Annotated in this window: 55 protein-coding genes (1 of these 55 only partly in view); 39 read left to right on the top strand and 16 right to left on the bottom strand. The window is 53.5% G+C overall.

Annotated features, from left to right (window positions below; all coding sequences use genetic code 11):
* Window positions 1-363, top strand: the end of a protein-coding gene (locus tag DEP07_RS06280; RefSeq protein ID WP_173596549.1) for a HEPN domain-containing protein. Its footprint begins 495 nt before the window's first position; 363 of the gene's 858 nt are visible here — the last part of the coding sequence; the start codon falls outside the window, past its left edge; its stop codon occupies window positions 361-363.
* 33 nt (window positions 364-396) lie between these two features.
* Entirely contained in the window at window positions 397-1,968 is a 1,572-nt protein-coding gene (locus DEP07_RS06275) for an ABC-F family ATP-binding cassette domain-containing protein (protein ID WP_122965373.1), read from the top strand.
* Between the two features lie 68 nt (window positions 1,969-2,036).
* Here the strand turns inward: DEP07_RS06275 and DEP07_RS06270 are convergent, their stop codons facing one another.
* Both DEP07_RS06270 and DEP07_RS06265 read right to left on the bottom strand, forming a co-directional pair.
* The gene (locus DEP07_RS06270; RefSeq protein ID WP_242771175.1) at window positions 2,037-2,546 is read right to left on the bottom strand and encodes a DUF6886 family protein; all 510 of its coding nucleotides are present in this window, start codon (window positions 2,544-2,546) and stop codon (window positions 2,037-2,039) included.
* A gap of 43 nt (window positions 2,547-2,589) precedes the next feature.
* Complete coding sequence (locus DEP07_RS06265) at window positions 2,590-3,657, bottom strand: phosphodiester glycosidase family protein (protein ID WP_173596551.1); 1,068 nt, start codon at window positions 3,655-3,657, stop codon at window positions 2,590-2,592.
* A 129-nt stretch (window positions 3,658-3,786) separates the two neighbouring features.
* Between DEP07_RS06265 and DEP07_RS06260 the strand changes: the two genes are divergently transcribed.
* The 3 genes from DEP07_RS06260 to DEP07_RS06250 all read left to right on the top strand — a co-directional run bounded on the left by DEP07_RS06260 (window position 3,787) and on the right by DEP07_RS06250 (window position 5,568).
* Entirely contained in the window at window positions 3,787-3,930 is a 144-nt protein-coding gene (locus tag DEP07_RS06260) for a hypothetical protein (RefSeq protein ID WP_167470337.1), read from the top strand.
* Window positions 3,931-4,086: 156 nt separating this feature from the next.
* Complete coding sequence (locus tag DEP07_RS06255) at window positions 4,087-5,376, top strand: DEAD/DEAH box helicase (RefSeq protein ID WP_122965376.1); 1,290 nt, start codon at window positions 4,087-4,089, stop codon at window positions 5,374-5,376.
* 36 nt (window positions 5,377-5,412) lie between these two features.
* A complete protein-coding gene (locus DEP07_RS06250) occupies window positions 5,413-5,568 on the top strand; it encodes a hypothetical protein (RefSeq protein ID WP_167470338.1) in 156 nt (51 codons plus the stop codon).
* Between the two features lie 66 nt (window positions 5,569-5,634).
* Here the strand turns inward: DEP07_RS06250 and DEP07_RS06245 are convergent, their stop codons facing one another.
* Together DEP07_RS06245 and DEP07_RS06240 are read right to left on the bottom strand one after the other, a co-directional pair.
* The gene (locus DEP07_RS06245) at window positions 5,635-7,119 is read right to left on the bottom strand and encodes an amino acid permease (RefSeq protein WP_122965377.1); all 1,485 of its coding nucleotides are present in this window, start codon (window positions 7,117-7,119) and stop codon (window positions 5,635-5,637) included.
* A gap of 230 nt (window positions 7,120-7,349) precedes the next feature.
* A complete protein-coding gene (locus DEP07_RS06240) occupies window positions 7,350-8,198 on the bottom strand; it encodes a serine/threonine protein kinase (RefSeq protein ID WP_287102267.1) in 849 nt (282 codons plus the stop codon).
* Between the two features lie 106 nt (window positions 8,199-8,304).
* Here DEP07_RS06240 and DEP07_RS06235 point away from each other — a divergent pair, with 106 nt between their 5' ends.
* The 3 genes from DEP07_RS06235 to DEP07_RS06225 all read left to right on the top strand — a co-directional run bounded on the left by DEP07_RS06235 (window position 8,305) and on the right by DEP07_RS06225 (window position 11,224).
* Window positions 8,305-9,420: a DUF3900 domain-containing protein gene (locus DEP07_RS06235; RefSeq protein WP_063228500.1), complete on the top strand. Its 1,116-nt coding sequence runs from the start codon at window positions 8,305-8,307 to the stop codon at window positions 9,418-9,420.
* An 11-nt stretch (window positions 9,421-9,431) separates the two neighbouring features.
* The gene (locus DEP07_RS06230) at window positions 9,432-10,019 is read left to right on the top strand and encodes a DUF1444 family protein (protein ID WP_287102266.1); all 588 of its coding nucleotides are present in this window, start codon (window positions 9,432-9,434) and stop codon (window positions 10,017-10,019) included.
* Between the two features lie 308 nt (window positions 10,020-10,327).
* Window positions 10,328-11,224 carry a sugar phosphate isomerase/epimerase gene (locus DEP07_RS06225; RefSeq protein ID WP_280648482.1) on the top strand — a complete coding sequence of 299 codons (897 nt, stop codon included), beginning with the start codon at window positions 10,328-10,330 and terminating at the stop codon, window positions 11,222-11,224.
* Here DEP07_RS06225 and DEP07_RS06220 read toward each other — a convergent pair.
* The 3 genes from DEP07_RS06220 to DEP07_RS06210 all read right to left on the bottom strand — a co-directional run bounded on the left by DEP07_RS06220 (window position 11,203) and on the right by DEP07_RS06210 (window position 13,479).
* Window positions 11,203-12,162 carry a hypothetical protein gene (locus tag DEP07_RS06220; protein WP_122965381.1) on the bottom strand — a complete coding sequence of 320 codons (960 nt, stop codon included), beginning with the start codon at window positions 12,160-12,162 and terminating at the stop codon, window positions 11,203-11,205. The genes DEP07_RS06225 and DEP07_RS06220 overlap by 22 nt on opposite strands.
* Window positions 12,163-12,182: 20 nt before the next feature.
* Window positions 12,183-13,241: a DUF2515 family protein gene (locus DEP07_RS06215; RefSeq protein ID WP_242771186.1), complete on the bottom strand. Its 1,059-nt coding sequence runs from the start codon at window positions 13,239-13,241 to the stop codon at window positions 12,183-12,185.
* Window positions 13,242-13,338: 97 nt separating this feature from the next.
* Complete coding sequence (locus DEP07_RS06210; protein WP_167470339.1) at window positions 13,339-13,479, bottom strand: hypothetical protein; 141 nt, start codon at window positions 13,477-13,479, stop codon at window positions 13,339-13,341.
* A gap of 101 nt (window positions 13,480-13,580) precedes the next feature.
* Between DEP07_RS06210 and DEP07_RS06205 the strand changes: the two genes are divergently transcribed.
* The gene (locus tag DEP07_RS06205) at window positions 13,581-13,889 is read left to right on the top strand and encodes an iron-sulfur cluster biosynthesis family protein (RefSeq protein ID WP_063228506.1); all 309 of its coding nucleotides are present in this window, start codon (window positions 13,581-13,583) and stop codon (window positions 13,887-13,889) included.
* Window positions 13,890-13,906: 17 nt separating this feature from the next.
* Here DEP07_RS06205 and DEP07_RS06200 read toward each other — a convergent pair whose 3' ends face one another.
* Entirely contained in the window at window positions 13,907-14,356 is a 450-nt protein-coding gene (locus DEP07_RS06200) for a DUF441 domain-containing protein (RefSeq protein ID WP_122965383.1), read from the bottom strand.
* A gap of 118 nt (window positions 14,357-14,474) precedes the next feature.
* Window positions 14,475-14,786: a YfhH family protein gene (locus tag DEP07_RS06195; protein WP_063228508.1), complete on the bottom strand. Its 312-nt coding sequence runs from the start codon at window positions 14,784-14,786 to the stop codon at window positions 14,475-14,477.
* A gap of 95 nt (window positions 14,787-14,881) precedes the next feature.
* Here DEP07_RS06195 and DEP07_RS06190 point away from each other — a divergent pair, with 95 nt between their 5' ends.
* The gene (locus DEP07_RS06190; RefSeq protein ID WP_173599489.1) at window positions 14,882-15,646 is read left to right on the top strand and encodes an SDR family NAD(P)-dependent oxidoreductase; all 765 of its coding nucleotides are present in this window, start codon (window positions 14,882-14,884) and stop codon (window positions 15,644-15,646) included.
* A 337-nt stretch (window positions 15,647-15,983) separates the two neighbouring features.
* Here the strand turns inward: DEP07_RS06190 and DEP07_RS06185 are convergent, their stop codons facing one another.
* On the bottom strand, window positions 15,984-16,622 hold the full coding sequence (locus DEP07_RS06185; RefSeq protein ID WP_122965385.1) for a cell wall hydrolase: 639 nt from the start codon (window positions 16,620-16,622) through the stop codon (window positions 15,984-15,986).
* A gap of 246 nt (window positions 16,623-16,868) precedes the next feature.
* Window positions 16,869-17,564: a peptidylprolyl isomerase gene (locus DEP07_RS06180; RefSeq protein WP_287102265.1), complete on the bottom strand. Its 696-nt coding sequence runs from the start codon at window positions 17,562-17,564 to the stop codon at window positions 16,869-16,871.
* 126 nt (window positions 17,565-17,690) lie between these two features.
* On the opposite strand from DEP07_RS06180, the gene DEP07_RS06175 reads away from it, so the two are divergent.
* The 9 genes from DEP07_RS06175 to DEP07_RS06135 all read left to right on the top strand — a co-directional run bounded on the left by DEP07_RS06175 (window position 17,691) and on the right by DEP07_RS06135 (window position 26,869).
* Window positions 17,691-18,848, top strand: coding sequence for a trans-sulfuration enzyme family protein (locus DEP07_RS06175; RefSeq protein ID WP_429827553.1), 1,158 nt, complete (start codon window positions 17,691-17,693; stop codon window positions 18,846-18,848).
* A gap of 133 nt (window positions 18,849-18,981) precedes the next feature.
* Window positions 18,982-19,545 (top strand): RNA polymerase sigma factor, encoded by a 564-nt coding sequence (locus DEP07_RS06170; protein ID WP_063228514.1) that lies wholly within the window; start codon window positions 18,982-18,984, stop codon window positions 19,543-19,545.
* Entirely contained in the window at window positions 19,542-20,615 is a 1,074-nt protein-coding gene (locus DEP07_RS06165; protein ID WP_287102264.1) for a TolB family protein, read from the top strand. Before DEP07_RS06170 ends, DEP07_RS06165 begins: the two co-directional genes overlap by 4 nt.
* Window positions 20,616-20,632: 17 nt before the next feature.
* Complete coding sequence (locus DEP07_RS06160) at window positions 20,633-22,864, top strand: hypothetical protein (protein ID WP_173596561.1); 2,232 nt, start codon at window positions 20,633-20,635, stop codon at window positions 22,862-22,864.
* Window positions 22,858-23,790, top strand: a complete 933-nt coding sequence (locus DEP07_RS06155; protein WP_122965390.1) for an ABC transporter ATP-binding protein — start codon at window positions 22,858-22,860, stop codon at window positions 23,788-23,790. The genes DEP07_RS06160 and DEP07_RS06155 overlap by 7 nt, the downstream gene beginning before the upstream one ends.
* Window positions 23,787-24,653: an ABC transporter permease gene (locus DEP07_RS06150; RefSeq protein ID WP_122965391.1), complete on the top strand. Its 867-nt coding sequence runs from the start codon at window positions 23,787-23,789 to the stop codon at window positions 24,651-24,653. Before DEP07_RS06155 ends, DEP07_RS06150 begins: the two co-directional genes overlap by 4 nt.
* Window position 24,654: 1 nt before the next feature.
* On the top strand, window positions 24,655-24,858 hold the full coding sequence (locus tag DEP07_RS06145) for a hypothetical protein (protein ID WP_122965392.1): 204 nt from the start codon (window positions 24,655-24,657) through the stop codon (window positions 24,856-24,858).
* A 189-nt stretch (window positions 24,859-25,047) separates the two neighbouring features.
* A complete protein-coding gene (locus tag DEP07_RS06140) occupies window positions 25,048-26,481 on the top strand; it encodes an ATP-binding protein (RefSeq protein WP_122965393.1) in 1,434 nt (477 codons plus the stop codon).
* An 82-nt stretch (window positions 26,482-26,563) separates the two neighbouring features.
* Window positions 26,564-26,869 (top strand): DUF1292 domain-containing protein, encoded by a 306-nt coding sequence (locus DEP07_RS06135; protein WP_063228520.1) that lies wholly within the window; start codon window positions 26,564-26,566, stop codon window positions 26,867-26,869.
* An 88-nt stretch (window positions 26,870-26,957) separates the two neighbouring features.
* Here the strand turns inward: DEP07_RS06135 and DEP07_RS06130 are convergent, their stop codons facing one another.
* Window positions 26,958-27,335 carry a general stress protein gene (locus DEP07_RS06130; RefSeq protein WP_122965394.1) on the bottom strand — a complete coding sequence of 126 codons (378 nt, stop codon included), beginning with the start codon at window positions 27,333-27,335 and terminating at the stop codon, window positions 26,958-26,960.
* A 500-nt stretch (window positions 27,336-27,835) separates the two neighbouring features.
* Between DEP07_RS06130 and DEP07_RS06125 the strand changes: the two genes are divergently transcribed.
* The 11 genes from DEP07_RS06125 to DEP07_RS06075 all read left to right on the top strand — a co-directional run bounded on the left by DEP07_RS06125 (window position 27,836) and on the right by DEP07_RS06075 (window position 42,532).
* Window positions 27,836-29,806 (top strand): DNA gyrase/topoisomerase IV subunit B, encoded by a 1,971-nt coding sequence (locus DEP07_RS06125; RefSeq protein ID WP_122965493.1) that lies wholly within the window; start codon window positions 27,836-27,838, stop codon window positions 29,804-29,806.
* A 2-nt stretch (window positions 29,807-29,808) separates the two neighbouring features.
* Entirely contained in the window at window positions 29,809-32,355 is a 2,547-nt protein-coding gene (gene parC / locus DEP07_RS06120; RefSeq protein WP_274874012.1) for a DNA topoisomerase IV subunit A, read from the top strand.
* A gap of 6 nt (window positions 32,356-32,361) precedes the next feature.
* Window positions 32,362-32,688, top strand: a complete 327-nt coding sequence (locus DEP07_RS06115) for a hypothetical protein (RefSeq protein ID WP_274874011.1) — start codon at window positions 32,362-32,364, stop codon at window positions 32,686-32,688.
* A gap of 186 nt (window positions 32,689-32,874) precedes the next feature.
* Window positions 32,875-33,522, top strand: a complete 648-nt coding sequence (locus DEP07_RS06110; RefSeq protein WP_122965397.1) for a nitroreductase family protein — start codon at window positions 32,875-32,877, stop codon at window positions 33,520-33,522.
* Window positions 33,523-33,677: 155 nt separating this feature from the next.
* Window positions 33,678-34,358: a metallophosphoesterase family protein gene (locus DEP07_RS06105; protein ID WP_122965398.1), complete on the top strand. Its 681-nt coding sequence runs from the start codon at window positions 33,678-33,680 to the stop codon at window positions 34,356-34,358.
* 114 nt (window positions 34,359-34,472) lie between these two features.
* Window positions 34,473-35,513: a Gfo/Idh/MocA family protein gene (locus DEP07_RS06100; protein ID WP_173596564.1), complete on the top strand. Its 1,041-nt coding sequence runs from the start codon at window positions 34,473-34,475 to the stop codon at window positions 35,511-35,513.
* Between the two features lie 53 nt (window positions 35,514-35,566).
* The gene (locus tag DEP07_RS06095; RefSeq protein WP_063228527.1) at window positions 35,567-35,770 is read left to right on the top strand and encodes a hypothetical protein; all 204 of its coding nucleotides are present in this window, start codon (window positions 35,567-35,569) and stop codon (window positions 35,768-35,770) included.
* Window positions 35,771-35,873: 103 nt separating this feature from the next.
* Complete coding sequence (locus DEP07_RS06090) at window positions 35,874-36,389, top strand: MarR family transcriptional regulator (protein WP_229049693.1); 516 nt, start codon at window positions 35,874-35,876, stop codon at window positions 36,387-36,389.
* Window positions 36,390-36,466: 77 nt separating this feature from the next.
* Entirely contained in the window at window positions 36,467-37,642 is a 1,176-nt protein-coding gene (locus DEP07_RS06085) for an MFS transporter (protein WP_287102259.1), read from the top strand.
* Window positions 37,643-37,727: 85 nt separating this feature from the next.
* Window positions 37,728-40,136 carry an AAA family ATPase gene (locus DEP07_RS06080; protein ID WP_287102258.1) on the top strand — a complete coding sequence of 803 codons (2,409 nt, stop codon included), beginning with the start codon at window positions 37,728-37,730 and terminating at the stop codon, window positions 40,134-40,136.
* Between the two features lie 143 nt (window positions 40,137-40,279).
* A complete protein-coding gene (locus tag DEP07_RS06075; protein WP_173596616.1) occupies window positions 40,280-42,532 on the top strand; it encodes a S8 family serine peptidase in 2,253 nt (750 codons plus the stop codon).
* Window positions 42,533-42,580: 48 nt separating this feature from the next.
* Here the strand turns inward: DEP07_RS06075 and DEP07_RS06070 are convergent, their stop codons facing one another.
* On the bottom strand, window positions 42,581-44,227 hold the full coding sequence (locus tag DEP07_RS06070) for a PucR family transcriptional regulator (protein ID WP_287102257.1): 1,647 nt from the start codon (window positions 44,225-44,227) through the stop codon (window positions 42,581-42,583).
* A gap of 171 nt (window positions 44,228-44,398) precedes the next feature.
* Here DEP07_RS06070 and DEP07_RS06065 point away from each other — a divergent pair, with 171 nt between their 5' ends.
* The gene (locus DEP07_RS06065) at window positions 44,399-45,907 is read left to right on the top strand and encodes a CoA-acylating methylmalonate-semialdehyde dehydrogenase (RefSeq protein ID WP_173596568.1); all 1,509 of its coding nucleotides are present in this window, start codon (window positions 44,399-44,401) and stop codon (window positions 45,905-45,907) included.
* A 14-nt stretch (window positions 45,908-45,921) separates the two neighbouring features.
* A complete protein-coding gene (locus DEP07_RS06060; RefSeq protein WP_122965404.1) occupies window positions 45,922-47,286 on the top strand; it encodes an aspartate aminotransferase family protein in 1,365 nt (454 codons plus the stop codon).
* An 89-nt stretch (window positions 47,287-47,375) separates the two neighbouring features.
* Here the strand turns inward: DEP07_RS06060 and DEP07_RS06055 are convergent, their stop codons facing one another.
* Window positions 47,376-47,696, bottom strand: coding sequence for a MazG nucleotide pyrophosphohydrolase domain-containing protein (locus DEP07_RS06055; protein WP_122965405.1), 321 nt, complete (start codon window positions 47,694-47,696; stop codon window positions 47,376-47,378).
* A 95-nt stretch (window positions 47,697-47,791) separates the two neighbouring features.
* Here DEP07_RS06055 and DEP07_RS06050 point away from each other — a divergent pair, with 95 nt between their 5' ends.
* From DEP07_RS06050 to DEP07_RS06040, 3 genes are all read left to right on the top strand, one after another.
* Window positions 47,792-48,376 carry a TIGR00730 family Rossman fold protein gene (locus tag DEP07_RS06050; RefSeq protein ID WP_063228535.1) on the top strand — a complete coding sequence of 195 codons (585 nt, stop codon included), beginning with the start codon at window positions 47,792-47,794 and terminating at the stop codon, window positions 48,374-48,376.
* A gap of 193 nt (window positions 48,377-48,569) precedes the next feature.
* The gene (locus DEP07_RS06045; protein WP_173596569.1) at window positions 48,570-49,904 is read left to right on the top strand and encodes a hypothetical protein; all 1,335 of its coding nucleotides are present in this window, start codon (window positions 48,570-48,572) and stop codon (window positions 49,902-49,904) included.
* A gap of 178 nt (window positions 49,905-50,082) precedes the next feature.
* A complete protein-coding gene (locus DEP07_RS06040; protein ID WP_122965407.1) occupies window positions 50,083-51,348 on the top strand; it encodes a hypothetical protein in 1,266 nt (421 codons plus the stop codon).
* A gap of 53 nt (window positions 51,349-51,401) precedes the next feature.
* Here DEP07_RS06040 and DEP07_RS06035 read toward each other — a convergent pair whose 3' ends face one another.
* Complete coding sequence (locus tag DEP07_RS06035; protein WP_173596570.1) at window positions 51,402-51,809, bottom strand: hypothetical protein; 408 nt, start codon at window positions 51,807-51,809, stop codon at window positions 51,402-51,404.
* A gap of 9 nt (window positions 51,810-51,818) precedes the next feature.
* On the bottom strand, window positions 51,819-52,340 hold the full coding sequence (locus DEP07_RS06030) for a hypothetical protein (protein WP_173596571.1): 522 nt from the start codon (window positions 52,338-52,340) through the stop codon (window positions 51,819-51,821).
* A gap of 189 nt (window positions 52,341-52,529) precedes the next feature.
* Between DEP07_RS06030 and DEP07_RS06025 the strand changes: the two genes are divergently transcribed.
* The 4 genes from DEP07_RS06025 to DEP07_RS06010 all read left to right on the top strand — a co-directional run bounded on the left by DEP07_RS06025 (window position 52,530) and on the right by DEP07_RS06010 (window position 57,661).
* Window positions 52,530-53,873, top strand: a complete 1,344-nt coding sequence (locus DEP07_RS06025; protein ID WP_280648489.1) for an NAD(P)-dependent oxidoreductase — start codon at window positions 52,530-52,532, stop codon at window positions 53,871-53,873.
* Window positions 53,874-53,975: 102 nt separating this feature from the next.
* Window positions 53,976-55,253, top strand: coding sequence for an NAD-dependent dihydropyrimidine dehydrogenase subunit PreA (gene preA, locus DEP07_RS06020; protein WP_122965411.1), 1,278 nt, complete (start codon window positions 53,976-53,978; stop codon window positions 55,251-55,253).
* Between the two features lie 97 nt (window positions 55,254-55,350).
* On the top strand, window positions 55,351-56,736 hold the full coding sequence (hydA, locus tag DEP07_RS06015) for a dihydropyrimidinase (RefSeq protein ID WP_173596573.1): 1,386 nt from the start codon (window positions 55,351-55,353) through the stop codon (window positions 56,734-56,736).
* A 34-nt stretch (window positions 56,737-56,770) separates the two neighbouring features.
* Window positions 56,771-57,661: a nitrilase-related carbon-nitrogen hydrolase gene (locus DEP07_RS06010; RefSeq protein ID WP_173596574.1), complete on the top strand. Its 891-nt coding sequence runs from the start codon at window positions 56,771-56,773 to the stop codon at window positions 57,659-57,661.
* The last annotated feature ends 10 nt before the right edge of the window (window positions 57,662-57,671 follow it).

Here is a 57,671-nt window from a genome sequence, read left to right as displayed (position 1 = left end):
TGGATCGCGCTGGAATCGCTGTTTGCCCCCGACGGTAAAAAGGGAGAAATCACCTACAAACTGCGGGTACGGATGGCGTACTACTTCGGAGACTCGTATGCCCAGCGGCAAAAGATTGCCCAATTCGTCAAAAAATCGTACAATCATCGTTCAGAGATCGCGCACAGCGGAAAAGTATTCGGCGATAAACTGACCGATGAAGTCAATACGCTCAGATTGATGGCGAGAGCGACGATTTTGAATACGGCTATGCAAGGCATCAATCTGCAAGACATGCGCGTGCGTTTGGATGAGTTAATATTGTCTGGCGAGACCTATGAAGAACGGTACGAGCCGGCTTATTTTGAAAGAATCATTTTGTAGACCTCACAGAGGAAACAGGAGGAAGAAGCAAGCATGAGTGTTTTGATTGTAGAAGATTTGTCCCATGGGTTTGGGGATCGGATTTTGTTCCGCGACGTGTCGTTCCGTTTGCAGCCGAATGACCGCGTAGGACTTGTTGGAGCTAATGGTACAGGAAAGTCCACGATGATGGGCATTTTGACGGGCCAAAACATCGCGGATCACGGCCGTATCGAGTGGATGCCGAAAATTCAATACGGATACCTCGATCAGCACACGAAGCTGCAAGCAGGCAAAACCATCCGTGACGTGCTGAAAGATGCGTTCCTGCCCCTTTTGGAGCAAGAACAGGAACTGATGGCGATCGGGGAAAAAATGGCCGAAGCAACGCCTGAGGAACTGGAAGAGCTGCTGGAGCGCATGGGCGAAATTCAGGATAAGCTGGAGACGAGCGGTTTTTATTTGATCGATGCCAAAGTCGATGAGATCGCGAACGCTCTCGGTTTGAGCGCTATCGGTCTGGAGCGCGACGTTGCTTCCTTGTCCGGGGGTCAGCGGACGAAGGTTCTTCTGGCAAAATTGCTGCTGGAGCAGCCGACTGTTCTGCTTTTGGATGAGCCGACGAACTATTTGGACGAAGAGCATATTGTGTGGCTGAAAAACTACTTGCGCGAATATCCGTATGCGTTCATGCTGATCTCCCACGATACCGCGTTCATGAACGAAGTCGTCAACGTGATCTACCACCTGGAGTTTACCAAGCTGAACCGCTATACAGGCAACTACGAGTCGTTCCTTGCACAGTCCGAGATGAAGCGCAGCCAGCACTTCGACGCTTTTGAAAAGCAGCAGGAAGAAATCGCCCGCATGGAAGACTTTATCGCCCGCAACAAAGCGCGTGCATCCACTACAGGTCGCGCGAAAAGCCGTCAGAAGCAACTGGATAAAATGGATCGCCTTGACAAGCCGGAAACGGCAGCGAAGCCTTCGTTCATTTTCAAAGAAGCACGCGCGAGCAGCCGCTTCGTGATTGAGGCAGAGAACCTGGAGATCGGTTATTCGCACCCGCTGCTGCCTAAACTCAGCGTGAAGCTGGAGCGCGGCGAAAAAGTAGCGATTGTCGGAATGAACGGTGTGGGGAAATCGACACTGTTGAAGACGCTGCTCGGCATCATCCCGCCACTTGGCGGCAAGCTGGAGCAGGGCGACTTCCTGCACCCTGCGTACTTCGAACAAGAAGTGAAAGCCAAGCCGATCACGGCACTGGATGACGTCTGGAACGAGTTTCCGGCCATGAACAACCACGAAGTGCGCGGAGCTTTGGCGCGCTGCGGTTTGAAAAACGAGCATATCAATCGCAACCTGAACGCACTGTCCGGGGGCGAGCAGGCAAAAGTGCGTCTCTGTAAGCTTTTGCAACGGGAAAGCAACTGGCTTGTATTTGACGAGCCGACCAACCACTTGGATGTCGTTGCGAAGGAAGAATTGAAGCGTGCATTAAAAGAATTTAAAGGGACTGTCCTGCTCGTATGCCACGAACCTGACTTCTACGAGGACTGGGTGACACAGACGTGGGATGTTGAGAAATGGAGTCTGGAGCAGGCAAAAACACCAATCAAGCTGTAATAAAAAAACAGGCAGCCACATTCAGTGGGACTGCCTGTTTTCTTTTGGCCAAAAAGTCGTGAGCTTCGTCAGCGGGCGTTGCGCATGCGAATCATCGAGAAGTGCAGGCTGCTGTCGAGCAGAGCTTCTTTGAGCGGCGTCAGCGACGGTGTGATTCGCAGCTCAATGTCCGCCTCGCCAAGACGGGCGAGCAAATCGCCCATGGCTGTGACCTGCAACGGTTGGACAGGATCTTTGGAGACGAAGTAGCCCGCCCCTTCGTCGAGGCACGAAAAGGAGTCGGCCGCAAACGTGTACTGGTAAAGCGTCGTCTGCGCAAGGATCGGATACCAGCGGCTTTCGATCGCAATGACCATTTTGGCGCTAGTCAGCCCGAGAAAACGTTCCTTGTCTGCCGAAGACGAATCTGGCTTCGCATAAAAAGCAATGCGCGGACAGTCGCGCGGGAAGTAATACATCGGTGCACGAGCCGCGTCAATCGCCCAGACGAGGGGAGGCAGGCTTGGGTGGCTAGGATGCAGCCGCGGCTGAAAATCGGCAATGGCAGAGTCTTCACTGTAATGAAACACCGTATGCATGTAAGCAAATTCCTTTCCGTAGGCAAAATGGAGGAAAGACAACCTAAATGACTGCCCAGGCATTTGGAAGGTATCGGCCCCGGTAGTATGGACACGATGTTTTCGTAATCGCTTCGCCGTTATGGAGCATCATCGAGCTGGAGCCGCCGTCCATCGCCATGGCAGTTACAACCCCATGCTCTTCCAGCAGTTCCGCCAGGTCATTCATGCTCGCCCCGATGGAATGCCCCGGCTGGCGGCCGTCGATGACGACGAATACAATCGTGCCGTCCGCTTTTTGCCCGATCGCGGTCCGTGGCTGAATGCCCCAGCTTTTGGCCGGCTTGTCTTTAAACATGTTTTTCCCGTTTACAATCAGTTGCGGACGGAAGCTCATCGCATCGCGAACGCCCATGTTGACCAATTGTTCGGCCGTGTAGTTGCCTGTAATCAGCTTGCCTTCGTAAGTGATGCCCAAGGCCGTCTCGCCGCTTTTGGGATTATAGCCTTGCAAAATTTTCCCGTCGTGGATGACCACGCCGTACGCCTTGGCTCCTTTTCCGTAGCCGTCAGGATCGGAGAAGCCGCTTGCGTTGACGATGCCGATTGCATTGGTTTTTTTGACAAATTCATCGAGCAGATCGCCGCGGTCTTTGCGGTTTGTTACGACGAGCTGTACCCGTTTCGGGTCGTGGATGTACATGATTTTCCCTTTGAAATAGTACGTCTCTTTGGTCACGTCGATGTCTTCGATTTCGACCAACTCTTTCGGCTTTTCCGGCAGCGTGACGGTTACAGGCTGTTCTGTGGTAGGCGTTTCTTCCGGCTTGGTCGTGCCGTCAGGCTCTGAATTGATCACTTCCGGATTGCGAATTTGCTGCTTTAATGCATTCAATTTTTCTTCCGGCAAAAATGTATACGGCGCCCAGTAGTCGTGCTGCGTGGTCAGCAAGGTGCCTGCCGCCCACTCGCGCAGCTCTTCTCCGTTTTTCGTCCCAAACAAAAAGATGATACTTAACAAAGCGAGCGTCGTGCAAGTCAAAGCTGACACGAGCATCAGGCGCTTGACCCAGCGCCAAGGTCTTTTGCGAGTTGTGCGTTTGCGTGTGCGGGCACGTGATAAAGTTTGCATGATTTCTCCACATCCATCTGGTGTTAAAATTGACTGTTGCTATATGGTAAGGACGGATAAATGGGTAAAAAGTTTCAGGAAAATAATAAACGATCACCAGGGGAAAAATAGGGACAGGAGGTGAGGGCCGTGCGCGGCTATGATGAAGCATTTCAAAAGGAAGTAGAGGAGTACCAGGACAGTCCGAAAGGGACGCGAAACCAGACGACCAGTCGGGATCGCCAAGACCAGGGCGAGAAGCAGGAGACCCGAATTGACTCGAATAACGGGTAAAATGGTTGACGGGCGGAGTCCACTTTGGATTTCGCCCTTTTTCCGCTCTGGGCAATTGGGCTTTCGCTGGAACGATTCAAGCGCAGGCCCTCTGTTATACATGGGCAAAGTGTGGTAAGCTTACCCAATGTACTTTTTTACGCCAGGAGGGTTCTTGTGAGCACCACGTTTGCAGATTTACAAATTAACGCGCCGCTCGTAGCGATTTTGCGCGACCAAAAAATGGAGACGCCGACACCCGTGCAGGTGGAAGCGATCCCATTGATATTAGCCGGACGAGACGCCTTGATCGAATCGCCTACGGGAACAGGCAAAACGTTTGCCTACTTACTGCCGCTGCTAACGAAAATCGATATGGATAAAAAAGATGTGCAGGTTCTTGTGCTGGCACCGACGCACGAACTGGTCGTGCAGATCGCCAAAGAAGCCGAAAAGCTTTTGCCAGGAGCCGATCATGCGGTTTTGCCGATCATCGGTGGGGTGGACGTCAAGCGCCAGGTGGAGCGCTTGAAGAAGAAGCCAGTGCTCGTCGTCGCTACGCCTGGTCGTCTGCTGGAGCTGATCGATCAAAGAAAACTGAAGGTGCACGAAGTAAAGACTGTCGTCGTCGATGAAGCCGACAGAATGCTCGATGCAGGCTTTGGCAAGCCGGTCCAGGAGGTCATGAAAAAAACATTGCGGGACACCCAGCGCCTGCTGTTTTCCGCAACGATTTCAGACCAGATCGTCGCGGCAGCCAAAGCGTTCACAAAAGAGGCTGCGCTTGTCCGGGCGCAAGCACCAGAGGGCGCAGCAGGAGTCGCGCATCTGTATCTCGTCTCTGATCCGCGAAAAAAAGTGGACACGCTCAGACGGTTGCTTCGGCTCGTCAATGTTCGCTCCTCGATCGTTTTTGTCAATCAGATCGAAAAAGTGGATGAGATCGTATCCAAACTGAACTACCATCATTTGGAATGCCGCCTGTTGCATCGCGATGCATCCAAGGAAGAGCGGGCGCGTACGCTGCAAAAATTCCGCGACGGCGCGTTCCCGGTATTGATTACGACGGATGTCTCGGCCCGCGGAATCGATATCCCGGAAGTCGAGTGTATCGTTCATTACGATCCGGCCCCAGATGCGGATACGTACATTCACCGCAGCGGACGGACGGGACGGATGGGCCGTGCCGGACTTGTGTTCTCGATTCTCAGTCCGCAGGAGCGGTTTATTATCCAAAAGTTCGCCAAGCAGACGGAACTGGCGATTGCAGAAAAAACGATGGCGTACGGCGCTTTGGAAGATCCAAGACCGGAGCGAAAGCCAGCGGCCAAACCAACAGCCAAGCCAGCCGGAAAAGGAAAACCGCAAGACCGCAAAGCTGGTGGCGGCAAACCACCAGTGAATGCAGGCAAAGAGTCTTCATCGGCAAAGCGCGTACATAAGAAGGGCGGCTTTGGAACAAAGTAGGACAAGAAGCACACGTCTTGTTCTAAGGAGGGTTCCATGCGCAAAGATCGTTTGTATGAAGAGGACTTGCTGGTGAATGGCGCGGTTGGGGGAGAAGTGTTGGGCAAGCAAGAGCGGCAAACGCTTCGCCGCGAAGCGGGCGAACTGAAAGAAAAGATAGAAGCGGCCAAACAGGAGCCAATTTCTGAGTAACCCCACTGTAACAGTAAAAAAGAGCAGGGCTGCCGACCAATGCGGCGCCCTGCTTATTTTGATCGATTACTCGTCTTTTGTAAGCTGACATTGTTGCAGCGGAATGACTTTGGTCTTTTTCACGAACTTGTAGCCAAGCCACAGCAGGATGAACATGGGCAAGCCGATGTAGGAGACGAGAATGCCGTTCCAGTCGATGGTGTCGCCAGTGAATGCGCTGTAGTTTTGCCCGATAATAATGAAGGAGCAAAGGACGAAGGCGAACACAGGTCCGAACGGATACCATTTGGCCCGGTAAGTTAAATCGCTGAGGCTGCGTCCTTGGGCAAGGTATGCTTTGCGGAAGCGGTAATGACAGATGGCGATGCCGACCCAGGCAATAAAGCCGGACATGCCGCTCGCATTAAGCAGCCACATGTACACGACGCCGTCGCCAAACAAAGAAGCGAGAAAAGCGAGCATGCCTACCGCTGTCGTCGCGTACAGAGCGCGTGTCGGAATGCCGCGCGAGTTGATCTTTTTCAAAAACTTCGGTGCCTTGCCTTCCATTGCCAAAATCCACAGCATGCGAGCGGAGGCGTACATGCCCGAGTTTCCGCAAGACAAAACGGATGAGAGAATGACTGCATTCATAACCGATGCCGCAAACGCCAGTCCTGCTCTTTCATAAACTAAAGTGAAAGGGCTTACAGAAATGTTGTCCACATCACCGCTCATCAGGTTGGGATCTGTATACGGGATCAAAAGGCCAATGACGGCGATGGACAAAATGTAGAACAGAAGGATGCGCCAGAAAACTTGCTTGATGGCCCGCGGCACATTGACTCGCGGATTTTCGCTCTCGCCTGCTGCTACGCCGACCAGTTCCGTACCTTGAAAGGAAAATCCGGCCACCATGAACACGCCGATCATCGCCATGAACCCGCCGTGGAACGGAGCGTCGCCGACAGTGAAGTTTTTAAATCCGACTGCTTCGCCGCCCATAATCCCGACGATCATCATCAGGCCGATCGCGATGAAACAGATGATAGCAATGACTTTGATGAGTGCAAACCAATATTCACCTTCACCGAATGCTTTGACGGAGAGAAAATTCAACACGAACAACAAGGCGAGAAACAGACCGCTCCATAACAGCGATGAGCTTTCCGGCAGCCAGAACTTCATGATCAAGGCGGCAGCCGAAATCTCCACCGCAATCGTCACGGCCCAGTTGTACCAGTAGTTCCAGCCCAGGGCGAAGCCAAGTGCCGGGTCGACAAAGCGGGAAGCGTACGAGCTGAACGAGCCTGATACGGGGAGGAAGGTAGCCATCTCGCCCAAACTCGTCATCAAAAAGTAAATCATGATACAGATCAAACCGTAAGCGGCAAGCGCGCCCCCTGGCCCTGCGGATTGAATGGTCGAGCCGCTCGCCAGAAACAAGCCTGTCCCGATCGATCCGCCGATGGCAATCATCGACATGTGCCTTGCGCGCAAACCTCTTTTCAACTCATACTGCTCTTTTCCCGTCTGTTTGTTTTCTCTAGTGGGTAGTGGAGTATGATTCAAACTTGATGCCCCCTTTTTTTACTGCGAATGAAAATTCCTAATATTCAGGTTACAAATATGATAGTTGATTTGGGACAGATAATCTATTCGACCGGGTGTCATAAAAACGAAACCGATTTTTATCCAACATGTACAAATATTCCCTTTTTGTTCGCGGGGAATTATCCGTCTCTTTCTCGGAAAAAAGCAGGGCAGCCGTTTGTTTCCCGGCGCCCTGCTTTGTGTATGGCTTATGCCTGTTCGTATTCGCTGGCAGGGCACTCGCTGGCTTGCAAGTACGCATCCAGATCTGCGAGCCACTCGCGGACGGTAGAGTAGGGCGTGTCCAACTGGAACAGCTTTCGGATCATCAGACGAATCTCTGGCGATAAGGAAAGCTCTTCCTCCCAGCTTCGTTCCGGCGCATTCTCATCCGCAGAGTAGCCGGAATAGAGCAGAAACAGAAAAAAGTGCCCGAGCGCATACAGGTCGCTCGAAGGCGCTACTTCCCGCTTGAGCTGCTTTTCAGACGGATAGGCGCTGAGTGTCTCTTCCGTGTAAGTCGGCTTGTCACCGACGAACCGCGCCAGCCCAAAGTCAATCAAGTACGGATTTCCTTCCTGCCAGATGACGTTTGGGATGCGGACATCGCGATGGATCAGTCCGCGGTCGTGCAAGTAAGCGACAAGCTCGCCAATTTGCTTCATATAGAGGGCGCATTGCCGCTCCGTCACGACAATGCCGCGTTCGAACAGCATCTCTTCAAGCGTAGGCCCCGTCAAATACGTCATGACGAGAAAGGAATCGTTGCGAAACCGAAAAGCGTCCAGACACTGCGGAAATTGCGGGTGCGACAGCGAGGACAGCACTTTGCGCTCGTACTCCTGCATGGCTTCGCCTTTTGGCGTATGACGCAAGCTTGGTTTGACCTGCTTGAGCACGACTTTCTCACCTGTTGCGCGATGGATAGCCAGGTAGGCGATGCCGTAGCTGCCCATCCCGAGCACTTGCTTGATCTGATAGGCGCCTGCCGCCGTTCCTGCGCGATAGGGCTTGTCCCGGACATTGTTCGTCCACCATTCTTTTACTTCCGTCCACATAACCGTTCCCTCCTGTAGCCATCTTACCATGAATGGAAAAAGCCTGACCTTTTTTCATGCAGGTTTGCTATAATCAGTTCGTTACATGTAGACAGGAGCGACGGGTATGAATTTTATCATTGACTGGTTATCCTTTTATTTGATTGAACAACCTGAGGAAGAAGACGGCATCAAGCAGGTGCGCATGACCCGCTATTTGGGGCATGATGAATATCAGCGCAGCGAGTTGCGCGACTTTTTGGATGGCGAGTTCGCACGTATCGCCAAACGCAAGGTGGAAATGAATCCGAAGACGGACGGGACGCCGACGAAGCTCGGACAATTTGTCCTGGAGCCGGGGCATCCGCTCGATTCCAATCCGAACTATGCCTTGCTCAACCGTTTGCTTGCAGCCGAGACGCCAAGCGAAAGCAGAGAGCCTTGCCAGGAGCTGATCCAGTCTTATTTGCGGACGTCGCAAGTAAGGGGCGGCGTGCTGATTGTGGTGCGCACGCGTCTGGAGCTGCTCGATGAGCGCTACGTCTTTATTTTGAAATGCGATTTTGAACAAAAAACAGCCGTCATTACGGATGAAAAGAGCCTGATTTCCAACGTGCGGATGGCGATCAATGCGAAAAACATGAAGTCGCTGATGTATCCGTACATGATCGAATCCGGGATGAATGATCCGTACCACGTCAAGATTCATCAGTTTTCCCATGCGCGTTACTTCGAGGAATTTTTGCGCTTTATTGAATATCCGCAAACGGTGACGCAAATCGTCTCCGATGAGGTCATTTCTCTCGCCCGCCAGCATATCGAGTACACCTATCCGGAGGAATCCGAGGAGCGCGTGCGCGAAGTAGAGGCAATTGAGCTGATTGCCGCCAGCCCCAAGCGGGAGCTGTCCGAGAAGTGGGAGCACGAGACGGTGATGGAAGCGATGCAGATCATCACCGACCGCCAGCCGGAGGTCGAACTGAAGTTCAAGCTCGATCACATGCAAATTCGCACCTTGCTCGCGGATTACGGCTCTACTTTGCATATTGCCAAAGTCAACGGTCGTTATGTCGTCATTTTGGAAGGGGAGCAGCTTCAGTTTGAGCGAGGGGTATCTCCTGTTGAATTTGCCAAACCGAAATCACTTGCGGAGATCGTTCAAGAAATCGAATCGCGCAGCAGCTATTCTCCGCCAATGGCAGCAATGCCAGGGGAGCCGGACGATACGCCGCCTTGGGAATAGGAGGAGCGAGCATGACGGACAAAAAACTCACTTTAAAAGGGCAGGAGCAAAACGTATACCCTGTCTTGCGCCATGCTTCCATGGTCAAAAAATACCCGGACCGCTGGGTAGTCAAAGAGCACACGGCAGATACACGCGTGCTGTATGCGCTCGATCAGGGAGAGGGCTACGGCTTGATTACGCCTGACATGCTGGTTGCGGCAGAATGGACGGCTGAACAGCTTCATGCGTACGCGATGGACAACTTGCAAAAGCTGCCGTATACCGTGAAAACACAGGAGGTAGCGGGCAACCGGATTCATTTTATCAGCCCGCCAGACGGCTATGCGGCGAGCAGGGTGTTGCTCGATTCGCTGCTCCGCCAGTTTGACCAGGAAAAACAAGGAGATTCGCTTGGCGTTGCCATCCCGCATCAGGACGTACTCATTATCGCGGACATGAATGGCGAGGTCGGGGCGAACTTGCTGGCCCGTCTCACTTACGACTTTGCCTCAAAAGGGCAAGTGCCGATCGCCGTACTGCCGTTTTTCTGGGAAAACGGCGAGCTGACACCGTTTTTGGTCGTGTCGCATGATGCGGATACGAAGGGAAACACATAGGATAGAAACGCAATAAGAGAGTTGACCCTGGTGTGGTGCAACTCTCTTTTGCTATTTCGGGAAGGGTACGTCCATCTTTGTTGGCGCGATGGCGTTTTGTGTAACGTAGTCGACTACATGATCGTAAAGCTCTCTGCCAAGGGATGAAATCGAGCGCTCCAGGGAAAACCCGCCAATGAGACTGGTCCACCATACCTCCAAGCTACGGAATATTTCGTGGTACGCCTCTTCACTCGTTGCGCTTTTCGTAAACAACGCTTCATAAAACGAGCGATTTTGTTGGAACAATCAGGGAAAGGAGCGTATCCATGAAAAACTTCATGATCGGGCAATACGGGCATTTCGATCGGAAAAAGTACGAGCGAGACTTCCGCAAAGGATTTTATGGAATCGAAGCATGCCTGCTGCCTGCGGAAGAAGATCTTCGCTGCTTGCAGCGCGAAGCAGAGGCCAACGGTTTTCAGATTGGCGTCCATTTTCCGTTGCGCGCGGGGCAAGCGAAGCTGAGGGACGCGCTGTTTATGCACCCAGACGAAAAGGTTCGCGCAGAAGCATTTGCCCGGATTGTCGACGAGCTGGACTACATGCGCGAAATCAAGCCCGCCTACGTCCTGTTCCACTACCCGAAGCCTGTCATTTTGGACGACCGTGTGGACTGGCAAAATTGGCGGTTCGCCGATCCGAGCGACTATGTTTTCGAATCGCAGTATCCGCTCGCCGCGTTTGAGGAAAAAAGCGAGCAATTGTTTGCCTGGCTTACGGAAATGGGCGAGAAATATGCGTTTGTGCCTGTGCTGGAGTTTGACGCGCTCAATCGTTACGTATACGAAACCGATGTGTTGGAAGTTTTGCTGAACAAGTACCCGAAAATCAAGCTGTGCCTCGATACGGGCCGATTGTTCGGCCAACAAAAAATCGACCCGTACTTCGACGCGAAGCGGGTCATTCAGAGCTATGCGAAATATGCCTGGAGTCTGCATCTTTGGACGATGAAAGCGACGGATACTTTTGCCTACAATCATTTTCCCGCCTTGCCGGAGTGCACAGCCGAGCAGGGCTGGGCGCCGATCGCAGACTATTTGCGCATCGTGCGGGACGAAAATCCGGATGTCAAAATTATGTTTGAACACCGCTCAGACTTGATTGACGACGAGCAGTTGAACATCTGCTACGCGTGGGTGAATCAACTGCTGCCCGGCTCCTGATCGTCCAGCAGCAACTCGATGAATCTTCCTGCTTCGTGAATCAGCCAATACGGCAAACGTGGACCGTGTATGTACAGGTTTGTTGCGGCATCGAGCATCGTGCGGACGCGCTGCTCATCGCCAATCATGCGGGCGCAAACGCCCATGACCATCCACGGGTACATATCGCCAGTGTCAAACGTGTCGAAGCGGGGGAATGCTTTCGTCATCCGCTGATACAGCATGGCGCCGATGTCCGGCTCACATAAGCCGTACACGATGGGAAACGCCTGCGAGGTCACGTCCGGGTACCATTTTCTCCAGCCGGGATGCGAACGGTCGTACATGGCGAACGAGCGGCGAAGACGGCTGTACATGTTGGCAATTCCCGTCTTGCAGGCAACGGCGCGCACAGACGCTTCCCGGGCGAGTGCTTCCTTGCCGAGCAACGCAAACAAATAGCTGGCGTCATCCAGCCCTTTGGCAACCTCGCAGTTGTCCATCAAATATTTGACGCGAAAAGAATGTTTGGCCCAGGTCAGCCCATCCTTTTGCTGCAACCGGGCGATGCCCCGGAACAAGTAAGCAAGCTGCTCCTGATTGGCGTACAGCCAGGAAGTGTCGCCACAACTTTCCACCCATTCGCTGACGAGACTGAAGTAAGTCGCATGGTAGCTGTCTTCGCTGTCGGCGGCTCCCGTGTCGATCTCTTGCCCGGAATCGAGACGAAAGTCGTTGATGTAGCCATTTTGGCTCAGATGCTGCAAATACCAGTCCAAATAGCGGCGCACCGCTTCCCGTTCCTGTAGCCGGACCAGCGAAATAAGGGCGAGGTTGGTAAAATACGGATTGATCTGATCCCGGTCAGGACCAAGGCGAAAAGCTCCGCTCGGAAGCTGGCAGGACAGGAGGTAATCTCGCTGGTGGGCAAGCAGAGCGTTGCGGGGCTCATCGAGCATGGCGGCATGCCCTCCCTTTTCTACGTGATTGCTGTCACCAATTTTACGCCGTATTCGGTCCAGTGCAAAGCCCGTATGTACGCGTCCGTGTCGATCAGAGGCAGTTCGGCTTGCTTTTCCACTTCCAATCGCCATTTCTCATCGCGAAACCAGTCGACGCCATCGGCAGGAGCGTGCTCGACATCTGCCCAGGCGGTTTGCAGCGCAGGGCTGTACAGCTTCGGTTTGCCAGAAATCAGGTTGTCGCCTTCCAGCCGCAGCTCATATCCGGTTTTTGTCTTTGCTTGCGGCAGGTGACGCGGGGTAAACAAGTGCGGCCAGTAGTCCGCGCGCGAGCCCGTATGGGGAATGCGTGTGCAAAACGTCACAATCTTGTCCAGCCGGTACGGATCGTCGAACAAGAGGCGGTAGAGCGTTTTTCCAATCGCGATCCGCTGGGTGAGTTCGGAAAAATGCTGCACGTTCAGGCCGACGATGTTCAACCTTTTGTCGGTCGGATGTGCTTTGTAAGGAAAGAGAATTTGATTGAGCGAAAACAGCGATTGCGTGAAAAATACATACGTCGAAAAAACGCGGTTCGTCGCAAGCGGCTTATGTACGACGCGCTGTTCGATATATTGCTGCTCGTTGACGATCAATGCGCGAGTGAGACGCGAGCTTTCCCGTGAAGCGAGAAACTCTTGCCAATACGAATGCATGAACACAGATACGCCAAGAGGTTTCAACAGGGCGCTCAAGTCTTCCTGCCGCTGTTTCATCTGGGCATACAAGAGGAGTTGCGGGTAAGCATCGTGAAAAATGAGCCAGTTGCTTCTCTCCAACAACCAGAAAAAAGGCTTGATTTCTTGCGCATCCATGATCGCAGGAAGCCATTCGCCTTTTAGATCCGTCATATTCCAACCGCCATTTCGCGAGACGAGGTGGGCAAGCAAGGCCCAGTGAATCTCGGGATGCTCGCGGTAAAAATCAAGGTACGCTTGTGTCCGCGTGACATTGTTGCGATTGGCTCTCGCTGTTTGCCATCTGATTTGCGCGACCAGTTCTTGTTTGTCCAAGGAAGAAATCGTGGTAGTCGTCATGAATGGGATAGCTCCTTGCCGTTTGTCCGAATACAGGGGGAGGGGGCCTCTCTGCGGTTAAAAAAAGCAGGTCATCAAAAAACGACCCGCTTTTGGTTCAGCCAATCATTTCGAGAACAAGAAGCCGCACCATCAGTTTTTCCTTGGCTTCTTCCCACGACTTGGCGAAGATGACTACATGCTCCGACTGGAACTGGGCTTCCGCGACAAACATGCCGTCCTGTTCGTAAATGTTCATAGAAGATCGTCCTTTCCGCTGCCTTTCAAGCATTGTATGCTATCATGAGAGAGTTGATGCATACAAAAGTGCTGGAAAAACAATGCAGGAGCGTGAACACGGTGAGAATCAAGCTGACGAAAGAAGCGGTAGACCAATTGCAAAAAGCGACGCGGCCTGTTCGCATTAGCGGTGAACTGGTAGGCGGCTGCGGAATGACCGTGGAATATTCGCTTTGGCTGGATGAAGCAACTCCAAATGACCAGGTGATGCAGGTCGAAGCGATGACTTTGCTGATTGATGCGGAGACGATCGGCTACATCGACTCGGATTCCTTGACGATCGATTATCGGGCACAGCAAGGGTTTCGGCTCGTGACCCCGCAGCAAATTTTGGCGTACGGCCTTACGTTGAAAGAGCGCTGGGGTTGACCCGTTCGCTTTCCGTTTTACTTGGGCAAAAATTGCAGGAGAAAAGCGAGCATTCCGGCGGCGATCAGCGGGCCGACGGCGACTCCGCGGAAAAAGGTGACGCCGATGATCGTTCCCAGCAACAAGCCCGTGACAATGAGCGGATTGCCGGACATCAGATCGGTTCCTTTTCCCGCCAGGTAGGCGACAAACACCCCCATGATGATCGCCAGAATCGTATGCCAATGGGTGAACAGGGCAAGCACGGAAGCCGGATTGACTTTTCCGCTTGCGAGCGGCGCGAGAATGCCGATGGTCAAGATGATAATGCCTACTTGCAAGCCATGCTGCTCAAGCAGCGGGAAATAGCGTTCGAGCGAAAACAGCCGCATCAAAAGCAGGATGGCTACGGCGATCGAGACGGTCGCGTTGTTGCCGACGATGCCGAGCGCAAGCAAGAGGAGCAGAGTGAGGTTAATGACATCCATGCTGGTTGTGCCCGCTTTCGTTTTTGCCAGTAGTATATCCAGATGGGGCACGGCTTGTGTTGCCGCATACGAAAAAAGAGATCAGGCATGGCAGCAGCATGCACGGATCTCTTTTTGCTTAGTCGAACCAAAGTTCCAGCATCCCTACCGGAAAGCCTGTCTGCTCATCCGAATCAGGGAAGCGTCCCCAGGCGAATACACCGTTGAAATAATCAATCGTAAATGGCTGGTCGTATTCGGCAACGCTGTATTTTCCGCCAATGCGAAATTCTTTCGTCCCCAAATAATACGACTTGGCCATGAAATACTTTTGCGTAATGATGGCAAGCTGGGACTCGTCACCCAGTTTCTTTTTCTCCTTGGCTTCCACGTGCAGGCGTTCCATCTCTTCCTGCAGCTCAGCGAGTGTCATTTGACTGTACAAGCGCAACGGACTGCCTCCTTTCCCTACAGGTATATTGTAACAAAAGACAGGGGAAAAGGCGATGGATGGAGAAGTACGAGAGAACGAATGGAGGGAACATCATGACGAGATTTGATTTGACAGGCAAAAAAGCGATCGTAACAGGCGCTGGACGAGGCATCGGAAAAGCATTGGCGATCGGCTTGGCCGAGGCGGGGGCAGAGGTTGCCGTTGTCGCGCGCACAGAAGCGGACTTGCAGGAAGTGGTCCAGGAGATTCAGGCAAGCGGGGGAGCAGCTACGCCGATTACAGCCGATTTGACCGAGGCAGGTGCAGCAGAAAAAGTAGTGGCCGAGACGCTGGAGACACTGGGCGGCCTGCATATTTTGGTCAATAACGCCGGGATGAACATTCGCAAAAAAGCGCATGAGGTCAACGAGGAAGAATGGGATCGGGTTGTCGATCTGAATTTGAAGGGAGCGTTTTTTCTCAGTCAGGCGGCCGGAAAAGTCATGTGTGAACAGCGCTACGGGCGGATTGTGAATATCGCATCCGTGGCTGGACTTGTTGCGCTGCGCACGGGAGTCGCTTATGGGGCGAGCAAAGCGGGTGTCATCCAGATGACGAGAGTGCTTGCGTTGGAATGGAGCAAATTCGGCGTGAATGTCAACGCGATCGCACCTTGGTATTTCCGCACGCCGCTGACGGAAGCGTTGCTCGACGATGAAGCTTTTTTGCAAGAAGTGCTGCAGCGGACGCCGAGCGGAAGAATTGGCGATGTCGAAGATTTGGTTGGTCCTGCGATTTTTCTCGCTTCGGATGCGGCCAGTTACATATCGGGGCAAACGATTGCGGTCGATGGCGGAATGTCGGTCTACGGCTTCTAGCGCGAAAAGGAGAGAACCAGCATGAATAAGGCAAATAGCAAAAAAAGGGGCATTCCCGGCGTGGGAATGCCTAATTATTGGGGGCGATTGAGAAAATGAACGATTGGCGCACATGACCGGATTGCTCTCACCCAACACAGTCAATAGCCAGCTACTGTTAGCGTAGGCATATTTAGATGGAAAAATCGATCTACCCATGCTTACGTTAAAGAAGTCATTCTAGGAAGAACATCGAACTTTTTCTCAATGCGTTGAAAAAGTGCTTACAATGAAAAGATAACAGACAAAAGTAAAGTCGCAATAAAATAAAAATAAATCATTATTAAATTTTTCGGCGTTATCGGGCGAAGCGGTGATTTCCGATCACGACCGTTTGGGGCCTGGACCAAATCCATTTGGATGTTGCGGTATCAGGATTGAAAAAATAAAGGGAACCGTTTGTCGGATCCTTTCCATTCACTGCATCCGCGACAGCCTTTCTGACGCTCTCGTTCGTTCTCGACGAGAGTCTGCCGTTTTGGACAGGCGAGAATGCGTTGGGAGCAAAAATAACCTCCCGCACCGTATTTGGAAATTGTGATGAAGCTACCCGATTCAATACGACAGCAGCAATCGCTACTTGTCCTTCATACGGTTCACCCCGGCCTTCCGCATATACCAACCGGGCAAGCAGTTCCATATCCCTATCTGAAATTTTTACGTTTCCATGGCGAATCACTTTGCGGCGATCATCTCGACTGACTTGGATATGATCGCGTTTTGCTTGCGTTTGAGGGATAGACATTTTTGTTTGCTTCTTGGCTGTCGGCACAGGTGCTGTTGCTGTTTGGACTACATCTGCCAGAGCGGACGCGGACGGCGTTCCCTTTGAATGAGGTGCCATTGCGCTCGTCGGCGTGACGAACAGGCAGAGAAGAAGCAAGGCAAAACTGTTGAGAAAGAAGAAAAAGCGCGTTCGCGCTTCTCGTGTCTTCATGGTAAGAACCACTCCTTTTCGCTTTTTGCTTTTGTGTGCGGAAGCGAATCGGGTCTTTTGCAAGTCTAGCGACAATGTATGCGAAGTGCAAGAGGAAATTGGTTCCATAGGACTATTTACTGTCTGGAAGAGATGGATGAATACAGGGGAGAAGAAGACGAGGGGAGCGGAAAAAATCTTGTTTTTGCAAGGAAAAACACCACTGCGCATAGACAGTGGTGTTTGGTGTGAGCTAGTCACAAAGGCTTATTTTTCCGTAATCGTAATTGTATTGATTTTGATCGTTTGCTCTGGAGAGCTGGGTTCATTTGTTTGCGGGTTCGGTTTCACTTTTGTGGCTGCGATTTTTTGCACGACGTCCATGCCACCCACGACTTTTCCGAAAATCGTGTAATTTGGCGCGTTTTCCAAACCTTCTACATCTTTTCCCGACCCGATGAAAAATTGGCTGCCGTTTGTGTTTGCTCCGGCGTTTGCCATCGCAACAACGCCAGGCTCGTACTTGTGGCCGTTTTTCAACTCATCCTGGAACGTGTAGCCCGGGCCGCCAACTCCGATTCCCAGCGGATCGCCGGTCTGAATCATGAAATTTTGGATCACGCGGTGGAAAATAACGCCGTCATAAAACTTGTCTTTGGCCAAAAAGACGAAGTTGTTGACAGTGACAGGCGCGTCTTTGGCGAACAAATCAATCGTGATGTCGCCCATCGTCGTAGAGATTTTCGCTTGGTAGGACTTGTTTTTGTCGATCTGCATGTCAGGGGCTTTCTCGTACTTCTTTTCCCCGGTAGGAGCAGCAGGTTGGGAAGGCTCATTGGAGCCAGGTTTTTCAGTTGGCGCAGTCGGTTGTGTCGGAGCGGTTTCGTTTTTCGCACTGGAACAACCCGCGACCAAGGCGATTGCCATCAGACATGTGAACAGGGTCATGAAAAACTTTTTCATCTTGTGCACCTTCCTTTGTTTCTTGCCATTAGGGTGGTTCGGTTTCGAATTATAGCATAAATGGACAGGCAAATGCCAATCGGGTAGTCTGTCCCGCTTGTGGCGTGGTATGATGGGAGGAAAAGGGTGATTGATGTGGGAGAACGGTTCGAAACAGCTACGGTACATATTGGGCATTCACCTTTGAAACAGGTAACAAGCAAGTCTACGCCGATCTATCAGACATCTGTTTTTGCCTTCGACGGCTTGGAGGAAGTAGAAAAATATTACGCTGGTGAAGGCGAATATTTGTATACGCGAAACGGCAATCCCAATCAGGTAGAACTGGCTGATGCCATCGCCCGGCTCGAACAGGCAGAGGCTGGAGTCAGTGCGGCTTCCGGCATGGGAGCGATCATGGCTGGCCTGCTTTCGATTCTTTCCCCTGGCGATCACGTACTCGCATCGCATGAAATATACGGGGGCACTTACGCTCTTTTGCATAAGGAATTGTCGCGGTTCGGCATCGAGCTGGAGTGCATTGTACTGGATCAGGGCACCAGGCTGAGCGATCATGTCCGCCCGGCGACGAAGCTGTTTTTCCTGGAGACGATTACGAATCCGTTGCTCACGGTTGTCGACTTGCCGCAGTGGATTCGTCAGGCGAAAGAACTCGGTCTGACTGTCATGGTCGACAACACGTTTGCCACGCCTTATTTGGTGCAGCCAATCGCGTTTGGCGCCGATCTCGTTGTTCACAGCGGAACCAAGTACATCGGTGGACACAGTGACGTTACGTGCGGTGTTCTGGTCGGGAACCGTGCCCTGGTGAAACGCGCAGCCGAAATCGTCGTCAATTACGGTGCGTCCCTCAGTCCGTTCGAAGCTTGGTTGACGGCGCGCGGTCTGAAAACATTGGCAGTGCGAATGGAACGGCAGTGCGACAATGCAAAGGAAGTGGCCCGTTTCTTGCAAAGCCATCCTGCTGTTAGCCGCGTCTACTATCCGGGCGACGAAGCGACTTCCTTTTTCACAAGGCCAAAGCAAGGGGCGATGGTTTCCTTCACGCTCCAGGAAGAGAGCAAGATTTACGACTTTTACCGCGCACTGGACTGGATCCAATTCGCGCCATCTCTGGCTGGGGTAGAGACGAGCGTGTCCCATCCGGTTACGACTTCGCATCGGGCATTCACCGAGGAGCAGAGATTGGCGACCGGAATTACGATGGGACTGGTGCGCATGTCTTTAGGGATCGAAGCGGTCGACGACATTGTCAGCGAGCTTTCCCGTGCTTTAAGGAATTAATTGAAAAAAGCAGGGAACCTTGTAACTTCTTGGCGGGCTGATCGTATAAATTAGGTAGGATGGAGTCAGGATGAACGAGGCTTATGTATCTTGACTCGATGCAACAAAATGGGAGAAACCGAGGAAAACCGCAATGGGAATGGCGATACAGCGTCCCGCGCAATCATCGGACCAAGCATCTGGAGACTATTACGAATCTCGTCCATTTACAGAACTGTACGACGAGTATTTTGATCGCGTGAATCGTTATTTGCGATGCCGTGTCCAGAGTACGTGGGATGCCGACGATTTGACCACCGTGGTCTTTTTGAAAGCGCTGGAAAAATTTGAACAATATAGCAGAACAAGTCCGTTTGCCTCTTGGATTTTTCGCATTGCGCACAATACATACGTGGATTTCATGCGAAAAAACAGAGAGCTTCCCGTCGATCAGGAAGATTTTTTGGGAGCTGAGCCGGATGATACCTGGCAGCCGGAGCGGCAGGCGTTGACCAACGAGGAAATTCGCCTGCTTCGCGACCGGCTCGACTTGTTGTCGCAGGATCAGAAGGACGTTCTCATGCTGCGTTATTTTGCCGATTTGAAAATCAGCCAGGTTGCTGAGGTGCTGGGTAAGACAGAATCAAGCATCAAAATGATCTCCTATCGGGGCTTGCAAAAACTTCAGAAGATGTACGAAAGGGGGGACTCCGAGTGAGAGAAGAGGAGAAATACCCCCAAGGTCATACCGATGATCAGACTGTAGCTCAACTCCTGACCCATTTAAAACGCATGCGCCGTTCTGTTCCCGTCAATTATCAGTTGAAGGCTGATTTGAAAAAGCAGTTGCTGGAACGAATGAAAGAGTTGGAAGCGAAAAAGGTTCAGCCACAACCGGAGCGACCGTGGATGAAGCGAAAGTGGGTCTGGTCCGGTGGTACTGTCCTGGCAGCCGTAGTGCTCATCGGCGCTTATTTGTTATGGTGGGGCGACAGCTCGGTGACGATAAACAGACAGGATGTGCTCACACTTCCAGCCGAGGCGACTGTAGAGCAGGTGGATATTGATAAATCTGCCACGCAAATCGCTTACATTGTCCAGTCGTCCGAGTTGCGGACCATCCCGATTGACAGCGAAACTAAGCCTGTCACTTTCAAATTGCCGCCAACGAAAGGCAAGTATGTGGCAGTGGCGTGGTCCAATTTGGGCAAGCAGATCGCCGTTGTCGAGCAAGTTGAGCAGACGTCCCGAATTTGGCTCGTCGATTTGCCAACGACATACAATGTGGGCAGCAGCCGTCTGCTCAAGGAAGAGGAAGGGGTAGCTTTCAGCTCTCCGAGTTGGTCGCAGCACGACGACTCCCTTGCGTATACGCGCTCGAAAAACGGCATGGATGAAATTTGGGTCAGCAGCACCATCTCGTTTCAGGAATGGAAGCTCGCCGAAGGATCTCAGCCGGAATGGTCGCCTGATGGCCGTTTCCTGTCACTGCACAAGGATGGAGAGATCGCTGTCATGGAAATGAGGACGGGGCTGATCACGATACTGGGGCAGGGGCAGTGGGCTTCCTGGCGTTCAGAGCACGAGCTTACTTATACCAAAGCGGATGGCCAGTTGATGGAGGCCGAACTGGGAGACGAGTCTTTCGTGAACAGAGAGCTGCATTTGCGCAACCAGTCTGCTGCTGAATTTGTTCGCGGCAATTGGGCAGCGAAAGGCAAGCAACTCTTGCTCATTTCGCGGGAAAGTCAGCCTGTTGAGCTGGTTGTCTCACTAGCGTCACGATAACGAGCGGAGGAACAAGCATGAGAAGGAGCTGGATGTTGGCCTTTGTCGTGGCATGGGTCTGTTTTTTGGGACAGCCAGCGTCGGCAGAGAACAACGTGGATATAGAAATAAACATGCCGATGAGCGGCTTGATCAAGTATGAATCATGGGCGCGGGTCGGCGTGACGATTTCCAGTCAGGAAAAAGATGTTGCGGGCTTCGTGGAACTGTCGAGAAACCCTTTGGCAAAAAATCAGCGCCAAACGAACTTGCGCCAGCCTGTGAAGTTGGAAAAAGGCAAAAGCACTACTCTGTTTTTTGATTTGCCTGTGCAACTGTTGCTCGATGACTGGTACATCCAGGTGACACAAAATGGACAGGTGATCAAATCAGAGAAATTGCGCCTCCCCTACCCAAAGGACGGCCAGACGATCGGCGTCGTGAACGAGGGAGGCAACGCGTTTCATTTTCTGGCGGTAAATGCTTCCCAGACGAAGCAAAATCGGTCGATCTCCGTCCAAACGGTATCTCCCGACATGCTGCCTGATCAGTCGTGGATGTTGGAGAGCCTTGATGTGCTGGCGATCGGCGGGAAGCAGGAGACGCCGATTAACGATACACAGCTGAACGCGATCAAGGAATGGATCAAGCTCGGCGGTGTCGTCATCTTGTCCGCAGGTCCCGAGCAGGATGGGCTGGTGCAAAGGTTCGCAGACATTTTGCCGATCCCGCCGGGGAACAAGGGAAGCGTGAACATAGCGGATGCGCTGCGGATATACATGGACGACAAGCCTGCTCCACCCGGGAATATCCCTGTTTACAACAAAGATTTTCCGCTGTTTGTTGCCAAGCCCAGCGGAAAAGGACTGCTGTTGTTCGTCAACTACGATGTGACTTTGGAGCCGCTTGCTTCCTGGCAGCACAACTTGCCGCTCTGGCAAAATGTCATGGTGCAGCAGGGCGCGACGACCATTTTGGAAAACAAGCGCTACCTGGATCAGATGTCGCGGCCTTTTTTGGAGTTGAGCAAGAAAATCCCCGATGTACAGACTCCGACGCCTGTTTGGATGGTCGTCCTGTGGGGCGGATACGTGCTGCTGGTTGCCCCCTTGGCTTACATCGTGCTGAAAAGAATCGGCAGACGGGAGTGGGCGTGGGGAATCATCCCAGGGGTTGCCGTCTTGTTGACTATCGGTATTTTCGCGTTTGGAAAACCGCTGGTGGTGAAAACGAATGCCAGCTATACGGTTTCGGAAATCAACATTTTGGACGAACATTTGGCCAGGGCCCGAACGGCCGCAACCTTTTTGTCCGTCGACAAGGATGGCTACGATGTGATTGTGGAGCCTTCCATCGTGGCTGTGCCTTTGACTCAGGGCCGCAGGGATTACGAGCCGGAAGGGCTGACAGATGGCTCGCGCCTGTTGTCTTACCGCAACCTTCCTTACCTGACTCCTAAACAGGCGACCGGGTTTGGGGTGCTGCGAGAGATCGGAGCTTTTGACGTGAACGTGCATGTGGAGGAGAACCGGATTGTCGGGCAAGTGAAGAACAATACGCTTTACTCCTACGAGCAGGCGTACATCGAAGTCGGCTTGCAGCGGATTCCGATCGGAGCATTGAAAAAAGGCGAAGAAAAACAGATTGACGGAGCGGTGGAAGCCTTGTTTATGCCGCGCGATCAACTTCAGGAAGAAGCGGATTCGCCTGAAAAGAGACGAAAAGAGATGCAAGAGAACGTCATCGGGTATGGACAGGGCGGTCAGGTTCGCTTGATCGGGATCACGACAGACCCGATTCCGCTGATGAAAATGCAGGAGCCGCATCAGTCGTACTACTGGAATGTCGTCAACCAGACGGTACAGCTAAAGCCGCAAGAAAACGGGAATGTGGTAATGCCTTACGGGCTTTTGAACGTCGATCTGCTGGAAACGACGGGAGACTACGATTCAATCAATGGCTATTTGTGGCAGCTTGGAAAAGGCAGCATCACTTTTGAACTGCGCACCGACATGACGAATTTGGACCTGAAGCGTTTGCTTGTTCCGCTTGATCACAGTTCCTACCGTCCGTTCCGGGTGGAGTATTTCCAGCAGAAAAGCGGGAAATGGCGCCTGGTTGACCGGGGAACAAAGCTCGTGCTGGATCGGGAGCTTCAGGATGCGTTGACCGTGAATCATACGCTGCTGCTGCGCTTTTCCAATGACGGACCGTCGCGCTTGTCGCTGCCTGTGCCATTCTTCCAGGTTGAAGGGGTGAGAAAATGGTAATTGAAACCGTGCATCTTGGGAAGCGCTACGGAACCCTGCAAGCCTTGTCAGACTTGAATTTGGCTATCGAACCGGGAAAAGTATTCGGATTCATCGGTCCGAATGGCGCTGGCAAATCGACAACGATGATGATTTTGTCTACTTTGCTTGAACAGAGCGAAGGGGAGGCGTATGTGTGCGGCTACAACGTCCGCAAAGATCCGGCCAGCGTCCGCCAGTCGATAGGATACATGCCCGATTTCTTTGGCGTGTACGACAATTTGACGGCAGTCGAGTATTTGGAGTTTTACGCAGGCGCTTTTAAAATTCCTGCCCGAAACAGGCGATCCCTGGTCGCCGATTTGCTGGAACTGGTCAACCTGTCGCCGAAAGCGGATGCTTTTGTCGATTCTTTGTCGCGCGGAATGCAGCAAAGGCTCGGTCTGGCGAGGTGTCTCGTGCACGATCCGGCTGTCCTGATTCTGGATGAGCCTGCTTCCGGTCTGGACCCGCGCGCACGCATCGAGCTGCGGGAAATCATCAAGCAGCTGCGGGAGATGGGCAAGACGATTTTGATCAGCTCGCACATCCTGCCGGAGCTGGCTGAGCTGTGCGATGATATCGGAGTGATCGAACACGGCAAGCTAATCGCCTGCGGCTCCGTCCACGAAGTGAGCAATCGCGAGACAGGTGGCAGCGTCATGCAGCTGCGGGCGCTGCGCAATCTGGACAAGGCAGCGCTGCTGCTCGAAAGCTCGCCGCTCGTCAACCATCTAGAGGAATACATGGGCGGTTTCCGCTTTTATTTTCAAGGAACCGAGCAAGAAAAAGCAGAGTTGCTGCAAGAGCTGATGGATGAGCAAGTGGCTGTCGTCTACTACGGGGACGCGAAGAAAAATTTGGAAGATGTTTTCTTGGCGATTACGGAAGGAGTCGGTATGGAATGAACGGCTTCCTTTTCAATCCGATTCTCGTCAAAGAGATGAGAGAGCGATTTCGCTCGCGCAAAACGGTGTGCATCCTTGCCATTTATTTGCTGATCATGGGCGGCATTCCGCTCGGTTTTTTGCTGACGGATACGCTGAAGGCCGAGGCGTTGGGCGAGAACCGCAATCTGTTTCTTATTTCCGCAGCGATTCATTATGCGATGGTCTGCTTTGTGGCTCCGGCATTGACCGCAGGCGCCATCAGCGGGGAGCGTGAACGGCAGACGCTGCACATTTTGCTGACGACACAGTTGTCGCCGACTACGATCGTCTGGAGCAAGCTGATCACATCGCTTGCGTTTTCGACACTGCTGATCGTCGCGTCGATGCCGCTATACAGTATCGTCATGCTGTACGGCAGCGTGTCGCCGGAACAACTGGCCCAGCTGATCCTGTTTTTGGCGGTCAATATTTTCTTTTTGGGCTCGCTTGGACTGTTTTGCTCTACCTGGATCAAGCGCACCTCGATCAGCACCATTACAGCGTACGGAATCGCGTTCTTTTTCGTCGTCGGAACCGGGCTGTTGTTCTTTTTCATCGGGGAATGGCTACAGCAAAGCTATCCGGACATGTACCCGGACCAAGGAGTTTGGAATTTGCCCGAGCTGCAAGTGCTGGCGGGGATGAACCCGGTGATTGTCCTGTTCGGCATTTTGGGAGAGTCGTTGGATCATTCCGAGCAGCTGGCGTTTTCACCGTGGCTGTTTTTCTCCTGCACGTATGTGGTGCTAGGCTTGCTCCTCGTAGTTTGGAGCGCTTATTTGCTGAAACCGATCCGCCGCAGATGGTGGAGTTGGAAGAAAGCGTCTGGTCGTGTAAAATGAGATGGATGTGTTGGAAAAGGAGGTATGTTTTGTGAGCAAACAGGAAGAAGTGCAAATCATCGATTTTGAAGAAATGCTCAGATCGATTGAAAGTCGTCTAGCATCTGCCGGCATGTACGTGCAGCGGGAAGCGATCATCACGATTTTGCAAGCAGAAGAAGCGTTTCTGCTGGAAAAAGGCGTGCTGCAAGAGTATAGCGAGTAAAAACGGACAACCTGCCCTTTTCGGTAGGTTGTTTTTTTGTCAAAAGACGCATGCATGGAAATGGCAGATGTGCTCAGTGCTTCATGGCGTATACGCGAATGCTTATGGATGGTTAGACGGAAAAAAGAGGAAATGCGACTTCTGTGGTGAATTTGTCCATATCCTTACGACCGAAGAGGTGAATGCTCGTTGCGTGCACAAGGCGTCGAAGCTGGAGCTGCTTCACCTAAAAATGAATGGCTCCATATTATCCAAAACGTACATAACCATATTTTCAAATTCATTCGGAATGAACAGGACGAGTTTATCTTGGAGCTGTCGGAAGGGAAGCTTGCGCATGAGTACGGGATTCACACGGATGCATTGAAAGGCATGCGCATGGAGGATATTTTTCGCAAAACCGATGTAGAGTATATCCTGCCTTACTACCAGGTAGCCGTTGCCGGGCAGACTGTAGAGTATGAACTCGTTCTGGGCGAACGGTATTTTGCCTCGGTATTAACCCCGATCAGCCATGACGGCGTCGTTACGGAAATCATCGGTTCAGCTACGGATATTACTGAATACAAGCTGATGAAACAGCAGATGCAAGAGGCAGAGGAGCTGTACCGCAGTCTGGTCGAGGACACTTTGATCGGCGTTTACATCGCATATGTCGAGGAGCCAGGGTTTGTTTACGTCAATCCGCGGTTGGGGGACATTTTTGGATACAGCCAGGAAGAGCTTGTGAGAATGACCGCCTCTGATCTGGTCATCGAGGAAGAGCGCGGGATCATTCACGGACATCAGGAGCGAAGATTGAACGGCGATCGTTCCAATATCCACTATCAGTTTCGCGGGCTGTGTAAAAACGGCAGCAGGATCGATGTCGAAGTTTTGCAAAAAACGAGCATGTACAGAGGCAAACCGGCGGTCATCGGCATTTTGCAGGATATAACCCAGCGCAAGCAAGCGGAGGAGCTTGTGCGCAAATCGGAATTGTTGTCGGTGATCGGCCAGATGGCGGCAGGCGTTGCTCACGAAATTCGCAATCCTCTGACGTCTTTGAAAGGGTTTGTCCAACTGCTGCGAGCGTACCCGGAGGGCAAGGACGAATATTTTGGCATCATGCTGTCCGAACTGGATCGGATCGAGTTTATTATCAGCGAATTTCTCGTGCTGGCCAAGCCGCAGGTTATCCTCCAGCGCAAGCGGGAAATGCGCCCGCTTCTGGAGCAGATCGTCATGATCGCGGACACACATGCGATTATGCACAATGTCCAAATCATCACAAGCTACGCCGAAAACCTGCCGTCGATTGTCTGCGAGGAAAACCAGCTGAAGCAAGTTTTTCTCAATCTGCTGAAAAATGCGGTGGAAGCGATGCCGAACGGCGGGGAAGTGAAGGTGACGGCGGCTGTGGAAGGGGAGACGATGGTCATCGCCTTTTCCGATCAGGGCTGCGGGATTTCCCAGGAACAGCTGGCGAAGCTCGGCGAGCCATTTTTCACGACGAAGCCGAACGGGACGGGCCTCGGCTTGATGGTCAGCTACAAAATTATCGCCAATCACGGCGGGACGATTAGCGTGCGTAGCGGTGAAGGGACAGGCACGACCTTTGAAATCAGATTGCCGATCGGATAGCGCCATTTGCCCGTTTGCTTCTGCCGGAAAAAAACGGTATGATGGTGTAGAGAACCAATATCAGCATAAGGACGTGAACGCATTGACAGAAGATAACAAAGACCTCGAATTGGGCGATATCATTACGCTGGACGATGAAAACGGTGAACCGTTGGGTGATTTTGAAGTAATCGCGATGTTTGACCTGAACGGTAAAGAATATATTGCCTTGACGGAAGCAATCGAAGATGAAGAGGCAGAAGAAGACCTCGATGAAGAAGTAGACATCTTCGTATTCCAAGTTGACGGCGGCGAAATGGTTCCGCTGGAAGAAGACGAGGAAGGCGTTGTTTACGCGAAGCTGAACGAGGTTCTGGAAGGCATTGAACTGATCGACAAAGGCGAATAATCGGGTTGCCCCCAGGAAGCAAGCGGCACTCGTACGCATGAAGAAGCCACTGCTGGTGTCAATGACCAGGCAGTGGCTTTTTGACGTCTCAGTTTTTCATTTGAATAATATTGTCTTTGAGATCGCGCACGACCAACAGGCAGGTGTAATCCGTTTCTTGCAGTTCTCTGACCAGCGCGGAGCATTCGTCTTTGGTCAGCCCGAGCTTTTCCAGACGGGTGCGCAGTTCCTCGCCGCCATTGTCAAAAAAGTGGGCTTTGCTGTCGATGTCTCCTACGGCACTCTCGAAGTGGGTGCTGTATTTATAAAAATTGTTGCGCTGGTTCGAGTGGTTTTTATCGGGATTCCATTTCAGCACCCAGATGTCATCCTTATGATAGCCGGACGAATTCAGCGCCTGGATATCTGAAACCAGCTCCTGATCGTAGCGATGAAACTTCACAAACGGCTTGGTAGCACTGATCAAAGTTGTTCCCCCCTATGTCGGCTCAGGAATCGATGCCTTACTAGGATGCCCGCCGGAGCGTTCACGATGAATGGAAAATAGTTCGCCGCAGGCCACACTTGATGCGAAAAAAAGCACAGCGGGAATAATTTCCGGCAGAAGAGAAGGGTTTTTCCAAAACAACCAAGAAAATAAGTAAGAGCAAGCGAGGTTGCTTCGCTTTGACCTTGCTTTGTTGCAAATGCTACACTAATGAAGAAGCGTCATATGCTGGAGTGAATGCGGTGCGTGATCGGCCATCTCGCTAGGGCGGGGTGGTTTTTTTGCCCCATTTTGTGACTGGCGTTGAATACTATGGGAAGCATACGGTACAATAGCGATTAAGTGTTCGCTTTTTTCTGTGAAAAATTCCCTAGGTGGATCGCAAGGGGTTTTTGCGAAAAACAGGCGATGACCTGCGCGGTTACCAAAACGCCAGCAAGTTTTGGACGCTTTTCGAATTAGTAGAGGGGAGAGCGCGATTGAAGGAAACAGACACACTACATACACTGACCTATACCGAGGAAGATATCCAGGTACTGGAGGGCCTGATCGCCGTCCGTAAACGTCCTGGGATGTACATAGGCTCTACCGGAAGCAGAGGTTTGCACCATCTCCTGTGGGAAATCGTCGACAATGCCAAGGACGAGGCGTTGGCTGGCGTCAATGATACGATCATCGTTACTTTGTACAAGGACGGCAGCGTCAGCGTAGAAGACCACGGCCGGGGGATTCCGACCGGGATGCATAAAACGGGACGGCCTGTTCCCGAAGTCATTTTTACGACACTCCACGCCGGAGGGAAATTCGGCGGCGGCGGATATAAAAAAAGCGGCGGCTTGCACGGGGTAGGCTCCAGCGTCGTGGTCGCCTTGTCCAAATGGCTTGAGGTGGAAATCCACCGGGAAGGCAAAGTGCACAAGCAACGCTTCGCTTACGTGGTCGATGAAAAAGGCGTCGAGCATGTCGGCAAGCCGGTTACCGATCTGGAAGTGACAGGTACGACGAGAAGAACGGGAACGACTGTGCGCTTTTTGCCGGACGAAGCCGTATTTGGCAGCGCGCGTTTTGATTACGAGACGATTCGCGACCGTTTCCGGGAGACCGCCTTTCTGTTGAAAAAGCTGCGCATGGTCTTGATCGACGAGCGCGGACCGGAGAAAAAACGCGAAGAGTTTTACTTCGAGGATGGCTTGAAATCGTACGTCTCTTATTTGAATGAGGGCAAAAACACGCTGCACCCCATCGTTTATTTCGAGGGAGAAAAAGACAACGTCTACGTCGAGCTGGCGTTTCAATACAACGACGGTTATGCAGAGACGCTCGTATCGTACGTCAACTCGATTGTCACGACAGACGGCGGTACGCACGTAACGGGCTTCCGCAACGGGACGACCCGGATTTTCAACGAATTTGCGCGGAAAAAAGGGTACTTGAAGGACAAAGATCCCAATCTGACGGGAAACGATTTGCGGGAAGGTTTCCTCGGAGTGCTGTCATTGCAAATGGCTGATGTCCAGTTCGAGTCCCAAACCAAGGACAAGCTGGGGAACGAAGAAGCGCGGGCAATCGTCGAACAAATTGTCTCAGAAAAGCTGGGCTTCTTCCTCGAGGAAAATCCGGAAATAGGCAAGCTTTTGATCGACAAGGCAGTGCGATCTGCCGAAATTCGCGAGGAGCTGCGCAAACAGCGCGAAGCTTTGCGCGGAGACAAGAAAGGCAAGACGGCGAAAAAACGCAAATCGATCTCGGAAAAATTTACCCCTCCGCAATACCGCGATTCCAAACGCAACGAGCTGTTCCTCGTCGAGGGTGACTCCGCAGGCGGCTCGGCCAAGCAAGCGCGCAATTCCGAGTTTCAGGCGCTGTTCTCCTTGCGGGGAAAACCGTTGAACACGGAAAAGGCCAAGCTGTCCGAAGTGTTGGCAAACGAGGAATTTCGGACGATTTTGGAGGTACTGGAGACGGATATCGGGGAAGAGTTTGACATCGAAAACTGCGCTTTTGACAAAGTCATCATCATGTCAGACGCGGACGTCGACGGCTCCCACATCCAGACGCTGCTCCTCACCTTCTTTTTCCGCTACATGCGTCCGATGATCGCAGCAGGCCACTTGTACATCGCCCAGCCGCCGCTTTACCAGGTGAAAAAACAGGTAAAAGGCAAGCAGACGGAAGCGATCTACTGTTGGAGCGATCAGGAGCTGGAGCAGGCGCTCAAGCGGGTAGGACGAGGTGCAGAAGTACAACGATACAAAGGCTTGGGTGAGATGAACGCCGATCAGCTGTGGGAAACGACAATGGACCCGGAAACGCGCAAACTCATCAAAGTCGAGCTTGAAGACCTCGCTCACTGTGAAAAACTCGTGACGGTGCTGATGGGAGACAAAGTTCCGCCTCGTCGCGAGTGGATCGAGAACCACGTTACCTTTGAAGTGGGAGAGGATGAATAAACATGTTGTCCAATCAGATCATTAACCAGAGCTTCGCGGAGATCATGGGGAAGCGGTTCGGAGACTATGCCAACCTGGTCATTCTCTCCCGCGCGATCCCGGACGCCCGCGACGGTCTGAAGCCTGTACAGCGCCGGATTTTGTACGCGATGTACCAAGAGGGCAATACGAATGACAAGCCGTACCGGAAATCGGCGAAAACAGTCGGGTACGTGATGGGTACATATCACCCGCACGGCGACTCGGCGATTTACGAGACGATGGTGCGCATGGCCCAATGGTGGAAAATGCGTCAGGTGCTCATCCAAGGACACGGGAACTTCGGCAGTCTGGACGCCGACCCGCCAGCAGCGATGCGTTACACGGAGTCCCGCTTGTCCGCACTCGCCAACGAGCTTTTGCGCGATATTGAAAAAGATACTGTCACCTTCATCCCGAACTACGACAACTCGGCACAGCAGCCGGCTGTATTGCCTTCGCGTTTTCCCAACCTTTTGGTCAACGGCGCTTCCGGGATTGCTGTCGGCTTTGCCACGGACATTCCGACCCACAATCTGGGAGAAGTGATCGACGCGGCGATTGCCCAGATGAAAAATCCGGACATCTCGCTCGACGAGCTGATGAAGCACGTCAAAGGGCCGGATTTTCCGACGGGAGGCATCGTGCAAGGTCTGTCGGGAATCCGCAAGGCGTTTGAAACAGGCCGGGGCCAATTCATCATCCGCGCCAAGACGCATGTGGAGGAGCCAAAAGGCGGCAAGGTGAAGAAAATCGTCGTCTCGGAAATTCCTTACGAGGTGGTCAAGTCCAAGCTGGTCGGGCAAATTGACGAGCTGGTCATGGACCGCAAAATCGAGGGCGCGCTGGCTGTTCGCGATGAGACGGGGCGCAAAGAAGCGGAGATGAACAAAGTCCGCATCGTCGTCGATATTCGCAAGGAAGCGGACGAGCAGGCGATTTTGAATTACTTGTACAAAAATACTGACCTGCAAATTTACTACAACTACAACATGAACGTGATTCACGAGGGAACCATCCACCAGATGGGACTCAAAGGACTGCTCAAGGCGTACGTCGATCACCAGAAGGAAGTCGTGACAAAGCGCTGCGAGTACGATTTGGAGCGCAAGTCGAAGCGCGAGCATATCGTGCAAGGGCTGATTCGCGCCAAGTCGATTTTGCGCGAGATCGTCGACACGATCATGGATTCCGAAGACCGTGCCGACGCCAAGAAAAACATCATGGAGAAGTACGGCTTCTCGGATGAGCAGGCAGACGCGATTCTGAGCATCCAGCTCGCTTCCTTGACCCGCCTCGATATCGTCAAGCTGGAAAAAGAGCTGGCGACCCTGGCGAAAGAAATCGAGGAGTTGAAAGCGATTCTTGCCAGCGAGAAAAGGCTGATTCAGGTTATTACAGGCGAGTTGAACGAGATCAAGAAAAAGTACGCGGAAGAGCGCCTGACGGAAATCCAGGGCGAAATCGAGGAAATCAAAATCGATATCGCCATGCAGATCAATGCAGAAGATTGCATCGTCACCCTCACGAACGAAGGGTACATCAAGCGGACAAGCCCGCGTTCCTTCAAGTCGGTCGGGGGAACCCTGGAGACGTGCGGAGTGAAGGACGGGGATAAGGTGCGCTACTTCGTGGAGACGAACACGTCCCATACGGCCCTGTTTTTCACGCAGGACGGCAAGTATTTCGCCACACTCGTCAATGCTTTCCCGGACGACAAGTGGAAAGATATCGGTTCTGCGCTGGTCAACGTCATCCCGCTGGAAAAAAATCAGCGGATCGTCGGATTCACCATCGTCGAGAACTTCAAGCAGCCGTTGTTTGTGTACCATGTCAGCAAAAACGGCTTGATCAAAAAGACCGCGCTGTCCGAATATGAAACCAATCGTTCGAGCGCACTCGTGGCTGCCAAGCTGAAATCAGAAGATGACGAATTTGTCCATGTATTCGTAACGGCGGAAGCTGGCGGGATTTTGGGGGCAACCCGCGACGGGATGGGGATTCGCTTCTTGCAGGCAGAAGTCGGGGCGACAGGTCGCGCTTCCAGCGGCGTAAAAGCGATTACACTCGCAGCGGGAGATGAAGTCGTGACGATGCTGCCGACTGAGCTGGAAGACAGCCGAGCGTTTACGCTGTTGACAGAGGAAGGCGTAGTGAAGCGGACAGCGATTGCCGCCATGCCGCTGCAAGGACGCGCTGGCAAAGGCGTGCAGTTGATTCGCAAGCGCAAAAACCATCCGCACCAGCTGACGGCGATTTACCTGGAGGAAACCGTGTACGCCTGGACGGCGCAAAACGAGTGGGTGCCAGTGGACGCGAACCAGGTGATTGTGAACGAGCAGGGCGGAATTGGCCGCGTCGTCGTGGAAGGCGGCGTCAAAGCGGTTGTCTTTGAAACCGTTTTGCCAACTGATGAACCAAAAGAGGAGCCGACCGCAAAAGGCTCTGGAGAGGGAGAATCCGCAAGCTCGCAGCAAAAGGCGACAGGTGCTCCTGTCAGTTTGTTCGATCTTGGCGAAGAGAAGGAATGATGGAAAATGGCAACTCCGTTTGAAGCGTTTGTATCACCGTTGAGCTGGCAGCAAGTCTCTCTTCTGCTCGACACGGTTCAGTATTTTGAAGAAGCGCCCAAGCTGCTTTCCCTTCCGCAAGAGGAAGGGCCAAGCGTGCCAGTGCCCGTTACGGCAGATACACTGCGGCAGATGCTGGCGAGTTTGGACGAGGACGATGCTTTTTCGCGCAAGCCGTTTGCTCTCCGCTGGGAAGCGGGCGAGGATGCGGACGCTGGAGTTCTTATCGTTGAATTGCCTACTGGCGAAACCGTGAAGCAGCCTGCGGTTTTGTCCGCGTTTTCTCCGGTTTAACCGAATCAGGATGGCTTTAAAGGACGCTTTGGCACATGCTCATGCCCCCGCGCAGGGGAAGGGCGGTGCCAAAGCGTTTTTTTACAGTTGCAAGGATTGCCAAAAACTTGGCATGTATGGTACAGTTTGAGCACGTTTCTTTTTGTTTCAAAATGTTAGTTACTTACTGATTGGAGGAGCAAGCAGATGGAACAAACGATGAACCAAAAAGCTTTTGCGGATGTCATTCGCGAACGCAGATCGGTACGTCATTACGACGCATCCGTCAAAATTTCCCGCGACGAGTTGAAAGAGATGCTGGCCGAAGCGACATTGGCGCCATCCAGCTCGAATCTTCAACCTTGGCGTTTTCTGATCATCGACGAGCAGGAGCTGAAAGAAAAGCTGCTCCCGATTGCCTTCAATCAAAAGCAGGTCGTCGAAGCTGCCGCAGTGATCGCCGTACTTGGCGACTACGAGGGCTACAAGCAGGCGGAGCAAATTTACCAGAAAGCAATCGACACCGGCTACATGACAGAAGAAGCGAAAGCAACCATGATCGCCAACATCAACCGCCGTTACGAAAACCGCGAGCGCAGCGTGCTGAAAGAAATTGCGCTTGTAGATGGCGGACTGGTCGCGATGCAATTCATGCTCGTTGCCAAAGCTCGCGGGTATGACACCGTTCCGATGGGCGGATACAACGACGAATTGTTCAAAGAGGCGTTCCAAATCTCGGATCGCTACGAAACGGTCATGCTGATCGCCGTAGGAAAAGCGGCACAGCCTGGACATCCGACTACCCGGCTAGACGTAGATGCCATTACGTTCTGGAATGAGATGCCAAGTAAATAAGCAAGTGTGTGGTACGACAGTCACTGGTCTATGAACCGTGACTGTTTGTTTTTTGATCAGGCAATCTTCCTGTCGGGGTAGAAATCGGGCAGGAGGGGGCGTACAATGAAACAGGACAAGCAACAACCTTACAGACAGAAGAAAGAAGGGTTAGCATGAAACGGATTTTGGCAATCAGCGATATACATGGGGAACTGGACAAGCTGGAGTCGCTGATGGAGCTTGTGAATTACGATGCGCAAAACGATCAACTGATTTTGCTCGGGGATTACGTGGATCGCGGCCCCAAATCGCGAGAAGTGGTCGCAAAAGTGAAACAGCTTCACGAACAAGGAGCAGTTGTCCTGATGGGCAACCATGACCATATGATGGTGAAATCGTTTGAGCAAGACCCTGTTTTTATCGAACGCTGGTTCCGCAATGGCGCTCAAGCTACGCTGGCGAGCTACGGTCACGCAGGCGCTGCTACCGAATCTGGCGCACCCGAAGCGTTGGAAGTGACGCCAGAAGTACAGGAGCATCTCGATTTTCTCGGAGGACTGCGCTGCTTTTTTGAGACAGACGATTATATTTTCGTCCACGGAGGCGTGCATCCCGAGACTCCGGTGGCGGAAACAGACCCGTACAAGCTGATGTGGATTCGCGATGAGTTCCACAAAGGCTATCGCGGGGAAAAGACGGTTGTATTCGGGCATACCCCGACGGAAAATTTGCACGGAAAACACGATGTTTACTTCGGGGACAACAACATCATCGGAATTGATGGCGGCGCTGTTTTTGGCGGGCGCTTGCATTGCCTGGAGCTGCCGAGTCGCAAGGTGTACTCGGTCGAGTAGTCAAGAAAAAGAGACGGCATACCTGTCAGGGACAAGACCAGGGACCGTCTTTTCTTTGTTTGTGATCGTCTGTATAATGAGAATATTAAGATAAATATGAAGGGAGAATAAGCATTGACCTTAAAAGTCGGCATTATCGGTTGCGGTTCCATTGCCAATCACCGCCATGCTCCCGAATATCGGCAAAATCCTTACACGGACATTTTGCTTGTCTACGATCCGAATCCAGACCGGGCGAGGAAGCTGGCAGACAAATACGGCGGACAAGTAGCGGGGAGCTGGGAAGAAGTCGTACGACATCCTGAAATCGACGCGATCAGTGATTGTTCAACCAACGAAATGCACCATCTGATTACGACACAGGCGCTTTTGGCGGGCAAGCATGTGCTGTGTGAAAAGCCGATTGCGACGACAATCGCAGGGGCGAAGCAAATACTCGCAGCAGCGAACAAGTCGGGCAAAGTGTTGATGATTGACCACAACCAGCGCCTGGTCAGTGCGCATGCCAAAGCGCGGCAGCTGATTGAAGCCGGGGAGTTGGGAAACATTTTGTCGTTCAAAACAAGCTTTGGTCATCAAGGCCCTGAACATTGGAGCGCCAACGGGACAAACGGAACGTGGTTTTTCAAAAAAGCCCGCTCCGCGTTTGGCGTTGCAGGTGATTTGGGCATCCATAAAGTCGATCTGCTCCGGTATTTGCTCCAGGACGAGATTGCGGAGATTAGCGCTTTTTCCGGCGTTTTGGACAAAAAGGATGAACACGGACAGCCGATCGAGGTTTGCGATCATATGTCGTGCCTGCTCAGAACCAAATCGGGTGCGATCGGGACGGCATCTTTTAGCTGGAGCTATTATGGCGATGAAGACAACAGCACGATCTTGTACGGCGAGCGGGGTATCATGAAAATTTTTGCCGAGCCTGAAAAAGACCTGGAGATCATCAAGGCGGATGGACAGCGAGTGCTCTATCAGCTCGGGGCGATGCAAACGAACGACAACCAGACGGCGAGCGGCGTGATCGATGCTTTTGTCGAAGCCATCCGCACGGGACAAGCGCCGATCGCCACAGGCGAGGACGGATTGGCTGCGCTGCGCATTGTCGAGGCGGCGATGGAGTCGGCTGCCACGGGGAGAAGTGTCCGCTTGGAGACGTGACAGGGAATGAGAGCACACATGGCTGGTCACACTAGAAGGGGAGGTGTGATCACATGGAAGGAAACATTCAGGTCAATGGCAAGCATTATCAGTGCGAATGCACATATGATGGGGATTCCCAGTACAACGTTCAAGTGCGCAATGGCAAAAATGTAGTCGCAAACTATAAAATCTCGGCAGGTTCGGAAGGCGAAGTGCTGGAGTCTGCCCAGGCGCATTTTGCCGCAGACGTGGAGCTGGGCAATGTAAAAGGGTAAAACCGGGCAAAACGCAGCCGCCTATTCAGCGGACTGCGGTTTTTTCTTGTCAGCCGCCGCAGAACGTGATACAGTAATATTGTTTCCTGGGAAACAAAAATGCATGACAAAGGAGCTGACCGCTGAATTGGATCAGAAAACGAAAATTTGGAATCAGTGGCTGACTCTGCTACATAAACAGGAGGATCGCAGCAAACGGCGCGAGTCCTTACTGCTTGCGAAAATCCGCAGCAGCATCCCTGATTACCAGCATTTGGACAGCCTATCGATAACCGAATTGCACGTCATTTCCGAGATCGGCAGCAACGCACGGGTGAACGTGACGACGATTGCCCAAAAAATCGGGGTGACCAAAAGCGCCATATCCAAAATCACGGTGAAGCTGTTGAAAAAAGGCTTGCTGGAGCGGTATCAGTTGGAAGACAACCAAAAAGAAGTTTTTTTCCGGCTGACAAAAGTAGGCGAGTTGGTCAACTCGATACACGACAGCTTTCACGCGAAGCTGGAGAACGACATGATTCGCTTTTTGGATCGGTACAGCAAGGAAGAGTTGGCTTTTGTCTCCCGGTTTATTGGCGAGGCGACGGAGCAACTGCAAAAGAACTGGGCAGAGGACTAGCGAGGGAGAGAGCATCTCCCTTATTATTTCGGAAGATTGTTTCCTTGGACACAAAAATGATGAGGTGAAGCTGAAAGATGAACGCTAAAAAAGTATTAATGCTGCTCGGGATCACCATTTTGTTCGGTACGTTCGCGCAAAATTTGTTCATGCCGATCCTGCCAGCGATGCAACAAGAGTTTCAGACGAGCGCGTTTCTCGTCAACCTGACGATTTCGCTGTTTACGGTCATGCTGGCGGTTATGCAAATTGTCTACGGCCCGCTCGTGGATCAGTATGGCCGGAAAAAAATCTTGATTCCGGCGCTCGTGTTGTACGCGCTCGCTTCCATCGGTTGCTATCTGGCAGATTCGATTGATATGTTGCTCGTCTTTCGGGCGCTGCAAGGGATCGGTTTCGCAGCGATTCCGATTGTCGCGGCGACGATGATTGGCGACCTGTTTGAGGGCAGCGACAGAGCGAGTGCCATGGGAACGTATCAAATGATGCTGGCAATCGGTCCAGCAATCGGGCCACTGCTCGGCGGCTGGATTGGCGGAGCAGGCGGACATACGGCGGTGTTTGCATTTTTAGCGGCTACGGCCGTGCTGCTGCTCGCTGGAAACGGACTTTTGCTGCCGGAAACGAAAAGCAGTCAGTCTAGCTCCAGACGGTTTCAACTGAGCGGCTATCTCGCTGTATGCCGGCAACCAACTGGTTTGTCCGTGATCTTGCTCGGCTTTTCACAGATGTTTACGTACTACTGCTTCTTGTTGTTTATCCCTGTGCAGTTGACAAGCTACTATCACTTGTCTGCCGACAAAATCGGCTTGCTTTATTTGCTCGCCTCTGTCGTCTTCATGATCAGCAGCAAACAGGCGATTCGCTTGCAGAAGAGGTGGGGATCGCGAAAAGCACTCCTCTGGACGGCGGGAATGCACGCTATGGCTACCTTTTTCCTCATGGTGACAGCGAACGTGTCCCTGCCGTTGCTCGTGGCAAGCAGCGCGTTGTTTGCCTTTGCGCTCGGGATCGGGATGCCTGTGCATACGACTCTGCTTTCGGAAGTGTATGAACAGGAACGGGCAACGGCAATCGGCGTCTACAATTTGATCCGCTACCTGGGAATGGCCGTTGGGCCGATTGCCGGAGCAGCCTTGTACGGCGCAGGCGGTGCTTTCCTCGAATTTGGCGGTGCAGGCATTTTGCTCGTGCTGGCGACTTTGCTTGCGAAAAAGCAGATCGGCGCAGCAGCGGCAAACCGAAGCGTGTAAAAGCGAGTTTTGGCGATATCCTTTTCTTCCTCCAGTAAATGTGCTACAACAAAGATTGACACAGAAGAGCGGGAGGAACCAAAACATGCAGCAACAACATGAGCGAGAGCGGCAACCTGACAGGGAGCGCGCGTTTGACAACCCTGTATGCATTCAAACGTTTACCGAGGGCGAATGCCTGGCCCTTTTGCAAAAAATAGAAGAAAGTCGCACCATTCATTCCGAAGAGCAGCTCGATCAGGCAGAAGCCGCTGTTCTTGCCAGGCTGTCAATCTTGCGCATGATGAAAAAAGGCGGAACAGCCATGGCGCAGGAGTGGCTGGACCGGGCTTTGGCGTTGCAACCGAACGATCTGTATGCGCTCGGTGCCCAACTGCGGCTTTTCTTGCTGCAGTTGCGCAGTCATGAACTGGAGACAGCGTTTCCGACCTTGCGGGAGACGGACAATGTAGTCGCCAAAAGGCGGGCGGTGGAAGTGCTCGTAGACAAGGCGCTCCAGGCCCAAGACGACATCGGCAACTGGCAGGCGATGGCCAAAGCAGCGCTTCGCGTAGCCAACATGCTCGCAGACGAGCAGACGACGGCTTTGGCGGAAGCGATGGTCGCCCTGTACGACAGGCGACAGATGCTGCTGGAAGAGCTGCTTGCGCGCGTGCAAGCTTATGGAGCCTCGCTCTCCGGCGTCTTTTTTTCCGCCGAGCTGCTTACGCAACTGCAAGAGACGATTCGCGCCCTCAACCAGCAAGCGCAGGAAAAAGAGCAGTTGCTGCCAGAGGAAGATAGCGAGCTGGCGCATGACGGGCCGACCAGCGAGGACCAGGACAAACGGACGGCATTGGAGCAGTTGGAGAGTTTGATCGGTCTGGACGAGATCAAACAGCGCGTGCGCCTGTTGGCCCAGTTTTTGCAATATCGCCAGCTTCGCGAGCAAAAAGGCTGGCACATGCACGACCAGCTCCCGTTGCATCTCGTGCTCATGGGCAATCCTGGCACCGGAAAGACGACATTGGCGCGCTTGATTGCCCGCCTGTATCACGAGCTGGGGCTTTTGGCTAAGGGACAGTTGATTGAAGTAGATCGCTCCCATCTGGTCGGCGGCTATGTCGGCCAGACGGAACAGCGGGTGATGGATGCGATCAAGCAGGCAGACGGCGGCGTCCTGTTTATTGATGAAGCATACAGCTTGAAGCGGCCGGACAGCTCGGGCAGCGACTACGGGCAAAATGCGATCGACACGCTGGTAGCCGCCATGACGAGTGGGGAGTACGCCGGGCGCTTTGTCGTCATGCTCGCTGGCTACCCGGAAGAAATGCGGCACTTTTTGTACGCCAATCCCGGTTTGTACAGCCGTTTTCCCCAGACAGGCCACTTCGTTTTGCCGGATTACTCGGCGGACGAGCTGGTGCAAATTGCCGATGCGGTGGCGGCGCGCAACGATTTTACCTTGACGGATGCCGCCAAGCTGGCCTTGCGCGAGCGAATCGAGAAAGCGCAAGTGGACGACACATTCGGCAACGCCAGAACGGTCACCAGTCTCGTCCTGGATGCGATTTTTGCCAAAGGACGAGCCACGGCGGGCAAAGCTTTGCAATGGGACGATTTCACGATTTTGCGCCCGGAGGATGTTCGCGAGCTGGCTGCGCCCCAGGCGGAAAAGCCTGCGGAGGCAAAGCTTCAGGCGTTGATCGGACTCGATCAGGTGAAATCCGAGTTGAAAAAAATTGCGGCGTACGTCGCGGTGCAGCAGGAGCGCTCGGCAAGAGGCTTGCCCAAGAGCGCGATTGAACTGCACGCTGTATTTACGGGCAATCCGGGTACGGGCAAAACGACCGTCGCCCAGTTGTACGCGCAAATTTTGCAGGAGGTCGGGTATTTGAAGCGCGGCCACCTGGTCACCGTGAGCCGAGCCGATTTGGTCGCGGGATTCGTCGGACAGACCGCCGCTCTCACTCGCAGAAAAGTGCGTGAAGCATTGGGCGGTGTCCTGTTTATCGACGAGGCGTACGCCTTGCTCGGGAGCAGCCAGCAAGACTTCGGTCAGGAAGCGATTCACACGCTCGTGGAAGAAATGACGCGGCACGCGGAAAACCTCGTCGTAGTGCTGGCGGGCTATCCGCAAGAGATGAGCGGCCTTCTGCTGAGCAATCCCGGGCTTGTGTCCCGCTTTAAAAAGTACATTCACTTTGCCGACTACTCGGTGGCGGAGCTGGTCTGCATCTTGCAACAGGCGGCACAGCAGGCAGGCTATGTGATCGAGGCGAGCGCCATTGCAGCGATTGCGCAAAGTCTGGAAACAGCCGAGCAGAAGCAGATGCTGCAAGGAAACGGACGGTTGAGCTACAATCTTTTGCAGGAAGCGATCCAAAATCAGGCGATGCGACTCACGAGTATTCCGCGGGAAGCCTGGGATGAAAAGTTGCTCGCGACGCTGTCGTGGAGCGACTTCGAACCGCTTCTGACCTGGCAATCAGAAGAAACCGGGACAAAAGACTAGGTTTTGTCCCACACATCTGTCTTCCTACTCTTTTGACAATTCACCCGATCCCGTATAATGGTAATACAAGCCATGAGGGGAAGGGTGTTTTTTCGTTGCAAAAGAAATGGCATGCTACACTATCTACTACCATCGCCGTAACGATGCTGCTAACCAGTTTGCCAGCGGCGGCCAGACAAGAAGGGGAGAGACGGGGCAATATTGAGATCGAAGCCACAGAGGGGCTGGCGATCGAGAAAACGTCAACCAAAAAGAGCGCGTCCGAACTCGTCATCATCCAGCTGTCAGGCCCTGTCCGTGAAGAGTGGAAAGAGAAGCTGACAGATATGGGAGCGACTTTGGGCGATTACATACCGGACTACGCTTTCCTGGCAAAGCTTGCAGACGAAGAGCAGCAAGAAGAAATCGAGCAGCTTTCCTTCGTGAAAAAAGTGGTTCCGTTTCAGCCGAAAGCCAAACTGGCACCGCAGCTGCGTTCCTCGCTGGAAAAAGACAAGGCGGTAGAGGTGGCGGTGATCGGCTTTGACCAAAACGTCGACATGGTGCGAACAGTAAGCCGTTTAGCCGATGACGCCGATATGGCAGGGCTTGCCACGCCAGAGGACGCGCCGCATATTTCGATCGCTACGATGAACGAGGACGCGATTGGGCAGGTCATCGAGTCAGAGGATGTGATCGCGATCGTTCCAGTGCCGCAAAACGAGCTGCACAACGACATCGCGGCCAGCATCATTCATGCGGATGAGCTGTACTCGACAGGATATACAGGAAAAGGGCAGATCGTCGGCGTAGCGGATACCGGGCTTGATACAGGCAAGCTCAGCTCTATGCACCCGGATTTTTCCGGCCAGGTGAAAAGCTTGTACGCGCTCGGGCGACCAGACGATGCGAGCGATCGGCACGGGCATGGGACGCACGTAGCTGGCGCGCTGCTCGGAACGGGAGAAGCTTCGGATCAGCAATATAAAGGGATGGCTCCCGGGGCCAAGCTTGTCTTTCATTCGATTCAGGATCGCAGCGGCAACCTGGTGACGGACGTGGAAACGATTTTGCAGGAGGCGTATGCCGACGGAGCGCGGATTCACTCCGACTCATGGGGGGCGAATGACAACGGGGATTACAGTTTAAGCTCGTTTCTGTTCGATCGCTTCTTGTGGGAGCATCCCGACATGACAGCATTGATCGCTGCCGGAAACAAGGGGCTGGCAGGCTATCAAACGATCGGCAGTCCTGCCACGGCGAAAAACGTCATTGCAGTCGGGGCGAGCGAGAGTGTTCGTCCCAGCTTGGGCGAGCATTCCGACAATCAAGACGAAGTGTGGGAAGAAAGCAGTCGCGGCCTGACAGCAGACGGACGTCTGAAACCGGATATCGTAGCGCCAGGGACATCCATCTTGTCGACCAGGTCTTCGCTTGCTCCGAGCAAAAATTTTGACAAGCGCTTCAACGATTATTATGCCTACATGAGCGGAACGAGCATGGCGACCCCGATTTTGGCGGGCGGTGTCGCGCAAATTCGCCAGTACCTGGACGAGCAGGGGGAAAAAGAGCCAAGCGGAGCGTTGCTCAAGGCCATACTGTTGGCCAGCGCAGATGATTTGGGAGAAGACATGCGCTTGCAAGGCTTTGGCCGTGCCAATCTGCAAGAAGCGATCCAGACGAATTACAAGGATGTACAAGACGGGCTGCGAACGAGAGAAAAAGCCGAGTATGCGATCAAGGTGACGGACAGCTCCAAGCCGCTTGCCATCACGCTTGCCTGGACAGACTATCCCGCGTCTTTTGCCGCCCGGCGCACGCTTGTCAACGATTTGAACCTCAAGGTCACTACGCCAAGCGGCGAGCGCCTGAACGGAAATGACTTTTTCGAAGCGCCTTATGACGATCAGGTCGACAACCTCAACAACGTGGAACAAGTGTGGATTGTGGAACCGGAAAAAGGGACGTACACGGTGACCGTGGAAGGCTACAACATTCCGAAAGGTCCGCAGCCATACGCTCTGGCGACGACGGGAAAATGGGCAAAAGCTGACAATGACGGCGGCGACGATGATGGCGAGACAGGGAATGGCGATAACTACGAAGTCAAGAGCGAACTGAAAAAAGGGACACTCGGCAAGAAAACGCCCTACAAGGAATTTACGATTCGCACCTATAACGCGGGCGAACTGGACGTGTCTGCGCAATGGGATGAGGAAGCCGATGTGAATGTGTACGTGTACGACAACAACACGCGGGAGGAATTGGCCGCTGCAACAGGAACGGATAACCCGGAAAAGCTGACGGTGTCGTTGCCAAAGTCCGGCTTGTTCAAGATTCGCGTCGAGCTTGCGGACGGCAAAGAAGCGAAGTTTCAGATGAACATCAGCTATCCAGGAAAAAAGAAGAAGCGGTAGGTTAGCCCAGCGATCAGGAAAAGGAACAGAAAAGGACAAAGCTCTGCGCTAGTACCGAGGCAGAGCTTTGTCTTCTTTTTGCAGCCATTGCTGTGCGTGCAGGGCGATTTCCAGACAGAGACGGCGCTCAGGCGAAGCGAAATCGTCTCCGATCAACTCTGCGATTTTTTCCAGGCGATGATACAGCGTTTGCCGATGGATGAACAATTGCTCGGCGGCCGCCTGCTTGGACAGATTGGCATTCAAATAGACGTGCAGCGTGTGGGTCAGTGCTGATCCATGCTTTTCGTCGTGCGCGAGCAGCGGGCCGAGGTAATCGGTGATGAAATGGTCCAGGACAGGCTCGGCCGGAATGTGAAACAGCAGGCGAAACAACCCCAGATCGGAAAAAAACGGGCTGCTAGAGTCGCGCTGGAAGGTGAGCGCCTGCTCCGCTTCCGCCAGATGTCGTCCCGCATCGGACAAACGCTTGCCCACGCGCCCGATCCCGCAGCGAATCTGAGTGTCTGCTCCGAGCATTTGCACGGCGATCCGCTTCAAGTCAGCCCACGCCTTTTCCAATGCGCGCCGGGAATCTGCCCGCGGCTTCGGTTCGATCAGCAAAAAATAAAAGCGGTGGCCCATACAGCGGATGAACGGCAAAAAGCCTTGGCGCGTCAACAGCGAACGGTATATCGCGGTCAATTCGTGCGGCTGGAGGGCGCCTTCTGCGGCTGGTTCCGATTTTTCGCAGGAGACGATCAACGTATGGTAGCTCACTGTTTTCACGCTTCCCGACAACCCAAGGAGTGTACGCATATGATCTTCTGTCATCGGCCGATCGGCGATCAGATCGTCGAACAGTCGGTTTTCCATCACCCGGGCTTGTTCTTCGGCAAACATTTTTCGCATAAAAAACTGGGCCATGGCGGAGACGGTGTTGTCGAGCGCAAGCAGCATGTACTCGTCCGCATCCCGCTCGTACAAAATGACGCCTACATAGGCGAGCAAATGCCCCATTGCCATAACCGGCTGGTAGACGAGCTGCTTGGTCATGGATAACGGGTGGAAGCGGACGCTGGCATCACGGGTGTCCTCTTCGGCAAAAAGCGATGCCATCAGCTCGTTCATCTCTACCTGGACGGCGTGGGGCAAAACGGGAACGTACTGGGCCGCGACATCCGGCGAGTAAAACAACACCTGGGTTTGCACGGCCGCCTGAAAATGCTGGAGCAGCTTGGGGATGCTTGCCGCCTGGAGGCTGAGCTGCTGCAAGCCTCGGGAATACGCCTCCAGATCACGCAAAGCCTGCATCTGGCGATTGATCAAATGCTCGTGCAAGTCTTGGGTAATATCGACAAAGCGCACGGGCTGATGGAAGATGATCAGCGGAAACTCGTGATGATCCGCCATTTCCAGCATGTCAGCCGGAATCGCCGGGATGTATTCGCCAAGCTCGATGCACAGCCCGGATGCTTTGCGCCGAATCAATTCAGCCAAATAGGCAAGCCGCTTCTCTTTTGCCCCGCCAAAACCAAGCCCTGTCGAGAGGATGAGTTCGCCGCCATTGAGAAACTGTCCCGTATCTGCTGTTTCCAGGACATGCACCCAGCGAACCGGACGAGCCAGTCCGCGGTGGCCCGCGACCACTTCTGCGTGCTGAAACAGCGGGCGTTTGATTGCTTCTGTGATCGTCAAGCGCCAGTCATTGCTCATGTGCTTCTCCTTTTCCTGCCCGCCTACGTGAAGAGAGCCTTTTTCCAAACGGACAATTGACACTATGTATGATGAATGCTACCGAATGCTTAGCGTTTTGTCTAGTGATGACAAGCTTTATTTTTGGATAAAATGGAATTGTCAAACAAATGAGCGTAAGGAGTTGAAAGGATGAACACAGCCACTGTTGGAAATCCATTGAAAAACTACGTAGGGGGGCAATGGGTGGAGTCGCAGGCAACCCGTTTCGAGGATGTGCCCAATCCGGCGACAGGTGAACTGCTTTCCCGCGTACCGCTGTCGACGAAGGAAGACGTGGACAAGGCCGTTGCCGCTGCGAAGGAAGCTTTCGTAGGCTGGAGCGCAACTCCTGTAGTCGATCGGGCGAGGATCATGTTCCGCTTCCACAGTCTGTTGATGAAGCACGAGGACGAGCTGGCACGGATGATCACGCTGGAGAACGGCAAAAATTTGCCGGAGGCGCAGGCAGAGCTGTTGCGCGGGCTGGAAATGGTCGAGTTTGCCTGCGGGATGCCGACCTTGCTGATGGGCGAGACGCTGCCGAACATCGCGGCCAACATTGACAGCCAGTCGATCCGCTTCCCGCTCGGTGTCGTCGGCGGGATTACACCGTTCAACTTCCCGGTGATGGTTCCGATGTGGATGTATCCAATCGCGATTACGGCGGGCAATACGTTCGTTCTCAAACCGTCGGAGCGTACTCCGCTGTCCTGTATCCGCATTGCCGAATTGCTGAAAGAAGCAGGCTTGCCGGACGGCGTATTCAACGTCGTTCACGGCGCTCACGATGTCGTCAACGGCTTGTTGGAGCATCCTGATGTGAAGGCCATCTCCTTCGTCGGCTCGCAGCCTGTAGCGGAGTACGTGTACAAAACGGCGGCCGCTCACGGCAAACGCGTGCAGGCGCTGGCGGGCGCGAAAAATCACCATTTGGTCATGCCGGATACCGACTTGAAGCGGGCGGCGAAAACGATCGTCAGCTCGGCGTTCGGTTGCGCTGGCGAGCGATGCATGGCGGCGAGTGCCGTGGTCGCTGTGGAGGAAATCGCCGACGAACTGGTGGCGCATCTGATCGAAGAATCCAATGCGCTGAAGATGGGCAACGGTCTTGAGGCAGGCGTCGATCTCGGTCCGGTCATCCGTGACGCGCATTTGTCCAAAGTCCACAGCTACATCGAAAAGGGAGTGGAATCCGGGGCAGCGTTGGTGCGAGACGGACGGGAGGATGCGAAACAACAAGGGAGCGGCTATTTCCTCGGCCCGACCATTTTTGACCAGGCGGATGCGGAAATGGTCATCGTGCGCGACGAAATTTTTGCGCCTGTGCTCAGTGTCATGCGCGTGAGCAACTTTGAAGAAGGATTGGCGGCGATCAGCCGTTCCCGCTTCGGCAACGGGGCGACGATTTACACGAACAACGGAAAATGGGGCAGAGAATTTGTGCAGCGGGTGGAAGCAGGGATGGTCGGCGTCAATGTCGGCGTGCCCGCGCCTATGGGCTTTTTCGCCTTCTCGGGCTGGAAAGAATCGTTTTACGGAGATCTCCACGCAAACGGCAAGGACGGCGTCATGTTCTTCACCAAGAAAAAGACGGTCACCTCCAGATGGTTTGAAGATGGCGATACAAGCATCGGCTCGCAAAAAGTGTTCGTCAAATAAAGGGGGCTTTCGCGATGGAGCAAGATCAACAGTTGCAAGAGTACGACAAGGACAGCCTGCTTGCGTCAGACCGCGAGCACATGTGGCACCACATGTCGCCCTACAATCCGAACCCGATGATCGTGACAGGCGCCCAAGGCTCCTGGATCACCGATATTGACGGCAATCGCTACCTGGATGGCATGTCGGGCCTGTGGTGTGTCAACGTCGGCTACGGGCGCAAGGAGCTGGCAGACGCCGCCTACGAGCAGTTGAAGCAGCTCGCCTATTTCCCGCTGACGCAGAGCCATGTGCCTGCGATCCGGCTCGCGGAAAAAGTCAGCGAGTGGCTGGGGGAAGAGTATCGCGTCTTCTTTTCCAACAGCGGGTCGGAGGCGAACGAAGTCGCATTCAAAATCGCGCGCCAGTACCATCACCAGAACGGAGAACCGGGGCGCTACAAGTTCATTTCGCGCCACCGCGCTTACCACGGCAACACGATGGGGGCGCTGGCAGCGACAGGCCAAGCAGTGCGCAAGGAAAAGTACGAGCCGCTCGCACCAGGATTTTTGCACGTTCCGCCGCCGTACTGTTATCGCTGTCCAGCGGGAAAATCGTACGGCAAGTGCAATCTGGAATGCGCCCAGTATTTCGATCAGGTGATCAACTGGGAAGGCGAGAAAACAGTGGCTGCGGTGATTATGGAGCCGACGATTACGGGCGGGGGAGTGCTCGTCCCGTCACCGGAGTACATGCCGAAGGTGCGGGAGATTTGCGACAAGTACGGCGTCCTGATGATCGTCGATGAGGTCATTTGCGGGTTTGGCCGCTCCGGCAAACATTTTGGCCATCAAAACTTCGGCATCAAGCCGGACATCGTCACGATGGCAAAAGGAATTACGAGCGCGTACTTGCCTCTGTCGGCAACAGCCGTGCGGGCGGACATCGCCGACAAGTTCAACGAGCAGGGCAATAATGCGCACTTCCGCCATGTCAACACGTTTGGCGGCAATCCGGCCGCCTGTGCGCTCGCGTTGAAAAACCTCGAAATTTTGGAAGAGGAAAAACTGGTCGAGCGTTCGGAACAGTTGGGAGCGGAACTGCGGGCCAAGCTGGCGTTTCTCGCGGATCATCCTTACGTCGGCGACATTCGCAGCTTCGGCTTCCTGATGGGGATCGAGCTGGTGGAGGATCGCAAAACAAAAGAGCCTGCCGCACCGGCGAAGCTCACACAGGTGATCGGCGAATGCAAAAAGCGCGGACTCATCATCGGCCGCAACGGCGACACGATTCCAGGCTTCAACAACGTGCTCACCCTGTCTCCGCCGTTTTCCACGACTAGCGAGGACATCGACTTTATTGCCCGCGTCATGAAAGAAGCTTTCGATACGTTGGAGTAGGAGCGGTCTATATAGCGTACTAGAGAGAAAAAAGCAGCCGCACCCGGCGTTCCGCTTTCGTGAGCGGCCAGGTGCGGCTTGCTGTGATGCTATTTTTGGTCGTACCGTTTTTGCAGCTTGGCTTTATGGGCATCGAGAATCTCTTCAAACGGAATCTCGTACTGGTTGGCGAGCAGGATCAAGTTACCGAGCACATCCCCCAGTTCCTCGACCAACTCCTGACGCGCTTCATGCGCCGCTTTTTCCCCTTCGTCCGGCCGATCTCTGCCAATTTCAATCGCCCGTACCGCGCGGGCAAGCTCGCCTGCTTCTTCCATCAGGAAGCCGACGCGAATAAACGGCCCGTACTGCGTCCAACCGCGCTCCTCGTAAAAATCTCCTACCCATTTCTGAAATTCCGTGATATTCAAACGTATCTGTCCCTTCTAGATTTTTGTATAATTGTACTATACACCAAAAAGTGGTGCTCGCAGCCACACAACTTTGATTGGTCTAGGAGGATGACATGAAACGTATCTGTGTTTTTGCAGGTTCCAACCCGGGAGTAAACCCGGCTTTTGCCGAGTACGCAGAAGCATTGGGCAAAGAACTGGTCAAACGAGAGCTTGAACTGGTATACGGTGGCTCCAACATGGGACTGATGGGGCGAGTGGCGAATACGGTTCTCTCGGCAGGAGGGAGCGCGATTGGCGTCATGCCGACAGGATTGTTTCGCGGTGAGATCGTACATACGGGTCTGACCGAACTGCATGAAGTTGTATCCATGCACGAGCGAAAAGCGAAAATGAACGACTTGTCCGATGGCTTTATCGCCTTGCCGGGCGGCTACGGAACGTTTGAAGAAATTTTTGAAGTGGTGAGCTGGGGGCAGATCGGGATTCACAGCAAGCCGATTGGTCTTCTGAATGTCGACGGCTACTACACTCCGCTGATGGAACTGGTGCGGCACGCTACCGAGACAGGCTTCATCCCGCAGATGCAGGGAGAGTTGGTCGTGTGCGAGAGCGATCCGGCCGTGTTGCTCGATCGTCTGCGCGATTACAAGCCGCCTGTCAAAGTAAACAAATGGTCAGAGCTGACTGAGGAGTAGCCGCCATATAAAAAAGCAGTTCGCTGTTTCAAAAGGGCGAACTGCTTTGCTTTTCTGATAAAATCATTTTCATTAAACGAAAAAGCGTTGACACAAAGTAAGAGCAAGTGATAATGTAAATGATCATATATCCAAGTGAACATATAGGAATAGTTATTATATGTTTCTGCTTCATACATAAGGAGGAACGGTCATGATCAAAACAAACAAATGGCTCCAGCTTTCCGCCACAGCGGTACTGCTTTCTGCACTGGTGCTTCCGCAAGCAGCCGGAGCAGCGCAAGCGAATCAACCTGTTGCCGTATTGGCAAAAGAAACGGTGGCTGCAACAGCCAAAGCCGAATACGCCAGCTATCTTGCCCAGCAATATGGCATTTCTATTGACAAAACAGTATTGCGCAGCCAATTTTCCCAAGCGCTGGCGAAAGTTGTGGCCGCTACTCAAAGTATAACGGAAAAAGAAGCGCTCGCCAAAGCTTATGTTCCGGAAGCGAAGGCGGGAGCAACGAAAATCGCTGCCTGGGAAGCGATCAGTGCCTCTGTCAAGGCAGCGGGATTGGCTGAGCTTGCTTACACATACAGCGAGGACAAGGTAGCATCTGCCTGGAAGGAAGCAGGTCTTGCCTACCAAAAAGGCGGAGCGGTTTCGCTGCAAGCGGCACAGGAAGTAGCCGCAGCAATTGATACCGGGCTTGTATCGGCAAACACCTTGGCAGCAATCAAGGCCGAAGGCGATACGACAACTGAATTGGCGGTAGAGCTGCTGGGGAAAGTGGTAGAGTTCCACGGCGACTACAAGAACTATCTCGGGACTGTGCAGGAGTCGGGCATTTACGGCAAGCTGGCGCAAGCCTGGAGCGAATCGTCGATTATCAAGGCAGGGGAGCTGCAAAAGCTCATTGATACGGGCTTGAAGCAAAATCTGTACACAGGCTACAACTTGAAAGATGCGGCATTCGACCCGCATTTTGATCCGGCGCGCACAATCACGTACGGACATAGCGACTTGACTCATGCGATTCAACTGATCGGCTTGCTCAAGAGCGAGGGCATCGACGCGAAAATCCAGTTTGAGCCGAAAACGTCTGCTTTCATCTACTTGAAAGAGTGGGGAGAGCCGACGCAGACAGATGATTATCAAGTGGTCCAGATCGAAAACGGCAATTTCATCGCTTATGCGAAAGAATACGATTTGAGCTTTGAGTTTGCGAGCGAGGCTGAGAAAGAGCGCTTCCAGCCGCTCGTGCTGAAATACGCCAAACGGGATCAGGAAGACACGACCGGGCTCTTGGCAGCATCCTGGTGGCAGCCGCTCTACCATTCCCGCACGGAGCTTGCCGATTATCCGGTAATCACGAACAACGTGATCAAAGAAGGTCGCTACGTCGTCCAGACGTTCTCCTTGAACGAGGAGTCGGCAAAAGTGGTTGCCGGCTTGAAAAAGCTCAGCGACAAACTGAATGTCGAGACGTACAAGTTTTGGGTAGACCAGCCGTTCTTCAATTACTTGCACGGCGAATCGAAGTAAAGTCCATCACGGTCGCTGTTGTCCGAAAGCCTTGCTTTTCCGTACGCGGGAGCAAGGCTTTTTCCTGTTGCTGTCCTGTTTTCGGCTTGCGAAGCAATTTGCCTCACCGAAAAGTGGAACCATTTGGTAAACTGGAAAAGACAAACATCCGGCAAGAGGGAAACGGGGAGAGAGTACCGTGATTGTGAAATATATGATTGCCTTGGTTTCTAGCGTATGCCTGTCAGCAACAGTGTCAGCCGCCGCCTACAGTGTGGCTCCTAGCTGGCAACAGGCGGATTCGAGTCAAGGGATGCACGCCCAAGCCGTACAGGAGCTGTCCCAGACTTCGCTGCTCGGTTTTTTGCAGACGGGCAAGTGGCAGCGAGATACTTTGCGCAGACAGCTTGGACAGCCAGTCAAAACATTTGACGGATATGAATATTTTCAAAAGGGCGTAGCCGTCAAGTGGGACGAAAACGAGCGTGCATTCGGAGTGCTGGCTGACTCTGCGTTCACGGGAGAGATCGTCCCGGGCATTACCGTCCAAACTGCGAAAAAGGAGCTTTTGCGCAAGCTGGGAACTCCACTATTCTCGCAACAGAAGCAAGAGCTGATCGGTTACGCGTATCCGAATTACTATTTGTTTGTGACGTTTGCCGGGGAAAAGGTCAAAGCTTTTTCGCTCTACCGTCGCGATCCTCTCACAGACACCCGGGCGATCCTTGATATGGCAAGACATTTGCAAGAATACGGCGAAAAGCTCGCAGAGCCGGCCAATTCCGGGTCATTTTCCATCTTTGCCGCCTGGGGCCAGCCAGATTTCACCTATCATCTGCACGGGATCGGCACGTACGCCTGGGAGTATCCGTCCAGAGGAATCGCCTATGACGGCGCCCCGGAGGATGGGACTTTGACGATTTACAGCAATTTTCCGGCGAAAAGCGAGCTGCCTGCCTTGGCGAAGCTGCCGCATGTGACGATTTCAGCGGAAGACGCGCTCTTTTTGGCGGAAAAAGAGCGAATCGAGCTGGAAAAAGCCAACGTGGCACGAGCGAAGAGCGAAGGAATTGCCTCGCCCGATCAAAAAACGATCGCGGTGCCCGATTCGGAAGGGTTGTACAGTTCGACGAACATTCGTTTTTACAATAAGGATTACCAGCCACTCGCCCAGTTGTATCCGGGACATTTTGTCAATAAGCTCACCTGGCTCGACAATAACTGGATTTTGTACGACACGATGCTGGGTGTTGGCGCGTACCACGTTCCTGCGCAAAAGAACAGTGTTATCGTCGCGATGGACAAGCAGCCGGGCGTGCCCTTCACGGTTTTTGATATCAACCAAACCCGCATAAACACAACGAAAAAAGAAATCGTCTTTGAAGTGGGGACAGAAGCGAAAAAGTTGTACACCGTCACGTACCAAATCGCGGGTGAGCGCATTTTCTTCACTTGGAAAAAATAAAGCCACCTCCCGTTGCGCGAAGCTGCGCAGGAGCTGGCAAGGCGAGCGTTGTTTCATTCGTTTCGGTCCTCTTCTTGTTCCGCGAGGTAGGAGCGCATGCCCCGCACGAACAGCTCGCGAATCACTTCCTGCTGGGTTTTGCTGCTGACGAGCGCGCGAATTTGCTCCAGTTCGGCAACCAGCTCGGAATCGAGGTGGAGATTGACGGTCTTCCCTTTGTGGCGGGGATGGATTTCTCCATGGCTGGCGACCTGGCGGATCGTCCCATCCAGAATGGTGCGCGGATCAAGCTGCATCGGGTCAGGTATGTACAGGCACGGTGCTTCCAAAATAATATGGGTCAGTTCTTCGCTGAAACGAATGGCGAGGGGCTGCCCCTTTTTTTTGTGAAAGTCGCGTATTTGCCGGGAAAACGCCTGATTGTCCACGGTATTTTCCAGCATGATGACGGCCAGTTCCATAGTGCCTCCTTACGGGAGAGGGAGAAACAACTCTTCTTCCGGTACTGCCGGCACGACTTCTCCCGTTGTTTCCAATTGAACTTGGTAAAAAAAGCGAAGATCATGGCGCGAGACAGCCGTGACCAATGCCCAGCAAAAGTCCCGATTGGCCTGGCGGAGCTGCACGCGGTCCAAAACATCATACGCAGGGGCAAGCAGTCCTTTTTCATCTAAAAACGCCAGCACGGCTTCGCGCGGATACAGAAAGCGTTTGTTCCCTTGCTTGCTCGCGAGCAGGGGAAAAGCTTCCCGTTCATCGACGCCATCTCCCAAGTAGCCGTTGTCCGACCAGCGCTTGATGGAGGCCATGCTGCCGTAGCGCCCCTGCTTTTGGTTCAGCAGGTCGAGAATTTCCCGCGAGGACAAATACGTTTTCCGCTGTTCCAGCTGCTCCAGATAGGCGTGCTGTTCCTGTTCCAGCTCGGCAAGCAGGGCGTGCAGCTCGGCGATTTGTTTTTTGGTCTGCTCGATTTTTTGGGCGTAGTCCCTCATCTGACAAACTCCTTTGCCGCCGTGGTTATTGTTAGCCTATTCGCTGCTGAAATCATTCATGACTGCGCGAGCGAAATGATTGCATCGCAAACATATGCTGCCGTGAAATGAAACAATCATAAAACGCGCTGCTTGCACATTGATTAATAGCAAGCATCTTATTCGAGCTGGCAAGGAGGTTGTGTATGGATGAGCGTGCCCAATGATCTGCAAAAAAATTTTAGCGAAGTGGTGAGCGCCCTAAAACCGAAAGAGGCGGTCGATGAGGCGAATCGCTGCCTGTTCTGCTACGACGCCCCCTGTATCAAGGCTTGTCCCACATCGATTGACATTCCTTCGTTCATTCGCAAAATCGCCACAGGCAATTTGCTCGGTTCGGCGAGGACGATCATGGAATCCAATCCGGTAGGGGCAAGCTGTGCTCGTGTTTGTCCGACCGAGGAACTGTGCGAGGGCGCCTGTGTGCTCAATCACGCCTCCAAGCCAATCATGATCGGTTTGTTGCAACGCCACGCGACCGACTGGGCGATTGCGAACAAAGCCAGTCTGTTTCAGAAAGGAGAGCCTGCCGGAAAGCGGGTGGCGATCATTGGCGCGGGACCAGCCGGGCTGTCGGCGGCGCGGGAACTGGCCCGTCTCGGTTACGAGGTCACGATGTACGAAGCGAAAGAAAAAGCGGGCGGCCTGAACACGTACGGCATTGTCTCCTTCCGGCTGCCGCAGGAAGTTTCGCTGTGGGAGGTCGAGCAAGTAGAGGCGCTCGGCGTCAAAATCCACACCAACACGCGGATCGGCGTCGACATCATGCCCGATGAGCTTTTTGCCAACTACGACTCGGTTTTGCTCGCGGCAGGCATGGCCAAAGTGCCTTCGCTCCAGATTCCGGGGGAAGAGCTGGAAGGCGTTTTGGATGCGATTACATTGGTGGAGGAGACGAAAACAAAGCCGCTGTCTGCTGAGATGGTCGGCAAAAAAGTAGTCGTGATCGGCGCAGGGAACACAGCGATTGACGCCGCGACCTGTTCGAAGCGGCTGGGTGCGGACAACGTGCAAATTTTGTATCGGAGAACCGTGCAGGAAATGAGCTGTTACCAGTTTGAATACGAGTTTGCCAAACAGGATGGCGTAGAGTTTCGCTGGCTGGTTGCCCCGACGCGCGTGCTTGGAGAAGGCGGGCGTGTGACTGGGCTGGAGCTGATCCGCATGCAGCTTGGAGAGCCGGATGCCAAAGGCAGAAAACGCCCGGTTCCTGTCGCTGGCAGCGAGTTCGTGATCGAGGTGGATTTCGTAGTGAAAGCGATCGGCCAAAACCGCCATCTGCCGTTGATCGATCTGCTTGGCTTGCAGCATCAAAACGGCATCGTCGCGGTTGAGGAAGGCACGTATCGCACATCGAATCCGCAAGTATTTGCCGCAGGGGACGTGATTTTCGGCGGAGGGAAGACCGATGCGATGGTAGTGGATGCAGCCAATCACGGCAAGCGTGCCGCTCACGCGATTCACAAGGCGATCAGCGAGAAGCAGCCTGTCTGAACAAGCAGGCGGGCGCAGCAAGCAGCCCTCTGAGCCTGTTTTTGCAGCAGATCAGGGGAGTACGGCGGGCATATTCTCGCCAAAAGATGGAGGAGTCCGATCATGGCCGATCTTTCTATCAATCTCGCAGGTATTCAATCCCCCAATCCGTTCTGGCTGGCCTCAGCGCCGCCGACGAACTCGGGCTATCAAGTCCAGCGCGCTTTCGAAGCGGGGTGGGGCGGTGCAGTCTGGAAAACGTTGGGAGAACCGATCGTCAACGTCACCTCGCGTTTTGCCGGATTGAATTTTGGCGGGCAACGCGTGTTCGGCTTCAACAACATCGAGTTGATTACGGATAAACCGTTGGAAGTGAACCTGAAGGAAATGGATGAAACGAAGAAGCGTTTTCCGAAACACACCTTGATTGCCTCGCTGATGGTGGAGCACAAGCAAGAGGCGTGGCACGAGATCGTCAAAAAGGTGGAAGCGATCGGCGTCGATGGCCTGGAACTGAACTTCGGCTGTCCGCACGGCATGGCGGAGCGGGGAATGGGTTCGGCGGTCGGGCAGCATCCCGACTTGATCCGCCAGCAGGTCGAGTGGGTAAAAGAAGTGGCGCAGACGCCTGTGATCGTCAAGCTGACGCCCAATATTACGGATATTCGCTTTACAGCCAGAGCCGCTTCAGCAGGAGGAGCGGATGCCGTCAGCATGATCAACACGATCAACAGCTTGATGGGCGTGGATTTGGACAAATGGCTGCCGATTCCCCACGTAGACGGAAAAGGGGCGCATGGCGGCTACTGCGGGCCTGCCGTGAAGCCGATCGCCCTGAACATGGTGGCGGAGTGTGCCCGCGATCCGTTTGTCCGCCTGCCGATTTCCGGTATTGGGGGCATCTCCAACTGGCGGGATGCGGTCGAGTTTTTGCTGATGGGCGCGACTGGCGTACAGGTGTGCACAGCGGCGATGCACCACGGCTTCCGGATTGTCGAAGACATGATCGACGGCTTGAACAACTATTTGGATCAGCGGGGAATCGCGTCAGTGATGGACATCGTGGGCAAAGCGGTACACACCTACTCGGATTGGGGCCATCTGAACCTCAACTACAAAGTAGTCGCCCGCATTCACGAAGAAACCTGTATCAACTGCAACAAATGCCATATCGCCTGTGAAGACACGTCTCACCAGTGCATCGATATCGTCAGCGATGCAGCGACTGGCAAAGAACGGCTGGTCGTGCGCGAGGAAGACTGCGTCGGCTGCAATCTGTGCTCGATCGTCTGTCCGGTAGAAGGAACGATTGAGATGGTAGAAATCCCGTCGAACCAGCCGCCGCTTTCCTGGAACCAGCGTCAGGCGGCACTTGCTGGCGGCGGCAGCTGCGAGACGTGAGTGGGACTTCTGGCATGATGGAGGCAAAAGCGGCATAGCATGTACGAGGAAAGATTGTCTCATTCACGCACGGCAGAGGAAAGGAGCGAAACAAGCGATGAAAAAATGGATTCGCAACGGGACGATTGTGACCGCGTCTGACACGTACCAGGCAGACGTGCTGATCGAGGGAGAGAAAGTCGTGGCGATCGGCTCTCAATTGCAAGCAGGCGATGCGGAAGTGATAGACGCGTCAGGCTGTTACTTGTTTCCAGGCGGGATCGACCCGCATACGCATCTCGACATGCCGTTTGGCGGCACCGTTACTTCGGATAACTTTTTCACGGGCACAAAAGCAGCGGCATTCGGCGGGACGACGAGCATCGTGGACTTTTGCCTGACGACCAAGGGAGAGTCGCTTCATTCCGCGATTGCTACCTGGCACGAAAAAGCACGGGGCAAGGCCGTCATCGACTACGGATTCCACTTGATGGTGTCCGATGCGAACGACGATGTGCTGGAAGAGCTGGAGGCAGTCGTCAACAACGAAGGGATTACTTCGCTCAAAGTATTTATGGCCTACAAAAATGTGCTGATGGCCGATGACGAGACGTTGTTCAAAACGCTCATCCGCGCAAAAGAGCTGGGGGCACTCGTCCAGGTGCATGCGGAAAACGGCGACGTGCTGGATTATTTGACCAAACAAGCGCTGGCTGAGGGAAATACCGATCCGGTGTACCACGCCTATACACGTCCGCCGGAAGCGGAAGGAGAGGCGACGGGACGCGCGATTGCTCTTACGGCGCTGGCGGATGCCCAGCTCTACGTCGTGCATGTGTCGTGTGCCGATGCCGTTCGCCGGATTGCCGAAGCGCGTGAAAAAGGCTGGAACGTGTACGGAGAAACGTGTCCGCAATATTTGGTGCTGGACATCACGGCATTGGAACAGCCGAATTTTGAAGGAGCCAAATACGTCTGGTCGCCTCCCTTGCGCGAAAAGTGGAACCAGGACGTGCTGTGGAGCGCCCTGAAAAACGGCATTTTGCAGACAGTCGGCTCCGATCACTGCCCGTTCAACTTCTCCGGGCAAAAAGAACTCGGGCGCGGCGATTTCACGAAAATTCCCAACGGAGGGCCAATCATCGAAGACCGTATGACGATCTTGTTCTCCGAAGGGGTGCAGAAGGAGAAAATCAGCCTCAACCAATTCGTGGACATCACCTCGACGAAGGTTGCCAAGCTGTTCGGCATGTTTCCGCAAAAAGGCACGATTGCAGTCGGTTCCGATGCGGATATTGTTTTGTTTGATCCGAATATTCAGCGGACGATCTCGGTGGAGACGCATCATATGAACGTGGACTACAACCCGTTTGAAGGAATGCAAGTGTACGGCGATGTCATTTCCGTTCTCTCGCGCGGCTCCTTCGTCGTTCGCAACAAGCAGTTTGTCGGCCAGGCGGGAGCAGGGCGCTACGTCAAACGCTCCACTTTTGCCAGACCGTAGTGATTACAACAGGAAGGCGCGAGGAGGGATAGGCATGGCGGATCGAGTACGGATTGGTCTGATTCAGGCCAAAAATGAGGTGCATGGCGACGAGCCTGTGCATCTGCACAAGGAAAAGGCAATCGAAAAGCATGTAAAAATGGTGCGGGACGCCGCTGCCAAAGGGGCGCAAATCGTCTGCCTGCAAGAAATTTTTTACGGCCCGTATTTTTGTGCAGAGCAGAGCACGAAATGGTACGAGTCGGCGGAAGAGGTGCCCAACGGCCCCACAGTCCAGCAGTTTTGCGCCCTGGCGAAGGAGCTTGGCACCGTGATCATCCTGCCTGTGTACGAAAAAGTCGGAATCGCCACGTACTACAATACAGCGGCCGTCATCGATGCGGACGGCACGTATTTGGGCAAGTACCGCAAGCAGCACATCCCGCATGTCGGGGTCGGCAGCAGCGGCTGCGGTTTTTGGGAGAAATATTACTTCAAGCCGGGCAATATGGGGTACCCGGTTTTCGATACCGCTTTTGCCAAAGTAGGCGTTTATATTTGCTACGACCGCCACTTCCCGGAAGGGGCGCGTCTGTTGGGACTGAACGGCGCGGAAATCGTCTTCAATCCTTCTGCGACTGTAGCGGGGCTGTCCGAGTATTTGTGGAAGCTCGAACAGCCTGCGCACGCCGTGGCAAACGGCTACTACGTCGCCGCGATCAACCGGGTCGGGACGGAAGCGCCGTGGAACATGGGCGAATTTTACGGCCAGTCGTATCTGGTCGATCCGCGAGGCCAGTTCGTCGCTGTCGGCAGCCGCGACCAGGATGAAGTGATTGTGGCGGACATGGATCGCAGCAAAATCAGGGAAGTGCGGGATACGTGGCAATTTTATCGGGATCGCCGCCCGGAAACGTACGAAGACATGGTGAAATTGCTGCCGTAATGCAAAGAGG

The sequence above is a fragment of the Brevibacillus sp. genome, assembly GCF_003521185.1.
Classification (GTDB): Bacteria; Bacillota; Bacilli; order Brevibacillales; family Brevibacillaceae; genus Brevibacillus; species Brevibacillus parabrevis.
The sequence above is the reverse complement of the archived record's forward strand: the minus strand, read 5'-3'. Positions and strand labels throughout refer to the sequence as shown.

Bases quoted from the DNA above. Each gene is read 5' to 3' on its own strand.
- DEP07_RS06230 (WP_287102266.1), top strand. From the start codon at position 9,432: ATGACGGACAAAAAACTCACTTTAAAAGGGCAGGAGCAAAACGTATAC.
- DEP07_RS06275 (WP_122965373.1), top strand. From the start codon at position 397: ATGAGTGTTTTGATTGTAGAAGATTTGTCCCATGGGTTTGGGGATCGG.
- DEP07_RS06080 (WP_287102258.1), top strand. From the start codon at position 37,728: ATGCAGCAACAACATGAGCGAGAGCGGCAACCTGACAGGGAGCGCGCG.
- DEP07_RS06170 (WP_063228514.1), top strand. From the start codon at position 18,982: ATGGGAATGGCGATACAGCGTCCCGCGCAATCATCGGACCAAGCATCT.
- DEP07_RS06025 (WP_280648489.1), top strand. From the start codon at position 52,530: ATGAGCGTGCCCAATGATCTGCAAAAAAATTTTAGCGAAGTGGTGAGC.
- DEP07_RS06105 (WP_122965398.1), top strand. From the start codon at position 33,678: ATGAAACGGATTTTGGCAATCAGCGATATACATGGGGAACTGGACAAG.
- DEP07_RS06030 (WP_173596571.1), bottom strand. From the start codon at position 52,340: ATGAGGGACTACGCCCAAAAAATCGAGCAGACCAAAAAACAAATCGCC.
- DEP07_RS06150 (WP_122965391.1), top strand. From the start codon at position 23,787: ATGAACGGCTTCCTTTTCAATCCGATTCTCGTCAAAGAGATGAGAGAG.
- DEP07_RS06155 (WP_122965390.1), top strand. From the start codon at position 22,858: ATGGTAATTGAAACCGTGCATCTTGGGAAGCGCTACGGAACCCTGCAA.
- DEP07_RS06070 (WP_287102257.1), bottom strand. From the start codon at position 44,227: ATGAGCAATGACTGGCGCTTGACGATCACAGAAGCAATCAAACGCCCG.
- DEP07_RS06110 (WP_122965397.1), top strand. From the start codon at position 32,875: ATGGAACAAACGATGAACCAAAAAGCTTTTGCGGATGTCATTCGCGAA.
- DEP07_RS06035 (WP_173596570.1), bottom strand. From the start codon at position 51,809: ATGGAACTGGCCGTCATCATGCTGGAAAATACCGTGGACAATCAGGCG.
- DEP07_RS06095 (WP_063228527.1), top strand. From the start codon at position 35,567: ATGGAAGGAAACATTCAGGTCAATGGCAAGCATTATCAGTGCGAATGC.
- DEP07_RS06225 (WP_280648482.1), top strand. From the start codon at position 10,328: ATGAAAAACTTCATGATCGGGCAATACGGGCATTTCGATCGGAAAAAG.
- DEP07_RS06265 (WP_173596551.1), bottom strand. From the start codon at position 3,657: ATGCAAACTTTATCACGTGCCCGCACACGCAAACGCACAACTCGCAAA.
- DEP07_RS06115 (WP_274874011.1), top strand. From the start codon at position 32,362: ATGGCAACTCCGTTTGAAGCGTTTGTATCACCGTTGAGCTGGCAGCAA.
- DEP07_RS06065 (WP_173596568.1), top strand. From the start codon at position 44,399: ATGAACACAGCCACTGTTGGAAATCCATTGAAAAACTACGTAGGGGGG.
- preA (WP_122965411.1), top strand. From the start codon at position 53,976: ATGGCCGATCTTTCTATCAATCTCGCAGGTATTCAATCCCCCAATCCG.
- DEP07_RS06060 (WP_122965404.1), top strand. From the start codon at position 45,922: ATGGAGCAAGATCAACAGTTGCAAGAGTACGACAAGGACAGCCTGCTT.
- DEP07_RS06250 (WP_167470338.1), top strand. From the start codon at position 5,413: ATGCGCAAAGATCGTTTGTATGAAGAGGACTTGCTGGTGAATGGCGCG.
- DEP07_RS06145 (WP_122965392.1), top strand. From the start codon at position 24,655: ATGGATGTGTTGGAAAAGGAGGTATGTTTTGTGAGCAAACAGGAAGAA.
- DEP07_RS06185 (WP_122965385.1), bottom strand. From the start codon at position 16,622: ATGAAGACACGAGAAGCGCGAACGCGCTTTTTCTTCTTTCTCAACAGT.
- DEP07_RS06270 (WP_242771175.1), bottom strand. From the start codon at position 2,546: ATGCATACGGTGTTTCATTACAGTGAAGACTCTGCCATTGCCGATTTT.
- DEP07_RS06235 (WP_063228500.1), top strand. From the start codon at position 8,305: ATGAATTTTATCATTGACTGGTTATCCTTTTATTTGATTGAACAACCT.
- DEP07_RS06010 (WP_173596574.1), top strand. From the start codon at position 56,771: ATGGCGGATCGAGTACGGATTGGTCTGATTCAGGCCAAAAATGAGGTG.
- DEP07_RS06160 (WP_173596561.1), top strand. From the start codon at position 20,633: ATGAGAAGGAGCTGGATGTTGGCCTTTGTCGTGGCATGGGTCTGTTTT.
- DEP07_RS06050 (WP_063228535.1), top strand. From the start codon at position 47,792: ATGAAACGTATCTGTGTTTTTGCAGGTTCCAACCCGGGAGTAAACCCG.
- DEP07_RS06240 (WP_287102267.1), bottom strand. From the start codon at position 8,198: ATGTGGACGGAAGTAAAAGAATGGTGGACGAACAATGTCCGGGACAAG.
- DEP07_RS06045 (WP_173596569.1), top strand. From the start codon at position 48,570: ATGATCAAAACAAACAAATGGCTCCAGCTTTCCGCCACAGCGGTACTG.
- parC (WP_274874012.1), top strand. From the start codon at position 29,809: ATGTTGTCCAATCAGATCATTAACCAGAGCTTCGCGGAGATCATGGGG.
- DEP07_RS06220 (WP_122965381.1), bottom strand. From the start codon at position 12,162: ATGCTCGATGAGCCCCGCAACGCTCTGCTTGCCCACCAGCGAGATTAC.
- DEP07_RS06075 (WP_173596616.1), top strand. From the start codon at position 40,280: ATGCTGCTAACCAGTTTGCCAGCGGCGGCCAGACAAGAAGGGGAGAGA.
- DEP07_RS06085 (WP_287102259.1), top strand. From the start codon at position 36,467: ATGAACGCTAAAAAAGTATTAATGCTGCTCGGGATCACCATTTTGTTC.
- DEP07_RS06180 (WP_287102265.1), bottom strand. From the start codon at position 17,564: ATGAAAAAGTTTTTCATGACCCTGTTCACATGTCTGATGGCAATCGCC.
- DEP07_RS06215 (WP_242771186.1), bottom strand. From the start codon at position 13,241: ATGACGACTACCACGATTTCTTCCTTGGACAAACAAGAACTGGTCGCG.
- DEP07_RS06200 (WP_122965383.1), bottom strand. From the start codon at position 14,356: ATGGATGTCATTAACCTCACTCTGCTCCTCTTGCTTGCGCTCGGCATC.
- DEP07_RS06190 (WP_173599489.1), top strand. From the start codon at position 14,882: ATGACGAGATTTGATTTGACAGGCAAAAAAGCGATCGTAACAGGCGCT.
- DEP07_RS06210 (WP_167470339.1), bottom strand. From the start codon at position 13,479: ATGAACATTTACGAACAGGACGGCATGTTTGTCGCGGAAGCCCAGTTC.
- hydA (WP_173596573.1), top strand. From the start codon at position 55,351: ATGAAAAAATGGATTCGCAACGGGACGATTGTGACCGCGTCTGACACG.
- DEP07_RS06090 (WP_229049693.1), top strand. From the start codon at position 35,874: ATGACAAAGGAGCTGACCGCTGAATTGGATCAGAAAACGAAAATTTGG.